Annotated in this window: 56 protein-coding genes and 1 other RNA gene (1 of these 57 running past the window's edge); 35 read left to right on the forward strand and 22 right to left on the reverse strand. The window is 65.5% G+C overall.

Annotation, left to right across the window (positions count from 1 at the left end; genetic code table 11):
• Window positions 1–134: 134 nt before the first annotated feature.
• The 4 genes from R6258_RS16955 to gatC are packed head-to-tail and all read right to left on the reverse strand — an operon-like array spanning window position 135 to window position 4,055.
• Window positions 135–686: a cupin domain-containing protein gene (locus tag R6258_RS16955; protein WP_318452887.1), complete on the reverse strand. Its 552-nt coding sequence runs from the start codon at window positions 684–686 to the stop codon at window positions 135–137.
• A gap of 56 nt (window positions 687–742) precedes the next feature.
• The gene (gatB, locus tag R6258_RS16960) at window positions 743–2,194 is read right to left on the reverse strand and encodes an Asp-tRNA(Asn)/Glu-tRNA(Gln) amidotransferase subunit GatB (RefSeq protein ID WP_318452949.1); all 1,452 of its coding nucleotides are present in this window, start codon (window positions 2,192–2,194) and stop codon (window positions 743–745) included.
• Window positions 2,194–3,714, reverse strand: coding sequence for an Asp-tRNA(Asn)/Glu-tRNA(Gln) amidotransferase subunit GatA (gene gatA / locus R6258_RS16965; RefSeq protein ID WP_318452888.1), 1,521 nt, complete (start codon window positions 3,712–3,714; stop codon window positions 2,194–2,196). The genes gatB and gatA overlap by 1 nt, the downstream gene beginning before the upstream one ends.
• 53 nt (window positions 3,715–3,767) lie before the next feature.
• Entirely contained in the window at window positions 3,768–4,055 is a 288-nt protein-coding gene (gatC, locus tag R6258_RS16970) for an Asp-tRNA(Asn)/Glu-tRNA(Gln) amidotransferase subunit GatC (protein WP_318452889.1), read from the reverse strand.
• Between the two features lie 195 nt (window positions 4,056–4,250).
• On the opposite strand from gatC, the gene R6258_RS16975 reads away from it, so the two are divergent.
• The 7 genes from R6258_RS16975 to tldD all read left to right on the forward strand — a co-directional run bounded on the left by R6258_RS16975 (window position 4,251) and on the right by tldD (window position 14,304).
• Complete coding sequence (locus tag R6258_RS16975; RefSeq protein WP_031383110.1) at window positions 4,251–5,288, forward strand: rod shape-determining protein; 1,038 nt, start codon at window positions 4,251–4,253, stop codon at window positions 5,286–5,288.
• Between the two features lie 138 nt (window positions 5,289–5,426).
• Window positions 5,427–6,302: a rod shape-determining protein MreC gene (mreC, locus tag R6258_RS16980; protein ID WP_412176391.1), complete on the forward strand. Its 876-nt coding sequence runs from the start codon at window positions 5,427–5,429 to the stop codon at window positions 6,300–6,302.
• The gene (mreD, locus tag R6258_RS16985) at window positions 6,299–6,784 is read left to right on the forward strand and encodes a rod shape-determining protein MreD (protein WP_318452890.1); all 486 of its coding nucleotides are present in this window, start codon (window positions 6,299–6,301) and stop codon (window positions 6,782–6,784) included. Before mreC ends, mreD begins: the two co-directional genes overlap by 4 nt.
• A 42-nt stretch (window positions 6,785–6,826) precedes the next feature.
• Window positions 6,827–7,429: a Maf family protein gene (locus R6258_RS16990; RefSeq protein ID WP_318452891.1), complete on the forward strand. Its 603-nt coding sequence runs from the start codon at window positions 6,827–6,829 to the stop codon at window positions 7,427–7,429.
• Window positions 7,430–7,461: 32 nt separating this feature from the next.
• Window positions 7,462–8,925 (forward strand): ribonuclease G, encoded by a 1,464-nt coding sequence (gene rng, locus R6258_RS16995; protein ID WP_318452892.1) that lies wholly within the window; start codon window positions 7,462–7,464, stop codon window positions 8,923–8,925.
• A gap of 4 nt (window positions 8,926–8,929) precedes the next feature.
• On the forward strand, window positions 8,930–12,853 hold the full coding sequence (locus R6258_RS17000) for a YhdP family protein (protein WP_318452893.1): 3,924 nt from the start codon (window positions 8,930–8,932) through the stop codon (window positions 12,851–12,853).
• Window positions 12,850–14,304, forward strand: coding sequence for a metalloprotease TldD (gene tldD / locus R6258_RS17005; RefSeq protein ID WP_318452894.1), 1,455 nt, complete (start codon window positions 12,850–12,852; stop codon window positions 14,302–14,304). Before R6258_RS17000 ends, tldD begins: the two co-directional genes overlap by 4 nt.
• 138 nt (window positions 14,305–14,442) lie before the next feature.
• Here tldD and yjgA read toward each other — a convergent pair whose 3' ends face one another.
• Window positions 14,443–14,949: a ribosome biogenesis factor YjgA gene (gene yjgA, locus R6258_RS17010; protein WP_318452895.1), complete on the reverse strand. Its 507-nt coding sequence runs from the start codon at window positions 14,947–14,949 to the stop codon at window positions 14,443–14,445.
• A gap of 67 nt (window positions 14,950–15,016) precedes the next feature.
• Here yjgA and pmbA point away from each other — a divergent pair, with 67 nt between their 5' ends.
• Window positions 15,017–16,357, forward strand: a complete 1,341-nt coding sequence (gene pmbA / locus R6258_RS17015; protein WP_318452896.1) for a metalloprotease PmbA — start codon at window positions 15,017–15,019, stop codon at window positions 16,355–16,357.
• 209 nt (window positions 16,358–16,566) lie between these two features.
• On the opposite strand, the gene mgtE is transcribed toward pmbA, so the two are convergent.
• The 11 genes from mgtE to R6258_RS17070 form a co-directional block, all read right to left on the reverse strand.
• Entirely contained in the window at window positions 16,567–17,922 is a 1,356-nt protein-coding gene (mgtE, locus tag R6258_RS17020) for a magnesium transporter (RefSeq protein WP_318452897.1), read from the reverse strand.
• Window positions 17,923–18,040: 118 nt separating this feature from the next.
• Window positions 18,041–18,310 carry an HPr family phosphocarrier protein gene (locus tag R6258_RS17025; RefSeq protein ID WP_318452898.1) on the reverse strand — a complete coding sequence of 90 codons (270 nt, stop codon included), beginning with the start codon at window positions 18,308–18,310 and terminating at the stop codon, window positions 18,041–18,043.
• Entirely contained in the window at window positions 18,297–19,187 is an 891-nt protein-coding gene (rapZ, locus tag R6258_RS17030) for an RNase adapter RapZ (protein ID WP_318452899.1), read from the reverse strand. Before rapZ ends, R6258_RS17025 begins: the two co-directional genes overlap by 14 nt.
• Before the next feature lie 86 nt (window positions 19,188–19,273).
• Window positions 19,274–19,771: a PTS IIA-like nitrogen regulatory protein PtsN gene (gene ptsN, locus R6258_RS17035; protein ID WP_318452900.1), complete on the reverse strand. Its 498-nt coding sequence runs from the start codon at window positions 19,769–19,771 to the stop codon at window positions 19,274–19,276.
• Window positions 19,772–19,780: 9 nt separating this feature from the next.
• The gene (gene hpf, locus R6258_RS17040) at window positions 19,781–20,089 is read right to left on the reverse strand and encodes a ribosome hibernation-promoting factor, HPF/YfiA family (RefSeq protein WP_136067013.1); all 309 of its coding nucleotides are present in this window, start codon (window positions 20,087–20,089) and stop codon (window positions 19,781–19,783) included.
• Between the two features lie 167 nt (window positions 20,090–20,256).
• Window positions 20,257–21,672, reverse strand: coding sequence for an RNA polymerase factor sigma-54 (locus tag R6258_RS17045; RefSeq protein ID WP_318452901.1), 1,416 nt, complete (start codon window positions 21,670–21,672; stop codon window positions 20,257–20,259).
• A gap of 170 nt (window positions 21,673–21,842) precedes the next feature.
• On the reverse strand, window positions 21,843–22,568 hold the full coding sequence (lptB, locus tag R6258_RS17050; RefSeq protein ID WP_318452902.1) for an LPS export ABC transporter ATP-binding protein: 726 nt from the start codon (window positions 22,566–22,568) through the stop codon (window positions 21,843–21,845).
• A gap of 40 nt (window positions 22,569–22,608) precedes the next feature.
• Complete coding sequence (gene lptA, locus R6258_RS17055) at window positions 22,609–23,130, reverse strand: lipopolysaccharide transport periplasmic protein LptA (protein ID WP_318452903.1); 522 nt, start codon at window positions 23,128–23,130, stop codon at window positions 22,609–22,611.
• Window positions 23,127–23,714, reverse strand: a complete 588-nt coding sequence (gene lptC / locus R6258_RS17060) for an LPS export ABC transporter periplasmic protein LptC (RefSeq protein ID WP_318452904.1) — start codon at window positions 23,712–23,714, stop codon at window positions 23,127–23,129. Before lptC ends, lptA begins: the two co-directional genes overlap by 4 nt.
• Before the next feature lie 3 nt (window positions 23,715–23,717).
• Complete coding sequence (locus R6258_RS17065) at window positions 23,718–24,260, reverse strand: KdsC family phosphatase (RefSeq protein WP_318452905.1); 543 nt, start codon at window positions 24,258–24,260, stop codon at window positions 23,718–23,720.
• Window positions 24,261–24,270: 10 nt separating this feature from the next.
• A complete protein-coding gene (locus R6258_RS17070; protein ID WP_318452906.1) occupies window positions 24,271–25,251 on the reverse strand; it encodes a KpsF/GutQ family sugar-phosphate isomerase in 981 nt (326 codons plus the stop codon).
• A gap of 195 nt (window positions 25,252–25,446) precedes the next feature.
• On the opposite strand from R6258_RS17070, the gene R6258_RS17075 reads away from it, so the two are divergent.
• The 9 genes from R6258_RS17075 to hisD all read left to right on the forward strand — a co-directional run bounded on the left by R6258_RS17075 (window position 25,447) and on the right by hisD (window position 32,378).
• Window positions 25,447–26,259, forward strand: coding sequence for an ATP-binding cassette domain-containing protein (locus tag R6258_RS17075; RefSeq protein ID WP_318452907.1), 813 nt, complete (start codon window positions 25,447–25,449; stop codon window positions 26,257–26,259).
• A gap of 68 nt (window positions 26,260–26,327) precedes the next feature.
• Window positions 26,328–27,098, forward strand: coding sequence for a lipid asymmetry maintenance ABC transporter permease subunit MlaE (mlaE, locus tag R6258_RS17080; protein WP_318452953.1), 771 nt, complete (start codon window positions 26,328–26,330; stop codon window positions 27,096–27,098).
• On the forward strand, window positions 27,095–27,559 hold the full coding sequence (mlaD, locus tag R6258_RS17085) for an outer membrane lipid asymmetry maintenance protein MlaD (RefSeq protein WP_318452908.1): 465 nt from the start codon (window positions 27,095–27,097) through the stop codon (window positions 27,557–27,559). Before mlaE ends, mlaD begins: the two co-directional genes overlap by 4 nt.
• Before the next feature lie 90 nt (window positions 27,560–27,649).
• On the forward strand, window positions 27,650–28,261 hold the full coding sequence (locus R6258_RS17090) for an ABC transporter substrate-binding protein (RefSeq protein WP_318452955.1): 612 nt from the start codon (window positions 27,650–27,652) through the stop codon (window positions 28,259–28,261).
• Complete coding sequence (locus R6258_RS17095; protein ID WP_318452909.1) at window positions 28,258–28,599, forward strand: lipid asymmetry maintenance protein MlaB; 342 nt, start codon at window positions 28,258–28,260, stop codon at window positions 28,597–28,599. The genes R6258_RS17090 and R6258_RS17095 overlap by 4 nt, the downstream gene beginning before the upstream one ends.
• Before the next feature lie 163 nt (window positions 28,600–28,762).
• Window positions 28,763–29,017 (forward strand): BolA family protein, encoded by a 255-nt coding sequence (locus R6258_RS17100; protein WP_318452910.1) that lies wholly within the window; start codon window positions 28,763–28,765, stop codon window positions 29,015–29,017.
• A gap of 13 nt (window positions 29,018–29,030) precedes the next feature.
• Window positions 29,031–30,296 (forward strand): UDP-N-acetylglucosamine 1-carboxyvinyltransferase, encoded by a 1,266-nt coding sequence (gene murA, locus R6258_RS17105; protein ID WP_318452911.1) that lies wholly within the window; start codon window positions 29,031–29,033, stop codon window positions 30,294–30,296.
• A 42-nt stretch (window positions 30,297–30,338) separates the two neighbouring features.
• The gene (gene hisG, locus R6258_RS17110) at window positions 30,339–30,995 is read left to right on the forward strand and encodes an ATP phosphoribosyltransferase (protein WP_318452912.1); all 657 of its coding nucleotides are present in this window, start codon (window positions 30,339–30,341) and stop codon (window positions 30,993–30,995) included.
• 45 nt (window positions 30,996–31,040) lie between these two features.
• On the forward strand, window positions 31,041–32,378 hold the full coding sequence (gene hisD, locus R6258_RS17115; protein WP_318452913.1) for a histidinol dehydrogenase: 1,338 nt from the start codon (window positions 31,041–31,043) through the stop codon (window positions 32,376–32,378).
• Between the two features lie 92 nt (window positions 32,379–32,470).
• Here the strand turns inward: hisD and R6258_RS17120 are convergent, their stop codons facing one another.
• A complete protein-coding gene (locus R6258_RS17120) occupies window positions 32,471–33,718 on the reverse strand; it encodes a Do family serine endopeptidase (RefSeq protein ID WP_318452914.1) in 1,248 nt (415 codons plus the stop codon).
• A 112-nt stretch (window positions 33,719–33,830) separates the two neighbouring features.
• Here R6258_RS17120 and R6258_RS17125 point away from each other — a divergent pair, with 112 nt between their 5' ends.
• The gene (locus tag R6258_RS17125) at window positions 33,831–34,589 is read left to right on the forward strand and encodes a Nif3-like dinuclear metal center hexameric protein (protein ID WP_318452915.1); all 759 of its coding nucleotides are present in this window, start codon (window positions 33,831–33,833) and stop codon (window positions 34,587–34,589) included.
• A gap of 34 nt (window positions 34,590–34,623) precedes the next feature.
• Here the strand turns inward: R6258_RS17125 and R6258_RS17130 are convergent, their stop codons facing one another.
• Complete coding sequence (locus R6258_RS17130; protein WP_318452916.1) at window positions 34,624–35,073, reverse strand: YhcB family protein; 450 nt, start codon at window positions 35,071–35,073, stop codon at window positions 34,624–34,626.
• Window positions 35,074–35,278: 205 nt separating this feature from the next.
• Here R6258_RS17130 and zapE point away from each other — a divergent pair, with 205 nt between their 5' ends.
• From zapE to R6258_RS17155, 5 genes are all read left to right on the forward strand, one after another.
• Window positions 35,279–36,466, forward strand: a complete 1,188-nt coding sequence (gene zapE / locus R6258_RS17135) for a cell division protein ZapE (RefSeq protein WP_318452917.1) — start codon at window positions 35,279–35,281, stop codon at window positions 36,464–36,466.
• 147 nt (window positions 36,467–36,613) lie between these two features.
• Window positions 36,614–37,042, forward strand: a complete 429-nt coding sequence (rplM, locus tag R6258_RS17140) for a 50S ribosomal protein L13 (protein WP_136066995.1) — start codon at window positions 36,614–36,616, stop codon at window positions 37,040–37,042.
• Window positions 37,043–37,055: 13 nt separating this feature from the next.
• A complete protein-coding gene (gene rpsI / locus R6258_RS17145; protein WP_031383144.1) occupies window positions 37,056–37,445 on the forward strand; it encodes a 30S ribosomal protein S9 in 390 nt (129 codons plus the stop codon).
• 204 nt (window positions 37,446–37,649) lie between these two features.
• The gene (sspA, locus tag R6258_RS17150) at window positions 37,650–38,276 is read left to right on the forward strand and encodes a stringent starvation protein SspA (protein WP_318452918.1); all 627 of its coding nucleotides are present in this window, start codon (window positions 37,650–37,652) and stop codon (window positions 38,274–38,276) included.
• A 60-nt stretch (window positions 38,277–38,336) separates the two neighbouring features.
• Window positions 38,337–38,837, forward strand: a complete 501-nt coding sequence (locus R6258_RS17155) for a ClpXP protease specificity-enhancing factor (protein ID WP_318452919.1) — start codon at window positions 38,337–38,339, stop codon at window positions 38,835–38,837.
• Window positions 38,838–38,927: 90 nt separating this feature from the next.
• Here R6258_RS17155 and R6258_RS17160 read toward each other — a convergent pair whose 3' ends face one another.
• Genes R6258_RS17160 through R6258_RS17175 form a run of 4 tightly spaced genes read right to left on the reverse strand, consistent with a single transcriptional unit; the run spans window position 38,928 to window position 42,294 of the window.
• Entirely contained in the window at window positions 38,928–39,503 is a 576-nt protein-coding gene (locus R6258_RS17160; RefSeq protein ID WP_318452920.1) for a BON domain-containing protein, read from the reverse strand.
• 5 nt (window positions 39,504–39,508) lie between these two features.
• Window positions 39,509–40,102 (reverse strand): phosphoheptose isomerase, encoded by a 594-nt coding sequence (locus R6258_RS17165; protein ID WP_318452921.1) that lies wholly within the window; start codon window positions 40,100–40,102, stop codon window positions 39,509–39,511.
• 22 nt (window positions 40,103–40,124) lie between these two features.
• The gene (locus R6258_RS17170) at window positions 40,125–40,499 is read right to left on the reverse strand and encodes a YraN family protein (RefSeq protein ID WP_318452922.1); all 375 of its coding nucleotides are present in this window, start codon (window positions 40,497–40,499) and stop codon (window positions 40,125–40,127) included.
• Window positions 40,480–42,294, reverse strand: coding sequence for a penicillin-binding protein activator (locus tag R6258_RS17175; RefSeq protein ID WP_318452923.1), 1,815 nt, complete (start codon window positions 42,292–42,294; stop codon window positions 40,480–40,482). The genes R6258_RS17170 and R6258_RS17175 overlap by 20 nt, the downstream gene beginning before the upstream one ends.
• A gap of 136 nt (window positions 42,295–42,430) precedes the next feature.
• Here R6258_RS17175 and rsmI point away from each other — a divergent pair, with 136 nt between their 5' ends.
• The 12 genes from rsmI to murC form a co-directional block, all read left to right on the forward strand.
• On the forward strand, window positions 42,431–43,285 hold the full coding sequence (gene rsmI, locus R6258_RS17180) for a 16S rRNA (cytidine(1402)-2'-O)-methyltransferase (RefSeq protein ID WP_318452924.1): 855 nt from the start codon (window positions 42,431–42,433) through the stop codon (window positions 43,283–43,285).
• Between the two features lie 35 nt (window positions 43,286–43,320).
• Window positions 43,321–43,678: RNase P RNA component class A (gene rnpB, locus R6258_RS17185), an RNA gene on the forward strand.
• A 32-nt stretch (window positions 43,679–43,710) separates the two neighbouring features.
• A complete protein-coding gene (gene rsmH / locus R6258_RS17190; RefSeq protein WP_318452925.1) occupies window positions 43,711–44,661 on the forward strand; it encodes a 16S rRNA (cytosine(1402)-N(4))-methyltransferase RsmH in 951 nt (316 codons plus the stop codon).
• Between the two features lie 8 nt (window positions 44,662–44,669).
• The gene (ftsL, locus tag R6258_RS17195; protein ID WP_318452926.1) at window positions 44,670–44,993 is read left to right on the forward strand and encodes a cell division protein FtsL; all 324 of its coding nucleotides are present in this window, start codon (window positions 44,670–44,672) and stop codon (window positions 44,991–44,993) included.
• On the forward strand, window positions 44,990–46,705 hold the full coding sequence (locus tag R6258_RS17200; RefSeq protein ID WP_318452927.1) for a peptidoglycan D,D-transpeptidase FtsI family protein: 1,716 nt from the start codon (window positions 44,990–44,992) through the stop codon (window positions 46,703–46,705). The genes ftsL and R6258_RS17200 overlap by 4 nt, the downstream gene beginning before the upstream one ends.
• Complete coding sequence (locus tag R6258_RS17205; RefSeq protein WP_318452957.1) at window positions 46,705–48,246, forward strand: UDP-N-acetylmuramoyl-L-alanyl-D-glutamate--2,6-diaminopimelate ligase; 1,542 nt, start codon at window positions 46,705–46,707, stop codon at window positions 48,244–48,246. Before R6258_RS17200 ends, R6258_RS17205 begins: the two co-directional genes overlap by 1 nt.
• Complete coding sequence (locus R6258_RS17210; RefSeq protein WP_318452928.1) at window positions 48,243–49,610, forward strand: UDP-N-acetylmuramoyl-tripeptide--D-alanyl-D-alanine ligase; 1,368 nt, start codon at window positions 48,243–48,245, stop codon at window positions 49,608–49,610. The genes R6258_RS17205 and R6258_RS17210 overlap by 4 nt, the downstream gene beginning before the upstream one ends.
• Window positions 49,611–49,619: 9 nt before the next feature.
• Window positions 49,620–50,702: a phospho-N-acetylmuramoyl-pentapeptide-transferase gene (mraY, locus tag R6258_RS17215; RefSeq protein ID WP_318452929.1), complete on the forward strand. Its 1,083-nt coding sequence runs from the start codon at window positions 49,620–49,622 to the stop codon at window positions 50,700–50,702.
• Between the two features lie 55 nt (window positions 50,703–50,757).
• The gene (murD, locus tag R6258_RS17220) at window positions 50,758–52,164 is read left to right on the forward strand and encodes a UDP-N-acetylmuramoyl-L-alanine--D-glutamate ligase (protein ID WP_318452930.1); all 1,407 of its coding nucleotides are present in this window, start codon (window positions 50,758–50,760) and stop codon (window positions 52,162–52,164) included.
• On the forward strand, window positions 52,161–53,324 hold the full coding sequence (ftsW, locus tag R6258_RS17225; protein WP_318452931.1) for a putative lipid II flippase FtsW: 1,164 nt from the start codon (window positions 52,161–52,163) through the stop codon (window positions 53,322–53,324). Before murD ends, ftsW begins: the two co-directional genes overlap by 4 nt.
• Before the next feature lie 74 nt (window positions 53,325–53,398).
• Complete coding sequence (murG, locus tag R6258_RS17230) at window positions 53,399–54,466, forward strand: undecaprenyldiphospho-muramoylpentapeptide beta-N-acetylglucosaminyltransferase (RefSeq protein WP_318452959.1); 1,068 nt, start codon at window positions 53,399–53,401, stop codon at window positions 54,464–54,466.
• 43 nt (window positions 54,467–54,509) lie between these two features.
• Window positions 54,510–55,865 carry the 5' portion of a UDP-N-acetylmuramate--L-alanine ligase gene (gene murC, locus R6258_RS17235; RefSeq protein ID WP_318452961.1) on the forward strand. 57 nt of this gene lie beyond the right edge of the window, so the window shows 1,356 of its 1,413 coding nt (coding positions 1–1,356); its start codon is at window positions 54,510–54,512; its stop codon lies off the right edge, out of view.

The raw sequence follows: 55,865 nt of genomic DNA on the forward strand, positions 1-55,865 counted from the left end.
AGCAGTCGGGCAACGGGCGCGACAAGTCGCACCACAGCCTGGCGGAGTATTCCGAGCTCAAGACGGTGTGGATGGCGTTGGCGACATGACGCCAGGCAATCGCCTAGGAATTGACAAATGCGAGATGCGAAGGCTTAGAACGTGCGCGCCGGCGTGCAGCAGCTGACCAGCCGGCAGGGCGTCTTGCCGGGGTTGCGAAAGCGGTGGGGCAACTGGGTGTTGAAGTAATAGGCCTCGCCGGGACCCAGGACACGGGAGTCGATGCCGATGGTGATCTCGATCTCGCCTTCGAGCACCACGCCGGCTTCCTCGCCGCGATGGGTGATCATCTCGCGGCCGGTGTCGGCGCCCGCCGGGTAGGTTTCGATCATGAACGACAGCGCGCGGGTCTGGTGGTTGGCGCCGACCAGCTTGTAGATCACCTCGCCGCTGCCGATGTCGGTGAGCTCGTCGGCCGAATAGAAGACCTGGTCGCGACTCTCTAGGTCGAGGGTGAAGAAATCGCCGACACTGATCGGGATGGCGTCGAGGATCTTCTTCAGCGAGCTGACCGAAGGGCTGACCTTGCCCTGTTCGATCAGCGACAGGCTCGAGTGGGTGACGCCGCAGCGCTTGGCCAGCTCACGCTGGGAAATGCCACGCAGGGTGCGCAGCGAGCGCAGGCGTGGGCCGACATCGTCTGACATCCCTTGGTTCCTTGTGTAACCGCGCCGGCAGGCTCGCCCGCCGGCGCGATGGTCGGTCATGCGTTGTCGAGTTTTTCCTTGAGCAGGGCGTTGACCTGCTGCGGATTGGCGGTGCCGCGCGACGCCTTCATCACCTGGCCGACGAAGTAGCCGATCATCTTGCCGCGCTTGTCGGGTTCGGCGTCGCGGTACTGGGCGACCTGCACCGGACTGTCGGCGACCACCTGGTCGATCATCGCCTCGATGGCGCCGCTGTCGGTGACTTGCTTGAGACCCTGGGCGTCGATGATCGCGTCGGCGCTTTCGCCTTCACCCTCCCACAGTGCGGCGAACACTTGCTTGGCCGCCTTGCCGTTGATGGTCTCGTCCTTGACGCGGGCCACCAGACCGCCGAGCTGGGAGGCCGAGACGGGACTGTCGGCGATCTCCAGGCTTTCCTTGTTGAGGCGCCCGGCGAGCTCCCCCTGGACCCAGTTGGCGGCCAGCTTGGCGTCCTCGCTGACATCCTTGACGACTTCGAAGTACTCGGCCATGGCGCGGCTCGACGAGAGCACGCTGGCGTCGTAGGCCGACAGGCCCAGTTCGTCCTGGAAACGGGCGCGCTTCTCGCTGGGCAGCTCCGGCAGGCTGGCGCGCAGGTGATCGACATAAGCCTGGTCGAGCATCACCGGCAGCAGGTCGGGGCAGGGGAAGTAGCGATAGTCGTTGGCCTGCTCCTTGGTGCGCATGCTGCGCGTCTCGTCGGCCTCGGGGTCGTACAGGCGAGTCTCCTGCACCACCGTGCCGCCGTCCTCGATCAGCTCGATCTGGCGCTCGATCTCGAAGGCGATCGCCTTCTCGACGAAGCGGAACGAGTTGACGTTCTTGATCTCGGCCCGGGTGCCCAGGGTCACCTCGCCCTTGGGGCGCACCGAGACGTTGACGTCGCAGCGCATCGAGCCCTCGGCCATGTTGCCGTCGGAGATCCCCAGATAGGTGACGATGGCGTGGATCGCCTTGAGGTAGGCCGCCGCTTCCTTGGCCGAGCGCATGTCGGGCTCGGAAACGATCTCGAGCAACGGTGTGCCGGCACGGTTCAAATCGATGCCGGTCATGCCCTGATAGTTTTCGTGCAACGACTTGCCGGCATCCTCCTCGAGGTGGGCATGATGCACGCGGATGCGCTTGGTGCTGCCGTCATCGAGGGTGATCTCGACCTCGCCCCGGCCGACGATCGGCTGATACATCTGGCTGGTCTGGTAGCCTTTGGGCAGGTCGGGGTAGAAGTAGTTCTTGCGATCGAAGATCGAGGTCTCGGGGATCTCGGCGTCGATGCCGAGCCCGAACTTGACCGCCATCGCCACGGCGCCTTCGTTGAGCACCGGCAATACCCCCGGCAGGCCCAGGTCGACGGCGCAGGCCTGGGTATTGGGCGCGGCGCCGAAGGCGGTCGAGGCGCCGGAGAAGATCTTCGACTGAGTGGCGAGCTGGACGTGGACTTCCAGGCCGATCACGGTTTCCCACTGCATCATGCGTTCTCCTGACCGAAAGCGGGCTGACGGCGGTGCCAATCGGTCGCCTGCTGGAAGCGATGAGCGACGTTGAGCAGGCGTTGCTCGGCGAAATGCGGACCGAGTATCTGTAGGCCGACGGGACGGCCTTCCGTGGGACGGCCTTCCGTGGGACGGCCTTCCGTGGGACGGCCTTCCGTGGGGCGCTGGCCGACGAAGCCGGCCGGCACGCTGATGCCCGGGATGCCGGCCAGGTTGACGGCGATCGTGTAAATGTCCTGCAGGTACATCGATACCGGGTCCTTCTTGGCGCCCAGGTCGAAGGCCGGCGTCGGCGAGGCCGGCCCCATCAGCACATCGACATCCTCGAAGGCGTCGAGAAAGTCCTGGCGAATCAGCCGGCGAACCTGCTGGGCCTTCTTGTAGTAGGCGTCGAAGAAGCCTTCCGAGAGGGTATGGGTGCCGATCAGGATGCGCCGCTTGACCTCGTCGCCGAAGCCTTCGGCCCGCGAGCGCTGGTAGAGATCGATCAGGTCGCTGGGGTTGTCGCAACGATGACCGAAGCGTACGCCGTCGTAGCGCGACAGGTTCGACGAAGCCTCGGCGGGGGCGATCACGTAGTAGGCGGGGATCGCCAGCGAGGTATGCGGCAGGCTGACCTCGCGCACCGTGGCGCCGAGCGATTCATAGACCCTGATCGCCTCGCGGATCGCCGTTTCGACCGCCGGGTCGAGGCCGTCGCCGAAGTACTCGCTGGGCAGGCCGATCTTGAGTCCCGACAGCGATTCGTCGAGTTCGGCGGTGTAGTCGGGCACGCCGCGCGCCACGCTGGTCGAATCGCGCAGGTCGTGACCGGCGATGGTGCCGAGCAACAGCGCGCAGTCCTCGGCGGTGCGGGCCAGCGGGCCGCCCTGGTCGAGACTCGAGGCGTAGGCGACCATGCCGTAGCGCGACACGCGGCCATAGGTGGGCTTCAGGCCGGTGATGCCGCAGAACGCCGCCGGCTGGCGGATAGAGCCGCCGGTATCGGTGCCCAGCGCGGCCGGAACCAGCCCGGCGGCGACCGCCGCGGCGCTGCCACCGGAGCTGCCGCCGGGCACCGCGGACAGGTCCCACGGGTTCTTGACCGGGCCGTAGTAGCTGTTTTCGTTGGACGAGCCCATCGCGAACTCGTCCATGTTGGTCTTGCCGAGGCTGACGCTGCCGGCGGCGGCGAGCTTCTCGACCACCGTGGCGTCATAGGGCGATTCGAAGTTGTCGAGCATCCGCGAGCCGCAACTGGTACGCACGCCGCGGGTGCAGAAGATGTCCTTCAAGGCCAGCGGCAGGCCGGTCAGCGGACCGGCCTCGCCACGTGCGCGAGCGGCGTCGGCAGCGTCCGCCGCCTGCAGCGCCTGTTCGCCGGTGACGGTAATGAAACTGTTGAGCTCGCCGTCGAGGCGCTCGATGCGCGCGAGCAGCGACTCGGTCAGCTCGCGGCTGGAGAACTCACCGGCGGCCAGCGCCGTGGCCAGCTCGGTCAAGGTCTTGTCATGCATGAGCAGAGGGGCTCCCTGAAAGGCTTTTTCTTTCTTGCGCAGTCGTCGTCGGCTTATTCGACGACCCTGGGGACCAGGTACAGGCCGTTTTCCACGGCCGGTGCACAGCGCTGGAAGCGCTCACGCTGGTCGCTCTCGGTCACTTCGTCGGCGCGCAGGCGCTGGGTGGCGTCGAGCGGGTGGGCCAGCGGTGCCACGCCGGTGGTGTCGACGGCCTGCAGGCGGTCGACCATTTCCAGGATCCGGCTCAGGTCGTCCACATAGCCCGCGGCTTCGTCGTCGTTCAGGCCTAGGCGAGCGAGAAAGGCGGCTCGCCGCACGTCTTGGGGTTCAAGCGCCATAACGTCTGCTGTCCTCAATCAGGCTTCGGGCAAGGCGGGTCGAGCGGTGCGATGCGCCGCAATCGACGGTTAGGAAAATAGCCTGATACGGTAGCATAACTCGGCTTGGCAGGCATCTCGCTTGCCGGCCTGCCCCCGCGATGATACCGTTTGCCTCCGCACAGGGTTCCGGTCTGGACTAGGTGAAAGACTTCCATGTTTAAACGTTTGAGGGGGCTGTTCTCCAGCGATCTATCGATCGATCTGGGTACCGCCAACACACTGATTTATGTACGCGGTCGCGGAATCGTCCTGGACGAGCCCTCGGTGGTCGCGATCCGCCAGTCGGGCAACATGCGCTCTGTTGCGGCCGTGGGGGTCGATGCCAAGCGCATGCTCGGCCGCACACCGGGCAACATCACCGCGATTCGTCCGATGAAGGACGGCGTGATCGCCGACTTCACCGTCACCGAGCAGATGCTCCAGCATTTCATCCGCAAGGTTCACCAGAGCACTTTCCTGACCCCGAGCCCGCGTGTGCTGGTCTGCGTACCGTGCATGTCGACCCAGGTCGAGCGGCGTGCCATCAAGGAGTCCGCCGAAGGGGCGGGTGCCCGCGAGGTGTTCCTGATCGAGGAGCCGATGGCGGCTGCCATCGGTGCCGGCCTGCCGGTCGAGGAAGCCCAGGGCTCGATGGTCGTCGACGTCGGTGGCGGCACCTCCGAAATCGCCATCATCTCGCTCAACGGCGTGGTCTACTCCGAGTCGATCCGCGTCGGCGGCGACCGTTTCGACGAGGCGATCACCGCCTACGTGCGTCGCCACTACGGCAGCCTGATCGGCGAGGCCACGGCGGAACGCATCAAGGAAGAGATCGGCTGCGCCTATCCGGGCGGCGAGCTGCGCGAGATCGACGTGCGCGGCCGCAACCTGGCCGAAGGCATTCCGCGCAGCTTCACGCTCAACTCCCACGAGATCCTCGATGCACTTCAGGATCCGCTGGCGTCGATCGTCGCCGCGGTCAAGAGCGCCCTGGAACAGTCGCCGCCCGAGCTGGCCTCCGACATCGCCGAGCGCGGCCTGGTGCTGACCGGCGGTGGCGCGCTGCTGCGCGATATGGACAAGTTGATCGCCGAGGAAACCGGACTGCCGGTGATCGTCGCCGAGGATCCGCTGACCTGTGTGGCGCGCGGCGGCGGCAAGGCCCTCGAGATGATCGACCAGCATACCTTCGAACTGCTTTCCAGCGATTGACGAATGGCGGCGCCTTGCGCCGCCGTTGATTGTTGCGGATGGGCCGCCTTTTCGAATGCGGCCCGCTTTCGTGGTCAGCTCGCAGGGAGTCGATCTATCAAACCGCTGTTTTCGCAGGGGCCCGCCCCCGGCTATCGCATGCTGCTGTGCGCCTTCATCGCCTTCGCGTTGATGTTTGCCGAGCACCGCCTGCCGCGATTCGCGGAACTGCGCGCGGAATTGTCGACTCTGGTCACCCCTGTACAGTGGCTGGTCAGCCTGCCCAGCGACGCGCTCTCCTGGGGGGCGCTGGTGATCACCGACCAGAGCGAGCTGATCGACGAGAACCGCCGCCTGCGCGAGCAGTTGCTGACGCTATCTCATCGCGTCCAGCGCATGGCCAGCCTGACCGCCGAGAACGTGCGCCTGCGGGAACTGCTGCATGCCGCGCAACGTCGCCAGGTGCCGTACCTCGGTGCCGAATTGCTGTCGCTGGATTCCGATCCCTTTACCCATCAGATGGTCATCGACCGTGGCCGCAGCAGCGGGGTGCGTGTCGGCTTGCCGGTGATGGACGCCTCGGGGCTGATCGGTCAGGTGATCTCGGTATCCGCCTACACCAGTCGGATCCTGATGGTCGCCGATGCCAGCCATGCGGTGCCGGTGCAGAGCAATCGCAACGGACTGCGTTTCATCGTCCAGGGAACCGGTAGTTACGACACCCTGGATGTGCTGCACGTGGCCGATACGGCCGATATCCGGGTCGGCGACCTGCTGGTGACTTCCGGCCTGGGCGGGCGCTTTCCCGAAGGCTTCCCGGTGGCCCGCGTCAGTGAGGTGATCCACGACCCGGGCGAGCCGTTCGCCCAGGTCAGTGCCGAACCGATCGCCCAGCCCGAACGCTCGCGGCACTTCCTGATTCTGTTTCCGCCGCCGCGGGCGACGCTGATCAGCGACGAAGCGGTCGATGCCGCCCTCGAGACCGCCAGCGGCCAGCCACAGCCCGGCGAAGACGCCGCGGAGCAGCAGCCATGATCGTTTCCCTGCGCGGCCTGGTCACTACCTGGATCAGCCTGCTGCTGGCCTTGTGCCTGCAGGTGATGCCGCTACCCGATGCCTGGCTGATCTGGCGCCCCGATTGGCTGGGCCTGATCCTGATCTATTGGTGCGTGGTCGCGCCGCAGCGGGTCGGCGTATTCCACGGCTTCATCCTCGGCCTGCTGCTCGATCTGATCGAAGGCGCGCCGCTCGGCCAGAATGCGCTGGTGATGGCGATGGTCGCCTTCCTGGCTCTGCTCGTTTATCAGCGCATGCGCGCCTACGCCCTGGTTCAGCAGGCGGTGCTGGTGTTCGTGCTGCTGGGCATCGCGCAGCTGCTCGAGCAGTGGCTGCGGACTATCTTCGGGCCCTTTGCGATCAACCTCGCCTTTCTGCTGCCGGCGTTGATCGGCGCGGTTCTGTGGCCCTGGTTCTATACCTTGCTGCAAGTGCTGCGGCGGCGCTTGGGTGTGAGCTAGTCCGTCCCGTGCGGCGATCGGCGACCCGTCAAGGAGACGACGATGACGCTTTCCCCCCCTGTGTTACGCCTGGCGTCGGCTTCGCCGCGTCGCCGTGAACTGCTGGCGAGTATCGGTATTGCGACCGAGGTGGCGCCGGTCGATATCGACGAGACGCCCCATGCCGGTGAAAGCGCGGACGGTTACGTGCTGCGGCTGGCCTGCGACAAGGCGCTGGCGGGGGCGGCCGGCAGTACCTTGCCGACGCTCGGCTCGGACACCGCGGTGGTACTGGACGGCGCCATCCTCGGTAAACCGCGCGATCGCGAGCATGCCTGCGAGATGCTCACCGCCCTGTCGGGGCGCTGGCATGAGGTGATGACCGCGGTGGCGGTGACCGGCCCCCAGGGTCTATTGCAAGCCTGCGTGACCACGCGGGTGGCGATGCGCCCGATCGCCGCGGCTGAGATCGCCGCCTACTGGGTAACCGGCGAGCCCGCCGACAAGGCCGGAGGCTATGCCATCCAGGGGCGTGCCGCGATATTAGTCGAGCGCATCGAGGGCAGTCACTCGGCGGTGGTCGGCCTGCCGTTGTACGAAACCGCGCAGTTGCTGCAGCGCCAGGGCCTCGCGCTGTGGCCTGACGGCGTCGGCGCTGTGTCATAATCGAGCCAAGACCTCAGCACAAGGATTCCCGCATGAGCGGTGAGGTACTCATCAACCTGACCCCGATGGAAACCCGCGTCGCCGTGGTCGAGAACGGCGTACTGCAGGAGGCCTTCATCGAGCGCAGCCGGCGTCGCGGTATCGTCGGCAACATCTACAAGGGCAAGGTCGTGCGCGTGCTGCCCGGAATGCAGGCGGCCTTCATCGACATCGGCCTCGAGCGCGCCGCCTTCATTCACGCCAACGAGGTACTGCCGCCCAACACCCCGAGCGACGAGCAGGTATCGATCAGCCAGTTGCTGCAGCAGGGACAGTCGTTGGTGGTGCAGGCGACCAAGGATCCGATCGGTTCCAAGGGTGCACGCCTGACCACACACCTGTCGGTACCCTCGCGCTATCTGGTCTACATGCCCGATTCGCCGCATACCGGCGTTTCCCAGCGCATCGAGGATGACGCGGAGCGCGAGCGGCTCAGGGCGCTGGTCGAAGCGTGCCTGGCCGATCATGACCGCGAAGTGCCCGGCGGGTTCATCATACGCACCGCGGCCGAGGGCGTGGGGGCGGAGGAACTGATCACCGACATGCAGTTCCTGCTGCGGCTATGGCGCAAGGTCGACGAGCGCAAGCTGACCGCGGCCACGCCGAGCCGCATCTACGACGACCTGCCGCTATTCATACGCACGCTGCGCGACGTGATGCGCGACGACATCGAGAAGGTGCGCATCGATTCGCGCGAGAACTACCAGCGACTGATCGAGTTCGCCGAGGAGTTCATGCCCAACGTGGTCGAGCGCGTCGAGTACTATCCGGGCGAGCGGCCGATCTTCGACCTGTTCAGCGTCGAGGACGAGATCCACAAGGCGCTGGGCAGAAAGGTTCAGCTCAAGTCGGGCGGTTACCTGGTGATCGATCCGACCGAGGCAATGACCACCATCGACGTCAATACCGGCGGCTATGTCGGGCACCGCAACCTCGAGGAGACGATCTTCAAGACCAACCTCGAGGCGGCGACCGCCATCGCCCGCCAACTGCGCCTGCGCAACCTCGGGGGAATCATCATCATCGACTTCATCGACATGGAGGACACCGAGCACCAGCGTCAGGTCCTGCGCGTGTTGGAGAAGTCGCTGGAGCGTGATCATGCCAAGAACAAGCTGACCGGCGTCACCGAACTGGGGCTGGTGCAACTGACCCGCAAGCGGACCCGCGAAAGCCTGGAGCAGACGTTGTGCGAGCCGTGTCCGACCTGCCAGGGGCGGGGCACGCTGAAGACGCCGGAAACGGTGTGTTACGAGATTTTCCGCGAGATCCTGCGCGAGGAGCGGGCCTACAGTCCCGACACCTATATGGTGCTCGCCTCCCAGGAAGTGGTCGATCGCCTGCTCGACGAAGAGTCGGCGGCGGTCGCCGACCTGGAGATATTCATCGGCAAGACGATCCGCTTCCAGGTCGAAAGCCACTATTCCCAGGAACAGTACGACATCGTGCTGATGTGAGCCCATGAGTCCGATCCGTCTAACCCTGCGATGGGCCCTGACGCTGGCGGCCCTGGCGCTGGTCCTGCTGGCGTTGCTGCTCGGCGGCCTGCGCCTGGCGGTCGAGCAGCTCGACGGCGTACGCGAGCGAATCGGCGCCGAGTTGTCGAGTCAGTTCAACGCGACCCTGGCGATGGACGCGTTCGAAGGACGCCTGCAATGGTTCGACCCCGCGCTGCGTATCGACGATCTGCGACTGATGTCGCAGGCGGGCAGCGATCCCTTTCCGCTGCTCGAGATCGAGCATGCCGACATGCGACTGGACACCAGCGCCTCGCTGCTCGCCTTGCAGCCGGTGCTCGGCGATGCGCGCATCAGCCAAGTCACGCTGCATCTCTACCAGGACAGCGAAGGCCGCTGGCAATGGCCGGGGCCGGCCGAGCTGCCATCCTACGTGATGCCCGAGGGCGGCATGGACTTGTCGCGACTCGATTACTGGGTGGAGCTGTTACTGCGCCAGCGGGTCTTGGTCAGCGACCTGCGGCTGGTGCTGCACGGCCTCGACGAGACCCTGACGCTAAGGGCGCCCCAGTTGCTGATCGCCGGTGGCTCGGGGCGTGCCCATCTCGAGGGCCAGCTGTTCGTCGCAGGCCAAGCACAGCAATCGCTTTCCGTCGTGCTCGAGGTCCTGCCCGGTACCCGGGGATTGAGCGATTTCAGCGCTGCGCTCCAGGCGCGCATGGACCTGGGCAGCCTGACGCGGCTGGGCCGGCTGCTCACTCACCGCCATTCCTTGAGGCTCGAACAATTGAGCGGCGAGGCAAAGCTATGGGCGCGGTGGCGCGGTGGGCGCATCGAGGACGCGCGACTGGCCCTGTCGGTACCCGAGCTGGCCGTCGCCGGCAGCGAGGAGGTCCTCGAACTGCGTGATATCCAGGCACGCGGGCAGTGGTTGCGTGGTGACGGCGATGCATGGAATGCCTGGGTCAATGCCTTGTCGGTGAATGACGTCCGGGGAGGCGCCTCGCCGCTGCCCGAGCATCTGCAACTGGCCGGCGAGGGCGATGAATGGTGGCTGCGCAGTTCGGCGTTTTCGGTGGACGAGCTGATGGCCTGGCGTCAGCGGCTGCCGCTACCCGAGCGCTGGCAGTCGATGCTCGATGCGCTTAAGCCCGGCGGTCGCGTCGAGGGCCTGCAGGTGGGCCAGAAGCAGGGCCAGTGGCAGGTGCGTGCCGCCTTGCAGGAGACGACCGCCCAGCCCTGGCAGGACGCGCCCGGCGGTGGCCCCTTCGATGCCTGGGTCGAGGCCGAGGGCCGTACCGGACACGTCGAGTTCGCCGGCCGTCAGGGTGTCGAGCTGCGCTTTCCCGAGCTGTTTCCCGAGCCATTGTCGCTCGACCGTGCCAGCGGCCGCGTCGACTGGTCGTTGGTCGGCGATCAACCGCGAGTCGAGGGCAAGGACTTGTCGGTCGGTTGGCGCGGCGCCTCGGTCGAGGGCGACTTTCAACTGACGGTGCCCGACGAGCAATCGCGGCAACGGCCCGGGCAGTTCGCGCTGAACCTCGATATGCGCGATGTCGATGCGACGCAAACGCCGCTGGGCGAGTGGTTGCCGCTCGAGGTATTCGATAGCGAACTGCGTGACTGGCTGACCTCGGGCATTACCGGCTATGTACCGCGCGGCTCGCTGCATTTCAGTCAGACCCTCGATGGCGAGGAGGCCGCTTCGACGGAGGATGACGTCGACGAACTCGGCAAGAGCGCCGAGCTGCGCCTGGCCCTCGACGTCGAGCGGGGGCATCTGCCCTACGACCCCGAGTGGCCGGCGCTCGACGCGCTCAGCGGCCATCTGTCGCTGCATAACCAAGCGCTCGAAGCGACGGTGACCCATGCCGAGACGCTGGGCCTGGTCAGTGAGGGCGCCAAGGTGGCACTGGCCGACGATCGCCTGACGGTCGAGGGGCCGGTCGGTGGCCCCGTCCAGGCGCTGTTCGATTTCCTGGCCGCCGCGCCGATCGATGGCATGGACGGTTTCGGCGACTGGCGGGGCGACGGACGGGTCGACGGCCAGTTGCGTCTCGGCGTCGCCATGGATACCCCCGACACGGTGGAAGAGGCGCCCGTCGATGTCGACCTGCAGGCCAGCGTCGATGCACCATCGGTACGACTACCCCAGGCCGATCTAGAATTGAGTAACGTCAATGGCGCGCTGCACTATCGACATCTCGCCGGGAAGCACCTCGGCGAGAGCGATACGGATACCCTGACCGGTCAGCTCGGTGCACGGGTCTTCGAAGGACCGCTGCTCGCCGACTTCGATGTCGGTGGGCGGGGCGTGACACTGGAGGGGCGTGCATTGGCCCGCGGGCTACTGGATTGGGGCGGCGTCAGCGGCCTCGATGGCCTGCTCAGCGGCTATTTCCCCTATACGGCGGAGCTCGACCTCGAGGCCGACAAGCCGAGCCTGACCCTCGATAGCGATCTCCAGGGGTTGGCCATCCACCTGCCGACGCCATTCGGCAAGACACTGGATGCGCGGGTTCCGTTGCACGTGACGGCCTCGATTCCCGATCGCGTGGTCCATCTCGACCTGGCCGACCGCTTGCGTCTGCGTTGGCGCTCGCTGGGTCCCGACAATGGCCAGGGGCAGGCCTGGCTGGAAAACTGGCCGGTCGACCCCGAGTGGCCGAGCGGCAGCGGTTGGGAGATCGCCTGGAACACGCCGCGGCTGTTGCTGGCACGCTGGCAGCAAGCGCTGGCCGAGGTATCGCTGCCCCCGGCGCCAGACGCGACTGCAGGCGCGACCGATGGCAGTTCGGCGCTGACTCGGCTGCGGCGTCTGAGCCTGCGAACGAACTGCCTGCATTATCAGCAGCGCTGTCTCGGCGATCTGCAGGCATCGGCCAGCCCGTTGGGCGGAGACGGCTGGTCGCTGGCCCTGGCGGGTTCACTGATGCAGGGGCGCGCCGAGTACCGGCCGTTGCAGGCCGTGCCGTTGGACATCACTTTGGCGCGCTTGAACCTCGACCCGCTGCTGGCCGGCGCCGGCGAGCAGGGCGAAGCATCGTCACCGAGTCTGCAAAGCGAAATCATCACCGCGCCGCCCGAGCCCGCGCCGCTGCCCGACTGGCTGACCCGAGTGCCGGCAGGCCGGCTGAGTATCGCCACGCTGGCGCGCAGCGGTCACCGGTTCGGCCCCTTCGAGGCGCACTGGCGCGAATCCCCCGATCGCCTGCGGCTCGATCCGGTCTCGCTGAAGTTGGGTGAAATAACCGCGCAGGGCGAACTGGTCTGGGAAGCATCGGGCGAGCAGGCGAGCCTGACCCGCTCACGGCTGTCGATCAGCGGTGGCGATCTGGGCACGGCATTGGCGGCGCTCGACCAGCCGGTGGCCATCAGCTCGACGCGCACCGATGTCCAGACGCAACTGGCCTGGCCGGGAGCGCCCTGGCAGTTCGCCCTGGCGCGTTCGCGGGGCAGTATCGAAGCGGACCTGAGCGATGGCCGCTTCCGCACCCTCGAATCACCCTCGGCGCGGCTGGTCGGGCTGCTCAACGTCGATAATCTGCTGCGTCGGCTGCGTCTGGATTTCTCCGACGTCACCGGCGAGGGCACCGCATTCGACAGTGTCAGCGGCGATGCCACACTGTATGGTGGACGTCTGGAAACCCGCGGGCCGGTTGAAATCGACGGGACTTCCACCCATTTCACCCTCAATGGCAGCGTGAATCTGCTAGCGCGGCAACTGGATCTGACACTCGGTGTCACCGTGCCGGTCAGCCAGAACTTGCCGCTGGCCGCCGTGATTGCCGGCGCGCCCTATGTGGGCGGCGCGCTGTTCCTGGCGGACAAGGTCTTCGGTGGCTGGCTCGACAAGGTCACGAGAATTTACTATCGCGTGCAGGGGCCCTGGACCTCACCGCGAATCACCGTGGAAGATGCCGAATGACGCAACTCTCCCATTCGCCTCTCGACGAGGCCATAACCACCTTACTCGCCCCCGGCGGCCTGGATGCCGCGGCGCTCGAACCGGGCCTGGAACACGCCCTGGGACCGGGCATCGATTATGCCGACCTGTACTTTCAACGCAGCTGGCAGGAGAACTGGGTCCTCGAGGACGGCGAGGTCAAGGACGCCAGCTTCAATATCGACGGTGGCGTCGGCGTACGCGCTCTGGCCGGGGAAAAGACCGGTTTCGCCTACTCCAATCAGATTACCGCCGATGCGCTGGCCGAGGCCGGGCGCACCGCTTCGGGAATCGCGCGTAGCGGCTCGCGGCTCGCGCGGGTACCTGTGCAGATCGCCTCGACGACCCAGCGCTATGCCGGCATCGATCCGCTATCGGGGCTTTCCGCGGAAGACAAGATCGCCATGCTCAAGCAGGCCGATCGCATCGCCCGCGCCGCCGACCCCAGCATCACCCAGGTCAGCGCCTCGTTGAGCGGCGTCCATGAAGTGGTGCTGGTGCGGGCCAGCGATGGCACGCTTGCTGCGGACATTCGCCCGCTGGTGCGTTTCAACGTCAGCGTCATCGCCATGCGCAACGGTCGCCGCGAGCGCGGCAGTGCCGGCGGTGGCGGACGCTACGCGATGTCGCGGCTGCGTGACGAGAACGTCGCCGAGCGCTATGCCAAGGAAGCCGTGCGCCAGGCGCTGGTCAACCTCGAGGCGGTCGATGCGCCGGCCGGGCAGTTGCCGGTGGTGCTGGGCGCCGGCTGGCCGGGTATCCTGCTCCACGAGGCGGTGGGCCATGGCCTGGAGGGTGATTTCAATCGCAAGGGCAGCTCGGCGTTCGCCGGACGTATCGGCCAGCAGGTCGCCGCGAAGGGAGTGACCGTGGTCGACGACGCCACGCTCGCCGATCGTCGCGGTTCGATGTCGATCGACGACGAGGGTACGCCAGGCGCCTATACGCCACTGATCGAGGACGGCATCCTCACCGGCTACATGCAGGACAAGCTCAATGCGCGGCTCATGGGCATGAGTCCGACCGGCAACGCGCGTCGCGAATCCTACGCGCACATGCCGATGCCGCGGATGTCCAATACCTACATGCTGGCCGGCCAGGACGATCCCGACGACATCGTCAAGAGCGTCAAGCGCGGCATCTACGCGGTCAGCTTCAGCGGTGGGCAGGTCGACATCACTTCCGGGAAATTCGTGTTCGCGGCCAGCGAGGCCTACCTGATCGAGGATGGTCGCATCACCGCGCCGGTCAAGGGCGCGACGCTGATCGGCAATGGCCCCGAGGCGATGGGTCGTGTGTCAATGATCGGCAACGACATGCAGTTGGACAGCGGTATCGGCGTCTGCGGCAAGGAGGGCCAGGGCGTGCCGGTGGGCGTCGGCCAGCCGACGCTGAAACTAGACGAGCTGACCGTCGGCGGCACGCAATCGTGAATGAACGTGCCTGCGCTCGCTCATGCGGTGTTGAACATCGGCTCGGCATGCTCATTTACAAACTTGTAAACTCCGCTGCCTCGCCGCCGTTCGCCTTGCCTGAGCATCGCTCGGCTACGTCCCGCGGGCATAGCACTATTAAATGCTAGCGGTATCGCGGATCAGTTGAAACAGCTTGCGGGCGTTGGTCGGCGGTTTGCCACGCTGGCGTTCGCTCTGTGCATTGCGAATCAACTGGCGAAGCGCCTGACGGTCGACGTGGGGGTATTCGGCGATGAAGGCCTCGAGCGTCTCGGCTTCGCCTTCGACCAGCCGATCGCGCCACTGCTCGAGACGGTGAAAGGCATGATCGCGGCGCAGTTTTTCCTGCTCGAATTCGGCGAAGACGGCCTGGATGGCGTCGATGTCCTCGCGGCGCATGACCTTGCCGACATATTGCATGTGCCGGCGTCGCCCCTCGTGGGAACGGATACGTGAGGTTTCCTCGACCGCCGCGAGCATGTCCTCGGACAGCGGTAGTCGGGCACGTTGCGGGGCGGGCAGTGCGATGATCTTTTCGCCCAGCGCCTGCAGCGCCAGCATTTCGCGTTTGAGTTGGGACTTGCTCGGCCGTTCGGGAAGATCGGCGGGGGACTCGAATGACATGCCATTTCCATAAGCATTTGGGAGGTTGGCGCAGTATACCAGCCAGCCTTCGGACAAGGAGACCAACATGACACAGGCTTTCGATGCGACCGCACAGCAAGCGCTGCTGGAATCGCGTGCGGCCGCCGCGCTCGAGCAGGCCCGCGAGGCGGGCGCCGACGCCTGCGAGGTGGGCGCCAGCGTCGACCAGGGGATCAATGTCAGCGTGCGCCTGGGCGAGGTCGAGACGGTGGAACTGGCGCGTGACCAGGGCATCGCGCTCACCGTCTACGTGGGTAGCCGCAAGGGCAGCGCCTCGTCGTCGGACGCCAGCGAGGCGTCTATCCGCGCGCTGGTCGAAAAGGCCCTGACGATCGCCCGGCAGACCGGCGAGGACCCGGCGTCCGGCCTGGCCGACAAGGCGCTGATGGCCACCGACCTGCCGGATCTGAAGGTGCACCATCCGTGGCGCTTGACGACCGATCAGGCGATCGAGATGGCGCTGGCCTGCGAACAGGCCGGGCGCGGCGTGTCGGGTATCAGCAATTCCGAAGGCGCCGAGCTGTCGAGCGGCGAAGGCGTGCGGGTCTACGCCAACAGTCACGGCTTCATGGGCAGCCAGCGTGGCAGTCGGCATTCGCTGTCATGCATGCTGATCGCCCAGGATGAGCAGGGCATGCAGCGCGACTACGATTATTCCAGCGAGCGCGATCCGGCCAAGTTGGCGTCGCCCGAAGCGATTGGCCGGCGTGCCGCCGAGCGCACGCTGCGGCGCCTCGGCGCCAAGCGTCCCGCGACCGGGCGCATGCCGGTGATGTTCGCCCCGGAACTGGCCGGCGGACTGATCGGGCACTTCTTGAGTGCCATCGCCGGTGGCGCGCTCTACCGTGACGCATCGTTTCTCTGCGACAGCCTCGGCGAGTCGCTGTTTCCCGAGTGGCTGTCACTTCAGGAGAAGCCGCGCGAGATCGGTGCAATGGCGAGTTCACCCTTCGACAACGATGGGGTCTATACCCGCGACAACGTCTATGTCGAGCAGGGGCGGATCTCCAGCTATATGCTCTCCGCCTACAGTGCGCGGCGACTCGGCATGACGACGACCGGCAATGCCGGCGGCGCGCGTAACGTTCGGCTGGATGCCCCGCTGAACACACCCGAAGCGCTGCTGGCGCGGATGGGTAACGGGGTGGTGGTGACCGAGTTGATGGGCCAGGGGGTCAACAGCGTGACCGGTGACTATTCGCGCGGGGCGGCCGGCTTCTGGGTCGAGAACGGCCAGCTGCAGTATCCGGTCGAGGAGTTCACCATCGCCGGCAACCTGCGCAGCATGTTCGGTAACCTGCTTGGGGTGGGCGACGACATCGATACCCGCGGCAGCGTGCATACTGGCAGTTGGCTGATCGACGACATGATGGTGGCTGGCGGCTAGGCATTGTCTGAAAACTGTCTGCGCTCGGCCATACTGCGTTAAAAATCAGCTTAAAATGCTCATTTACACCCCGTAAACTCCGCTTTTTCGCTGATTTTTGCCTTGTCTGACCTTCGCTCGTCGACTTTTCAGACAGTGCCTAGGTGAGTGAGCGACGAACAGCGATGCTGACGCTCGTAGCTCGTAGCTCGTAGCTCGTAGCTCGTAGCTCAAAGATAAAACACCGTCGCCAGGCCGAGGAAGGCCATGAAGCCGATCACGTCGGTGACGGTGGTCAGGATCACGTTGCCGGACAGCGCCGGGTCGATGTTGAGCTTCTTGAGCGCGACGGGCAGCAGGGTGCCGCAGAGCGCGGCGACCAGCAGGTTGATGACGATCGCCGCCGCGATGATGGCGCCCAGCGTCAGGTCGTCGAACCAGACCACGGCGATGGCTGCGATCACCAATGCCCAGAGCAGGCCGTTGAGCACACTGACGATCAGCTCGCGGCTGAGCAGCCAGCGCACGTTGCTGCCCGAGACATGGCCGAGGGCGATGCCGCGGATCAGTACCGTCAGCGTCTGTGAGCCGGCGATGCCGCCCATGCTGGCGACGATCGGCATCAATACCGCGAGGGCGGTGACGCGTTGAATGGTGCCCTCGAACAGCCCGATCACCGCAGCCGCCATGAACGCGGTAATCAGGTTGACGCCCAGCCAGACCGCCCGCCGCCGACTGGTCCGCCAGGCCGGGGCGAAGGTGTCCTCCTCGTCGTCGAGACCCGCCATGCTCATCACCTGGTGCTCGGCGTTCTCGCGAATCACGTCGACCACATCGTCGATGGTGATCCGCCCCAGCAGGTGGCCATCGGTCCCCACCACCGGCGCCGAAACCAGGTCGAACTTCTCGAACAGCTTGGCGACGTCGCTCTCGCCGGTCATCGCCGCAATGCTGACCATGTCGGTATCCATCACTTCGCGGACCAGCATCGACGGGTCGGAAACCAGCAGGCGGTTGATCGGCAGGCTGCCGATCAGCTTGTCGCCGCGGGTGACCACCAGCAGCGTGTCGGTGGTGTCCGGCAAGCGCTCGTGGCGGCGCAGGTAGCGCAGTACTACATCCAGCGTGATGTCCGGGCGGATCGTCACCGCGTCGGTGTTCATCAGACCACCGGCGGTATCCTCGGGGTAGGCGAGGACGGTCTCCAGACGCTGGCGCTCCTGAGCCTCCATCGAGGCCAGCACTTCCAGGGTGACGGTATTGGGCAGGCGCTGCAGCAGGTCGGCCAGGTCGTCGACGTCGAGTCTCTCGGTCGCCGAGACCAGCTGCTGGGTATCCATGCGGTTGAGGAAGACCGTCTGGATATCGTCGTTGAGATACTGCAGGACGTCGCCCTGCAGCTCGGAATCGACCAGTTCCCAGAGGACCTCGCGTTCGCGCGGCGGGGTCGATTCGAGCAGATGAGCGACGTCGACCGGCGCCAGGCCGCGGTTGAGCATGCGCCGAACCTGGTCCAGGGCGCCATTTTCCAAGGCTTCGTTGAGCCGATCGAGGCGGGGCTGCAGTCGCTGTGGGTTCTGGCTCATGGCTGTCGGCGTCCTTGATCGCCCCGCATCGCGGTGGGCGTCATTCTATCATCGTGGCCGGACCCGAAGGGCAGCGATCCGTTGCGCGGCATGAGGGGAGGCGCCCGCCGACGGACGCCTAGGCATCCTCTTCGAAGCGTGCCGCGAACAACGCCTCGAGCGCATCGAGTGCTTGTATGGCCTGGGGGCCCTCGGCTTCGACGGTCAGCCGGCTGCCGCAGGGCGCGGCGAGCATCAGCAGTGACATGATGTTGGCGGCATCGCCGCTGCGGTCCAGGTGATGGACGGTGACCCTGGCCTCGTAACCCTGGCAGCACTGAACCAGCTTGGTCGCGGCGCGGGCATGCAGGCCGCGCTTGTTGATCAGCGTCAGCTCACGCTGTGGCATCGGCGGCCCCCACGGCGGCGTGGATACCCAGTTCCCGATGGCGAATTCGCACGCGGTAACGGCCGGTGAAATGCCGCGCCAAGCGTTCGGTCAGATAGACCGAGCGATGCTGGCCGCCGGTACAGCCGATCGCCACCGTCAGATAGCTGCGATTGCTGGCGCGGTAGGCGGGCAACCAGCGCTCGAGCCAGTCGCGGATGTCGTCGGCCATGGCGCCGACATCCGGATAATCCTCGAGGAAAGTCACGATCTCGGCATCCCGGCCGTTGAACGGACGCAGCCGCGGGTCCCAGTAGGGATTGGGCAGGCAGCGGGCGTCGAAGACGGTATCGGCGTCGAGCGGCACCCCGCGCTTGAAGCCGAATGACTCGAAGGTCAGCGTGAGCTGTTCGCTGGTATGGTGGGCGACCTGCTCGGCGATGCGCCCGCGCAGGTCGTGGACCGAGAGCTGCGAGGTGTCCATGACCAGGTCGGCCAGATCTCGGATGCCCGACAGCGCGTTCTCCTCGGACTCGATCGCCTCGGCCAGGGTCATCTGGCTATTGCGGGTCAGCGGATGGCGGCGGCGGGTTGCCGAGTAGCGCTCGAGCAGGATCTTGTCCTCGGCTGTCAGGTAGACCACCTGACAATCGATGCCACGCTTGCGAACGGCCTCGAGCTGCGTGGGGAAACGTTCGAGGGCCATGGGCAGGTTGCGTGCATCGATGCTGACCGCGACGCTGGCGCGCTTGCTGTCGGCCTGCTGGAGTTCATCGATCAGCGCATCGAGGAGCATCGCCGGCAGGTTGTCGATGGCGTAGAAGCCCAAGTCCTCGAGCGCCTGCAGGGCGATCGACTTGCCGGATCCGGAGCGGCCACTGATGATCACGAGTTGCATGGGGCGGCTCCCTTTTCACGGTGAGTCACGAGTCGGTCATGTGACGTGGCATAAGCCAGGCCCGCGATGCATCGAGGCCTATGAAGCTACTTGGCTTGCCGGGGCGAGGCGCCGGTGCCGTCATCGAGGGCGTGGATGGCCTGGATGAGTGCGTCGTAGAGTTCGCGCTGGCTGGCACTGTGGCGCAGCCGACTGCGGGTCTCGGCGTCGTTCATGATGCCTGCGACCTGGGCGAGCAGTGCCAGGTGGGTGTCGTCGGCCTCTTCGGGCACCAGCAACACGAACACCAGATCCACCGGTTCGCCATCGACCGCATCGAAATCGATCGGTTCCTGAAGCTTGAGGAAGCCTGCTACCGGTGCCTTGCAATGGGGGTTGCGGGCATGGGGGATGGCCACGCCATTGCCGATGCCGGTACTTCCCAGGCGTTCGCGTCCGATCAGCCGGCTGAACACCTCCTGGCTGTCTAGGCTAGGGGTGTTCTGGGCGATGAAGGTGCTGAAGAACTCAAGCACGCGCTTCTTGCTCCCCCCGGGCACGGCAAACAGGGTGCGTTCGGGGGGCAGTATGGCTTCCAATGTCATGATAGGGAGTTAGCGGGCACCGGCGCCTTGCGCGCGAGCCTGAGCCTTTTCCTTGTGTTTGACGAGTTGGCGGTCGAGCTTGTCGGCCAGGGCATCAATGGCGGCATACATGTCGCCGTTTTCGGCTTCGGCATGCAAGTCAGCACCCGCTGCGTGAAGCGTGCAGGCCGCCTGCTGGCGTTCCTTCTCGACCGAGAGCGTTACCTGCACGGTGGTGATGTTGTCGTAGTGGCGTTCCAGCCGCATCAACTTCTCGTTGACATAGTCACGCAATGCATCCGTCAGTTCGACGTGATGGCCGGTGATGTTGGCTTGCATGGCACGTTCCTTTTCGACGAGTGGTGGCTCGATTGTAACCCTTTTTGCAGCTTAGCAAACCCCTTGTGGGATGGCGGCCACACGCGTCGCTTTTCGCGAGCTGAGGGCGTAAAAATCGACGTTCCGAGGTGGCGGGGCGTGGCACGTTCCGTGTGCCGGAAGAGACTTCAGGCGAGGCGCTTGCGTTCGCTGGAGGAGGGAATACCCAGCGCTTCGCGGTACTTGGCGACGGTGCGTCGCGCCACCGCGATGCCGTCGGCGGCGAGCAGATCGACCAGTTTGCTGTCGGAGAGCGGCTTGCGCGGCGGCTCGTCGCCGATCAGCTTCTTCAGGCGCGCGCGTATCGCGGTACTGGAATGCGCATCGCCTTCGCCGCCGCCGACATGGCTCGAAAAGAAGTACTTGAGCTCGAAGACGCCACGCGGCGTATGGATGAACTTCTGCGTGGTGACTCGCGAGATGGTCGACTCGTGCATCTCCACGGTCTGGGCGATATCGGCGAGTACCAGCGGTTTCATGGCTTCTTCGCCACGTTCGAGGAAGTCGAGCTGGCGGACCATGATCTCGCGACCGACCTTGAGCAGGGTGTCGTTGCGACTCGACAGGCTCTTGATCAGCCAGCGCGCTTCCTGAAGATGCTGCTTCATGAAGGTATTGTCGTCGCTCTTGTCGGCCCGCTTTATCAAGGCGGCATAGTCGGGTTGGATGCGCAGCCGCGGTAGCGCCTCGGGGTTGAGCTCGATACGCCAGCCCTCGCGAGTGTGGCGGGCAACCAGGTCGGGGATCACGTAATCGTTGCCGCTGGCGTCGAAGACCTGGCCGGGACGCGGGTCGAGGGCGCGGATCAGCGCGATCACCGCATCGAGCTGAGCGTCGTCGAGGCGCAGCCGGCGCTTGAGCAGCTTGCGATCGTCGCCGGCCAGCGCTTCGAGAAACTGACGCACCAGGCGCTTTGCCTGAGGCAGCAGCGGCGTATCGTCGGCCAGCGTAGCCAACTGTAGCAGCAGGCACTCGCGTAGGTCGCGGGCGAATACGCCGGTGGGGTCGAACTGCTGGAGGCGATACAGGACCTGCTCGACATCGGCGACCTTGAGTCCGGCGAGCCCTTGATTGTGCAGGCCTTCCGTCAGCTCGTCGAGCTGACCTTCGAGGTAGCCGTCGATGGTGATCGAATCGATGAGGCATTCGGCGATCGCATGGTCGCGGCTATCGAGCCCGGCCATTTCGAGCTGCCACTGGAGATGATCCTGCAGGCTCTGATCGGCGCTATTGCGCTCGAAGTCGGGGCCGTCTTCACTGCGCCCGGCGCTGGGGGCCAGGTCCTGGTAGGTATCCGACCATTCGCTGTCCAGCGTGAGTTCCTCGGGGATGTCGCTGGCCCAGTCGTCTTCTACCGTCTCGCCGACGGCAGTTTCCCCATAGTCGTCTTCCATCTCCAGCATGGGGTTGGATTCCAGCGCCTGCTGGATCTCCTGGCGTAGGTCCAGCGTCGACAGCTGCAGCAACTGGATGGCCTGCTGCAACTGGGGCGTCATGGTCAGTTGGGTGCCGACCCGAAGCTGCAACGTGGGTTTCATAGCCATGACAACGTGACTTCACTGACAGGGTTTGATCACACGTTATCCTGCCCGGTATGGCCTTGCAAGTATAAAAGCAATAACCATGCCACGATTAAGGCTAATCCCGCTTGGCGATATCTTGCGTGGAATTTCAGGGCTTGACAGCCGACTCTCGGTGAGGCGGCAGCGAGCGCTCAGAGGCGGAACTCGTTACCTAGGTAGACCTCGCGGACCTTCTTGCTGGCGAGTATCGCTTCCGCGCTACCCTCGGCGATGATCTGGCCGTCGCCGACGATGTAGGCGTTGTCGCAGATGTCCAGCGTCTCGCGCACGTTATGGTCGGTGATCAGCACGCCGATGCCCCGGTCGCGCAGTTGGCGAATGATCGACTTGATTTCGCCGACCGAGATCGGATCGACCCCCGCGAAGGGCTCGTCGAGCAGGATGAACGCCGGCTCGGTGGCCAGCGAGCGGGCGATCTCCACCCGTCGGCGCTCGCCGCCGGACAGGCTCATGCCCATGTTGTCGCGAATGTGGGTGATATGGAATTCCTCGAGCAGCTGTTCGAGCTGGCGCTTGCGCCCCGGCTTGTCCAGGTCGCGCCGCGTCTCGAGGATCGCCATGATGTTGTCGGCGACCGATAGCTTGCGAAAGATCGAGGCTTCCTGAGGCAGGTAGCCGATGCCCGCGCGGGCGCGATGGTGCATCGCCGCGCGGCTGAGATCCTGGTCGTCGATACTCACCTCGCCGGCGTCGGCGCGTACCAGACCGACGATCATGTAGAACGAGGTCGTCTTGCCTGCCCCGTTGGGGCCGAGCAGGCCGACGATGCTGCCCTGGCCGATCGACAGGCTGATGTCCTGGACCACGCGGCGATTCTTGTAACTCTTGGCCAGATGTCTGGCGAACAGCGTCTTCATCGCGCGGGACTCTCCTCTAGACTGGCCTCGGCTGTCGGGGTCATTGTTCGGCCGACTTCGGCGTCAGGCTCATGCGCACGCGCTGGTTCTCGGTGCCCTGAACTTGGGAGCGCGCCTGGACCTGACGATTGTCGAGGAAATACTCGACATAGGCGCCGTTGAAGGTATCGCTGGCCTGGTGCAACTCGGCCTGTCCGATCAGCTCGACGCGTCGCTCGCCGGCGTGGTAGATGATCGTATCGCCCCAGCCCTTGACCAGCGGATCGTCGGGCGCCGGGCGCTGTTCGAGATAGGCACGCTCGGCGCCGCCGGTGGCGGTCACCAGGGTCACTTCGCCCTGGTCGTTGCGCTCGATCTCGACACGCTGAGCGGTCAATTTCATGCTGCCCTGCTGCATGTCGACGTCACCGGTGTAGACGGCGGTGCCGGCTCGGTCGTCGAGATCCAGTCGGTCGGCGGCAATGTTGATCGGCTGATTGGCATCGCTGTCCAGCGCCAGGGCCGGCGTGGCGAGCAGTGCCGCACCGGACAGCCCTAGTGCGGCGATAAGGGTGCGCATCATGATCCTGAATCCTCGTCGATCGGCGGGTGATGGCCGCGTACGTTGCCGTTGAGCCGCATGCGTCCGCTATCCAGCCAGGCATCGAAGCGATCGCCGCGCACGCGTTGTTGGAATTTGCGCAGAACGGCCTCGCTTTCACTCCAGGCATGGCCGGTGTCGGCATCGTAAACCAGCACCTCGCTATTGATTTGCCATCCCTGTTCGGGCGCCTCGAGCTGGGCGTCGCCGCTTAGCTTGAGCGGATTGGCGTTGGCCCCCAGCCTACCCGTGTCGGCGCTGGCGAACCAGACCCGGCCGCGGTCGTCGACGAGTCGGGCGTCGGGCGTTTCGAGGTGCGTCACGTCATCGTCGGGGGTATGCGTCAGGCGCGGTGTCTCGAGCCGCTGATGGGCGGTGCCGGCCGCATCGAAGCGGGTCAGCGTGGCGTCTTCCAGATAGTAATCGGGTTCGCCGCTTGCGGCCGTGGAAGGCGGGGCGGGTAGCGAGATATTGCGCTGCTCGATCAGCGCCAGCAGCCCACCCAGCGCGATCAGGATGAGTGCCAGCCACCATTTGTATGAGAGCCGCGAGAGACGCTGGAGCATCGTTCAGTTCCGGCCGTGAAGGTAAGTATCGAGTAGCGCTGCCCAGTGACCCTGCATCTGCAGCAGGCCATCGCAGATGTCGCGTACGGCGCCGTGACCACCGGGGCGTTGGGTGACCCAGTCGGCCTGTTCGCGGATATAGTCTGGCGCATTGGGCACGCTGATGCCGAGCCCCGCGCAGCGAATGGGGGCGAGGTCGGGCAGGTCGTCGCCGCAGTAGGCGATCTGCTCGAACCCGAGGTCCAACGTGTCGAGCAACTCGCGCAGCACAGCCAGCTTGTCGTCGCGGCCCTGGAAGACATGCTCGATACCCAGGGCCGCGGCGCGGCGCGCCACCATCGGCGACTCGCGGCCGGTGATGATCGCTACCTCGACCCCGGCCCGGCGCAGCAGCTTGATGCCCTGACCGTCCTGGGTACTGAAGGCCTTGATCTCCTGACCATCGGCCTGAAAGTACAGCTGGCCATCGGTCATGACCCCGTCGATGTCGAGAACCAGCAGCCGTATATGGCGGGCGCGCTCGGTCAGCTCGGGATGGTCGGTCATCGCTGTCTCCTCAGATCACGCCACTGACGAGCAGGTCGTGCATGTGGATGGCGCCGATCGGGCGATCGTCGGCATCGACCACGGCCAGCGCAGTGATACGGTTGTCTTCCATGAGCCTGACGGCCTCGGCCGCCAGAATGTCGGCACGAATCCGCTTGCCGCCACGGGTCATCACATCGTCGACTCGCAGCGCGCGTAGATCGCCATGCTGATCGAGCGTGCGACGCAGGTCGCCATCGGTGTAGACGCCGGCCAATCGGCCTTGCTCGTCGACCACGCAGGTGAAGCCCAACCCCTTGTGGGTGATTTCGAGCAGCGCTTCGCGCAGCGGGCTGCCGATGACGACGCTGGGCAGCCGCTCGCCGCTGTGCATCAGGTCCTCGACCTTGAGCAGCAAGCGCCGGCCCAGCGTACCGCCGGGGTGCGACAGAGCGAAGTCCTCGGCGGTGAAGCCGCGCGCTTCGAGCAGGGCTACCGCCAGCGCGTCGCCCAGCGCCAGCGCGGCGGTGGTCGAGGCGGTCGGCGCCAGATCGAGCGGGCAGGCCTCGCGTTCGACGCCGGCGTCGAGGTGGGCCTCGGCATGGCAGGCCATGGCCGAGGCGGGGCGCCCGGTCATGCTGATCAGCGGCGTGCCCATGCGTTTGAGCAGCGGCAGCAGCGCGGTTATCTCCTGGGTCTCGCCGGAGTTGGAGAGGGCCAGTACCACATCGCGCGCGGTGATCATGCCCAGGTCGCCGTGGCTGGCCTCGCCGGGGTGGACGAAAAAGGCCGGCGTTCCGGTGCTCGCCAGCGTGGCGGCGATCTTGCGTGCAATATGCCCGGATTTGCCCATGCCGGTGACCACCACGCGTCCCTGGCAGGCGAGTATCAGCCGGCAGGCGCGGTCGAAGTCGTCGGACAGCTTGCCGCTCAATGCGGCGATGGCCTGCTGTTCCAGCTCCAGGGTGCGTCGGGCGCTGGCACGAAAGGCGAAGTCGGTATCGATGGTCATGACGATGATTGTTGCCCCGGGGGCGATTGGACTCAAGAGGCGACGCTGCCGGATGACCGGTCCGTCGCGGCTGTGCCGGGCGCTCATTAGACGCATAGAGGCGGTGGCTTGCAAGGGCCAAAGCGGGTCGGGCTGGTCGTGGTACGATGGGTTAGGATACGATGTTCGATAATTTTTCACCACTGAGTCGCCTGAATGAACGAATCGCTGCTCGTCGAGGTGGAAGGGTTGCGCTTTTCCCGAGGCGAGAAGGAAATCTTTCGCGGTATCGATCTGCAGATTCCACGCGGCAAGATCACTGCGATCATGGGGCCCAGCGGCACCGGCAAGACGACGCTGCTCAAATTGATCGGCGGCCAGTTGCGCCCGGATGCGGGGCGGGTCAGGATCGCCGGCCAGGACGTGCATCGCCTGCCGCGCCGCGCGCTGTTCCGCCTGCGCCGACGCATGGGCATGCTGTTCCAGAGCGGGGCGCTGTTCTCCGATCTGTCCGTGTTCGAGAACGTGGCCTTTCCACTGCGCGTGCATACCGACCTGCCCGAGGCGATGGTTCGCGACATCGTCCTGATGAAGCTCGAGGCGGTGGGGTTGCGTGGCGCCCGAGAACTGATGCCCTCGGAGCTGTCGGGCGGCATGTTGCGACGGGTGGCGCTGGCCCGGGCAATCGCCCTGGATCCCGACTTGATCCTCTATGACGAGCCGTTCGTGGGGCAGGACCCGATTTCGATGGGCGTGCTGGTGCAGCTGGTCAAGAAGGTCAATCAGGCGCTGGGACTGACCGCCGTGGTGGTCTCCCACGACGTCAAGGAAACCCTGACGATCGCCGATTACGTCTACGTGATATCCGATGGCCAGGTGATGGCGCACGGTACGCCGGCATCGCTGGATGACACCGGCGACGCCCGGGTGCGTCAGTTCATTCATGGCGAGCCCGACGGGCCGGTGCCGTTTCATTACCCGGCGCCGGATTACGTCACCGACATCATGACCGGGAGGGTGCGACGGTGAGCGATCGTCACGAGGGGCGTCGCCACGCCTTGCCTGGCGCAGCCTTCAGCCGGGCAGTCTCCCGCCGGATAGTGACGCTGGGCCGGGCGACGCTGGATGTCGTCGATGCGCTGGGCCGGGCCGGGATGATCCTGGCGCTGTCGAGCATGACCGTGCCTTCACGGGAAGGTTGGCGGCTGTGGCTGCGTCAGATGCATTTCGTCGGCGTGATGTCGCTGGCCATCGTGCTGGTGTCCGGCGTGTTCATCGGCATGGTGCTGGGGTTGCAGGGCTACACCATCCTGGTCGATTTCGGCGCCGAGGATGCGCTCGGGCAGATGGTTGCGTTGTCGTTGTTGCGGGAGCTGGCGCCGGTGGTCACGGCGCTGCTGTTCGCCGGGCGCGCCGGTTCGGCGCTGACCGCGGAGATCGGCTTGATGAAGGCCACCGAGCAGCTCTCGAGCATGGAGATGATCGGTGTCGACCCGCTGCGCCGCATCATCGCGCCACGCCTGTGGGCGGGTTTCGTCTCGCTGCCGCTGCTGACCGTCGGCTTCAGCGTGGTGGGCATCTGGGGCGGCTATCTGATCGGCGTGCAGTGGCTGGGAGTCTTCGAAGGTTCCTACTGGAGCAACATGCAGGACAGTGTCAGCTTCTTCGCCGATATCGGCAACGGCATGGTCAAGAGCGTGGTGTTCGCGCTGGTGGTGACCTGGATCGCGGTTTTCCAAGGTTATGACCTGGTGCCGACCTCGGAAGGCATTTCGCGCGCCACCACGCGAACGGTGGTTTATTCTTCGCTGGCGGTGCTGGGGCTGGACTTCGTGCTCACCGCGACGATGTTTGGAGAACTCGGATGAGACGCAGCAAGGTGATGGAGTTCGGGGTCGGCCTGTTCATGTTGGCCGGGGTGATTGGCGTGATCTTCCTGGGGTTGCGGGTCAGCGGTCTGGGCACCGGCGTATCGGGCGACACCATGACGCTGCATGCCAATTTCGCCAATATCGGCGGCCTGAAGGTACGCTCCAAGGTGACTTTGGCCGGTGTCGAGGTGGGGCAGGTCTCGGCGATAGAACTCGACCCCGAATGGTACGACGCCCATGTCACTTTCGAGGTCGACGACAAGCTCGAAGGCGTTTTGCCGCGCGATTCCACGGCGGCGATACTCACCGCGGGGCTATTGGGCGAGCAGTACATCGGCCTGTCGATGGGCGGCGACCCGCAAACCCTCGAGGATGGCGATACGATCCGCGATACACAGCAGGCACTGGTACTGGAAGAACTGATTCAGCAGTTCGTATCGAACATGGTGAAGGAATAACCGGAGGTGGCTATGACTGTTGGCATGACGACGATGCGCGTAAGGTTTTCCGTTTACCGCTGGCTGGCCGTTGTGTGCGCCACGCTGTTGATGGCTTCGATGGCCCAGGCTCAGCAGAAGCCCGAACAGCTGATCCGCGACAGTATCGATCAGTTGATGGGGCAGATCGAAGGGCGTAAGGACTATTTCGCCGAACACCCCGACGAGCTGGAGGCGCTGGTCGACAAGAATCTCGAGCAGATCGCCGACTTTCGCTACATCGGCGCCAGCGTCATGGGTCGCTACTTCCGCAATGCCACGCCGGAGCAGCGCTCGCGCTTCGTCGACACTTTCCGTCAGACGTTGATCGATACCTACGCTCGGGGGCTGGTGACGTTCGATTATCGCGAACTGCGCGTACTGGAAGGCACCGGCGGTCGTTACGAGGACCAGGCCAGTGTCGACATGGAAGTGGTGGCTGACGACGGCCAGGTCTATCCGGTGAGCTACACCCTGCGCCAGGACGATGGCCAGTGGAAGGTCGTCAACGTCATCGTCAATGGCATCAATCTCGGGCTGACGTTCCGCAACCAGTTCGACCAGGCGATGCGCAACAACAACCGCGACTATGACAAGGTCATCAGTGAGTGGGCACCCGAAGTCGCTACCGAGGAGCTGGAGAAAGGAGCCGCTGATTCCTCCGGACAAGGAACGGCGCAGTGAGCGTATTGCTCGACCATGACGGCGCGCGGCTGGTCGTCCAGGACCAGGCACTGATCGCCAGTGGCGAGGCCGATTTCGACGTCGCCGCCAGTCTGGCCGAGAGTGGCTGCGAATGGCTGGACACCCAGCCCTCCGGCAGCGTGGTGCACTTTGACCTGAGCGGCGTCGATCGAGCCAGCAGCGCGGCGATCAGCGTGATGCTCGAATGGCTGCGCTGTGCCCGTAAGCGCGGCCTCGAGGTCGAGTCGGTCAAGCTCTCCGAGCCGCTGGTTAGGGTGACCTCGTTGGCGGGTATCGATCTGCTGCTGCCCTCCCACCTGGAAGCGGCCGAGGCCTGATCGCCTCCCGGCGATCGCTGTCCGCCATCGCCGCGCGTCTCGCGATTCGGTAACGCGGCTGGGCATCGCCATCGCCGATGCTTTTCATTACCATGGACGCCTTCACGATCCCGCCGGCGGCGCAGCGCGTCGCCGGTCCACCTTCGACAGGAGTCATACGTCCATGCAACCCAGTGATGTCAAGGCGCGACTGGAGTCGCGGATCGACGACTGCGAATTCCACATCCAGGGCGAAGGCTGCAACTTCCAGGTCGTCGCCGTGGGCGAAGCGTTCGAAGGGCTGAGCCCCGTCAAGCGTCAGCAACTGATCTACGGCGCGCTGTCCGAGGAGATCGCCAGCGGCGCGCTTCACGCCGTGAGCATCAAGACCTATACCCCGGCGCAGTGGCAGGACGCTCCCGAGAACGCCCAGAGCTGAGTACTCGACCATCATGGACAAGCTGATCATCACCGGTAACGGCCCGCTCAACGGCGAGGTCTGGGCGAGCGGGGCGAAGAATTCCGCGCTGCCGATCCTGGCCGCCACGCTGCTCGCCGACGAGCCCGTTACCATCGGCAACCTGCCGCACCTTCAGGACATCACCACCACGCTGGAACTGCTCGCGCACATGGGCGTCGAGCCGGTGATGGGCGAGAAAATGAGCATCCAGCTCGATGGTTCACAGGTTCGCGAATGCCATGCGCCCTATGAGCTGGTCAAGAAGATGCGCGCCTCGATCCTGGTGCTGGGGCCGTTGTTGGCGCATTTCGGTCGGGCCGATGTCTCGTTGCCCGGCGGTTGTGCGATCGGCACCCGGCCGGTCGATCTGCATATCCGCGGCCTGGAGGCTATGGGCGCCGACATCACGGTCGAGGGCGGCTACATCCGGGCCCGGGTCGATGGCCGCCTCAAGGGCGCGACGATCATCTTCGATACCGTCACCGTCACCGGGACCGAGAACCTATTGATGGCGGCGGCGCTCGCCCAAGGCACCACCGTGCTGGAGAATGCCGCCCGCGAACCGGAAGTGGTCGATCTGGCCGAGTGCCTGATCGCGATGGGGGCGAAGATCCGCGGTCACGGTAGCGATACCATCATCGTCGAAGGGGTCGAACGCCTGCACGGCTGCCATTACGACGTGATGCCCGATCGCATCGAGACCGGCACCTTCCTGGTAGCCGCGGCGGCCTCGGGCGGCTGCGTGCGGGTGCGCAATACCCGCGCCGACATCCTCGACGCGGTACTCGCCAAGCTGGAAGAGGCGGGGGCAATGGTCCGCCACGCCGAGGACTGGATCGAACTCGACATGCAGGGGCGTCGCCCGCGCGCGGTCAATGTCAGAACGGCGCCTTACCCGGCGTTTCCCACCGACATGCAGGCCCAGTTCATGGCCTTGAACTGCATCGCCGACGGTACCGGTCGGGTCGTCGAGACGATCTTCGAGAACCGCTTCATGCACGTGCAGGAGCTCAAGCGCATGGGCGCCGAGATCGCCATCGAGGGCAACACCGCGATCGTGACCGGGGTCCGGCGGCTTTCCGGCGCGCCGGTGATGGCCACCGACCTGCGCGCTTCGGCCAGCCTGGTCGTGGCCGCCATGGTCGCCGAGGGCGAGACGCTGGTCGATCGTATCTACCATATCGATCGCGGTTACGAGTGCATCGAGGAGAAGCTGCAGTCGCTCGGCGCCAAGATCCGTCGCGTACCCGGTCACTGAGCCTTTCCGAGTCGTCTCGAAATACCTGGAACCGAAGTCGCCATGTCAAAGCAACTGATACTCGCCCTGTCGAAGGGGCGCATCCTCGACGAGACACTGCCCCTGCTGGCCGATGCCGGGGTGGAGCCGAGCGAGGATCTCGGCAAGAGCCGCAAGCTCTTGTTCGATACCAATCTGGAAGGCGTCAAGCTGGTGGTGATCCGCGCCACCGATGTCCCCACCTATGTGCAGATGGGTGCCGCCGACCTGGGAATCGCCGGCAAGGACGTGCTGCTCGAGCACGGCGCCGAAGGGCTCTATGAACCGCTTGACCTGGAGATCGCCCGCTGCCGGCTGATGACCGCCGGCGTCACCGGTATGCAGGCTCGCCATGCACGGCGTCGGGTGGCGACCAAGTTCGTCAATATCGCGCGGCGCTACTATGCCGAGCAGGGCATTCAGGCCGAGGTCATCAAGCTGTATGGGGCGATGGAGCTGGCGCCGTTGATGAATCTCGCCGACGAGATCGTCGACATCGTCGATACCGGTAATACGCTGCGCGCCAACGGCATGGAGCCGCGTGAGCTGATCGCCGACATCAGCACGCGGCTGGTGGTCAACAAGGCCGCCATGACCATGAAGCACGAGCGTCTCAAGCCGCTGATCGGACGCCTGCGCCAGGCCGTCGAGGCACGCCAAGCCAACGCGCCGGTTTCCTGATTCCTGGCGCTCGCGAGTCGAGCGCCGACAGACGAGGTTCGCACCATGGCCGACACCGTTACCGATAGCGCCACAGAGACCTTCAAGATGCCCCGGCTAGATACCCGGGATGACGACTTCGGCCCGTTGCTCGAGGCCCTGCTCGATTGGGAGGGCGTTTCCGACGCCGAGGTGCAACAGCGCGTCAGCCAGATCATCGAGGACGTGCGCACGCGCGGCGACGCCGCGCTGGTCGAGTTGACCCGGCGCTTCGATCGCGTCGAGGCGGACAGCGTCGAGGCGCTGACGCTCAGTCCCGAGCGCCTCGAGCAGGCCTTCGACAGCCTTCCCGACGCACAGCGCGAGGCGTTGTCGCACGCCGCGGAACGCATCCGCGCCTATCATCGCCATCAGAAGCCCGAATCCTGGCAATACCGCGAAGCCGACGGCACGGTGCTGGGTCAGCAGATCACCGCGCTCGATCGGGCCGGCATCTATGTGCCCGGCGGCAAGGCGGCCTATCCCTCGTCGGTGCTGATGAACGCGATTCCGGCGCACGTCGCCGGCGTGCGCGAGATCGTTATGGTGGTGCCTACTCCGGATGGCGTGCTCAACGACCTGGTGCTGGCCGCCGCGCACCTGGCGGGAGTCGATCACGTATTCACCGTCGGTGGTGCGCAGGCGATCGCCGCCCTGGCCTACGGCACCGAAAGCGTGCCGCGGGTCGACAAGATCGTCGGGCCCGGCAACATCTACGTGGCGACCGCCAAGCGGGCGGTATTCGGTCAGGTCGGCATCGACATGATCGCCGGCCCCTCGGAGATCCTGGTGGTCAGCGACGGCGGCACCGATCCCGAGTGGCTGGCCATGGACCTGTTCTCCCAGGCCGAGCACGACGAGGATGCCCAGGCGATTCTGGTGGGCTGGGACGAGGCGCATCTCGACGCCGTCGAAGCGGCGATCGAACGCTTGCTGCCGACGCTGGAGCGCGCAGCGATCGTGCGCGCCTCGCTGCGCTCGCGCGGCGCGCTGATTCGCTGTCGGGATCGCGACGAGGCGCTGGCGCTGGTCAACCGCATCGCTCCCGAGCATCTGGAGCTGTCGGTGGCCGACCCCGAGGCCCTGCTGCCCGAGGTGCGTCATGCCGGGGCGATCTTCATGGGCCGCTACACGGCCGAGGCGCTGGGCGATTACTGCGCCGGGCCCAACCATGTATTGCCGACGTCGGGTACGGCGCGCTTCTCATCGCCGTTGGGGGTCTACGACTTTCAGAAGCGCTCTTCGATCATCCATTGTTCCGCCGCAGGTGCGGCGACACTCGGGCGCACCGCCTCGGTGCTGGCGCGTGGCGAGGCACTGACCGCCCATGCGCGCTCGGCGGAGAACCGGATCGGCGACGAATAATGACGCGTGCGTTGATTCGTGTCGTTCAACGATCATGCCCCGCCTAGGCGGGGCATGATCGTTTATGGACGACAGCTTGCGTAAAGAAGTATTCAGGCTTCCTGTGGCCGCGGTCGTTCGCCGACTTTGACCTCCACGGTATGGCGCTCGCCACCGCGAATGTAGGTGACCGGCAGCCGCGTGCCGGGAGCGATCTCGGCGATATCGGCCATCGCCACGCGTGGGTCGATGATCGGCTTGCCGTCGATGGCGGTCATCACGTCGCCGGGTTGCAGGCCTGCCTCGGCGCCGGGCCCGCCGGGCACCACATTGGCGACGACGACCCCCTGGATTGCGTTGAGACCGAACGACGCGGCCAGGTTGGCGGTGACCTCCTGGACCTCGATGCCCAGCCAGCCGCGGATCACGCGGCCGTGGGTAATAATCTGGCTGAGGATATCGCGCGCCAGGTTGGTGGGGATGGCGAAGCCGATCCCCTGCGAGCCACCGGAGCGCGAGAAGATCGCGGTATTGATGCCCACCAGCGCGCCCTGCGCGTTGACCAGCGCGCCCCCCGAATTGCCGGGATTGATCGCGGCGTCGGTCTGGATGAAATCCTCGTAGGCGGACAGCCCCAGGTGGTTGCGACCGGTGGCGCTGATGATACCCATGGTCACGGTCTGACCGACCCCGAAGGGATTGCCGATCGCCAGGCTGACATCGCCCACGGCGATCTTCTCCGAGTCGGCAAGCTGGATCACCGGCAGCCCGTCGAGATCGATCTTGAGCACGGCGAGGTCGCTCTCGGGATCGGTGCCGACCAGTTGGGCGAGCGTCTCGCGGCCGTCACGCAGGGCGACCTGAATCTGGTCTGCGCCGCGGATGACATGCTGATTGGTGAGGATGTAGCCCTCGGCGCTGACGATCACCCCCGAGCCCAGGCTCGACAGCAGACGTTGCCGGCGCGGCATGTCGTCGCCGAAGAATTGGCGGAAGAAGGGATCGGACATCAGCGGATGCTGTTCGCGCTCGACGACCCGCGAGGAGTAGACGTTGACCACCGCCGGTGCCGCCTTGTCGACCGCGTCGGCATAGCTGACCGTGCCGCTGTCGCGGGATAACGGCTGGGCCTCCTGCAGTTTCGGCGCCGGGCGTGAGACGGCCGTGGCGTTGCTTGCCTGGGATGTCGCGGCGCCCGGGGCTTCGCTGGCTGCCGGCTCGCTCGAGGGGGCGGTAGTCTGGGATGGCTGCGGGCGGCTCGGCTCGGTACCCAGCAGGTGGGGGAACTGGTAAAGCAGGACGACGGCCAGCAGGATACCACTGATGACGGGCCAGATAAGGGGCATCACGAAGCGACGCATGTACGATCCTTGAACGAGGGCCGCCAGCGCCACGCTTCTCGAAGCCGATGGGTGCAGCCATTACAATGGCGGCAGTGTATCACCGCCTTTTTATGAATGCCCGGGAGGAGCCATGCTGGCACGCCACCAACTGATAGACGCCTGCGACGCCGAACTGCGCGCGGCGCAGTTCAAGGACTATACCCTCAATGGGTTGCAGGTGGCCGGCCGCGAGCGGGTCGCCAGGGTGATGAGCGGCGTGACCGCTTGCCAGGCGCTGGTCGACGAGGCGGTTGCCTGGGAGGCCGACCTGCTGCTGGTGCATCATGGCTATTTCTGGAAGAACGAGCCGGTGGCGATCACCGGCATGAAGCGGCGACGCCTCGCGACGCTGCTGGCCAACGATATCAACCTGCTCGCCTACCATTTGCCGCTGGACGCTCACGCCAGCCTGGGCAACAACGCCTGCCTGGCGCAGCGGTTGGATTTCCGAGTCAGCGGCTGCGCCGACGGCGAACTGGGCGACGGTTTGATATGGCTGGGCGAGCCGTCGAGCGCCATGGACACGACGGCCATGGGACAGCATCTAGCGACGGTATTGAATCGCGAGCCGACGGTGATCAGCGGCCATGACCGCGAGATCCGTCGCATCGCCTGGTGTACCGGTGGCGCCCAGGACATGATCGCCCAGGCCGCCGATGCGGGAGCGGACGCGTTCATTTCCGGCGAGATTTCCGAGCGCACGACGCACCTGGCCCGCGAGATGGGAATCAGCTATTTCGCGGCCGGCCACCACGCCACCGAGCGTTACGGCGTTCAGGCGCTCGGCGAGTGGCTGGCTAAGGAGCAGGGCGTCGAGCACCGGTTCGTGGATATCGACAACCCTGCCTGACGAGTTGCGCGGTAATTCGCGCAAGCCGCTACGCTCAGTAGCGTACCGGCGATGTCGTGGAGTCGGCCGTCTGATCGCGCTGACGCAGGCCGAAATCCTCGGCCAGCGTGCCACGGCCGTCGTCGGCGTAATCGCGCGGCGCAGGAGTGTCGCTATCGTTGGGGGGCTCCTCCTCGCCCTGACCGTTCAGGCGACGCTTGATCTGCAGGTCGTCGCACAATTGGTCGGCGCCCTGGGCGAGCTGTTGTTCGAGTTCGTGACTCTGGCGCTGAATACTGGTTACCAGTTCCGCAGCGCGGGCGAAGTGGTCGTTGAGCACTCCCTTCATCTGGCTCAGTTCGAGCTCGGTCTCGGCCAGGCGCTGGCGGGTCTTCTGATTGCGAGCGACATTGGCGTTGAGCAGGTGATAGCCCAGGGCGCCGATGCCGATGCCCGCCAACAGGCTGGCGATCGCCAGGATCCAATCGATATTGCCTTGATACACGTCGTTCCCCTTGATCTCTAACCACGGCCACGAGGGCCCGCCGGGGCGTGGCCTCATGGTGACACGGCCCATTATACGGGGCAGGGCGCGCTGCGGGTCAACGAGACGCGTCATGCGATGGACGGCACGCAGGGCCATGCGCCGCGGGTGCTCGGTGCGTATAATGAACGATTTATCGATTGCAGCCGGGAGAACCCTGACGCTCATGTGCGCGACAACCCCTACCTCTACGAGCGCCAGCACCGGCGCCGCGCTTGCGCCGATGGCCCGTTATCGGACCGATCTGGAGCGTGCGGGCTTCGAGTACGACACCGCCCAGGAGCGTGCGGTCGAGCATCTTCAGCGCCTCTACGACGAGTTGATCAATACCCCGCGCCGTTCGCTGGCGCCGATCGGCGCCGACAGTGGACTCAAGTCGCGGATGGCCAAGCTGTTCGGCAGGCGCGATGACACGCCCGAGGTGGCGCCGATACCCGATGTCACCGGGCTGTATTTCTGGGGGGGCGTCGGTCGTGGCAAGACCTATCTGGTGGATACCTTCTACGAGTCGCTGCCGTTTCCGGACAAGATGCGCACGCATTTCCATCGCTTCATGCAGCGGGTGCACAACGAACTCGAGCACTACAAGGGCGAGAAGAACCCGCTGACGCTAATCGCCGGCAAGTTCGCCAGCGAGGCCCGGGTGATCTGCTTCGACGAGTTCTTCGTCAAGGACATCACCGACGCAATGATGCTGGCCAACCTGCTCGAGGCGCTGTTCGCCAAAGGAGTGGTACTGGTGGCGACATCCAACATCGTCCCCGACGAGCTCTACAAGGATGGTCTGCAGCGGGCGCGCTTCATCCCGGCGATCGAACTGATCAAGCGGCATTGCGAAATCGTCAATGTCGATTCGGGGGTCGATTACCGCCTGCGTGCCCTCGAGCACGTCGATCTCTTTCATACGCCGCTCGACAGTGAAGCCGACGAACGGCTCCAACGCAGCTTTCGTGAGCTCGCCGGAGGCGAGGGCGAGCGCGAGGTGCCGGTCGAGATCAACCGTCGCGTGCTGACGGCGCGCCGCCTGCACGAAGAGGTGGTGTGGTTCGATTTCGCGATGCTCTGCGATGGGCCGCGCAGTCAGAACGACTACATCGAGCTGGCCCGCGAGTTCCATAGCGTGCTGGTCACCAACGTTCCCCAATTGGGGCGGGCCAGCGACGACCAGGCGCGGCGCTTCATCAACATGGTCGACGAGTTCTACGACCGGGGCGTCAAGCTGCTGATGTCGGCGGCGGTACCGATCGAGTCGCTGTATCCCGAAGGATCGCTGACCTTCGAATTCGAGCGCACGCTCTCGCGGCTGCAGGAGATGCAGTCCCGTGAGTACCTGGCATTGCCGCACAAACCGTGATAATGCCCTTAACCTGAGCGATCGGCTCATGTACAATGCGCGCTCGCTCAACCGTTGTCAGCGGCCTGGCCGGCTGACAACCAAGAAAAATAGGGATGGTCGAACGCTACGGCGCGAGACCCAATACATCAATTGGTGATTCAATCCATGAAGACGTTCAGTGCTAAGCCGCAGTCCGTCACGCGCGACTGGTATGTCGTCGATGCCGCGGACAAGACGCTCGGCCGCCTGGCCACCGAGATCGCTCGTCGCTTGCGTGGCAAGCACAAGCCCGAATACACGCCGCACGTCGACACCGGCGATTACATCGTCGTCGTCAACGCGGAGAAGGTTCGCGTGACCGGCAACAAGGCTCAAGCGAAAAACTACTACCGTCACACTGGTTATCCGGGTGGCCTGCGCTCGCTGTCCTTCGAGCAGATGATCGACCACGCTCCCGAGCGGGTCATCGAAGCGGCCGTCAAGGGCATGCTGCCCAAGGGCCCGCTGGGTCGTGCCATGTACACCAAGCTCAAGGTCTACGCCGGCACCCAGCATCCGCATGCCGCGCAGCAGCCGCAAGAACTGAACATCTAAGGGACCATTCGCCATGTCACAGCAGTACTATGGTACCGGGCGCCGCAAGACTTCCACGGCCCGCGTATTCCTCAAGCCGGGCACCGGCAAGATCACCGTCAACAATCGCGAACTCGGCGAATACTTCGGCCGCGTCACCGCGCAGATGGTGGTTCGTCAGCCGTTCGAGCTGACCCAGACCGGCGAGCAGTTCGACGCCTACATCACCGTTGCCGGTGGTGGCGGCTCAGCCCAAGCGGGCGCCATTCGTCACGGCATCACCCGGGCATTGCTCTCGTACAACGAAGAGTTCCGCAAGCCGCTGCGCGAAGCAGGCTACGTGACTCGCGATGCACGTGAAGTCGAGCGTAAGAAAGTGGGTCTGCGCAAGGCGCGTCGTCGCCCGCAGTTCTCCAAGCGCTGATTCCTCACGCGTTGCCAAGAAGCGCCCAGGCCGTTCGGCCTGGGCGTTTTTGTTTATCAGGATAGGAACGAGCTCCGGTAGGATGACGCCGCCGGGGTGCATGGCCTGGGCAAATGGGAAAAGGCTGGGCTTGTCGATGGCGGGCTCTCGCTACCGGCATGTCGTGTTATCATTCGGGTTCGAACTGATGCGAGGAAGTGTTACATGGGTGTAGTGGCCAAGCGGTCGTCGATGACCTTCTATTCCGGCAGCGATGATCATTACAGCCATCGCGTACGTATCGTGCTGGCGGAGAAAGGGGTCGCCGTGGACGTTATCGAAGTCGGCGACGAAAACCGCCCCGATGAACTGGCGGACCTCAACCCTTACAACAGCGTGCCGACGCTCCTGGATCGCGACTTGGTACTCTATGAATCCAAGGTGATGATGGAGTATCTCGACGAGCGGTTTCCGCATCCGCCGCTCCTGCCGGTGTATCCGGTGGCGCGCGCCCAGAGCCGCCTGTGGATGCATCGCATCGAGCGGGAGTGGTGCCCGTTGGTCGAGGAGATCCTCTCGGGCAGCAAGAAGGACGCGGAGCGCGCCCGCAAGGAGTTGCGCGAGAGCCTGGTGGGCATTTCGCCGATCTTCGAGGACATGACCTTCTTCATGAGCGAGGAGTTCTCGTTGGTCGATTGCTGCCTCGCGCCGCTGTTGTGGCGGCTGCCCGCACTCAACATCGAGTTGCCGGAAAGGCAGGTCAAGCCACTGATCGGTTACATGGAACGCCTGTTTGCACGTGACGCGTTCAAGGCCTCGCTGACGGAAACCGAGCGCGAGATGCGCACCTGAATTCACCCGGTGTGGTCGCCTGTCTGGCGGCCACATCCCTTTTCATCGAGGGGTATGCGCATGTTGTCCAGCCGTCCCTATCTAGCCCGGGCGCTCTACGAATGGTTGTTGGATAACGACCACACGCCCTACATCGTCGTCGACGCCGAAGGCGCCGGCGTCCAGGTTCCCGAGCAATTCGTCCAGAACGGGCAGATCGTCCTCAACATCGCGCCCGGCGCGGTCCGCGAATTGCACATGGCCAACGACGCGGTCACTTTCAACGCGCGTTTTGGCGGCCATCCGATGCAAGTGATCGTGCCCAGCGAGTCGCTGATCGCCATCTATGCCCGCGAGAACGGCGTCGGTATGGTGTTCGGCCATGAGCCGGTGATGCCGGGGCATGACGCGCAGGCGGCGGGAAGCGCTGCGCAGGACGATGAGCAACGCCCGAATCTCGAAAGCGTCGACGGCAAGTCCGATGCGGCCGAAGGCGAACAATCGCCGGAGGATGGCGAGAGTCAGGTGCAGAACAAGGCACAGAAGAAAAAGGGTCGGCCGTCGTTGCGCGTCATTAAGTAACGGCTCGGGCGTGACGAGACATGAAAAAGGGGTGGCCAATGGCCACCCCTTTTTCGTCGACAGGGTCGATCGCCCGCTGCTTCGAGCGTGTCAGTCGACGTACTCGAAGATCTTGACGATGCGCTGGACGCCATCGATACCCGAAACCACGTTGATTACACGCTGGGCCTCGTCGCGCGTCACCATCCCCATCAGATACAGGGTGGCATTCTCGGCGATCACCTCGAGGTGGCGGGTGTCGATATCCTCGTTGGCTGCCAACTGGGTCTGGGCGCTGGTTTCAAGCCAGTTATCCTTCATGCGCTGACCCAGTGGCAAGTTGGCCGCCACCGTCAGTTCGTTATGCACCTGGCGAACCTGGCGGGTGTCATGAGCGATCTGGCCTGCCAGCTCCTTGAGTTCCTGGCTGGGCACCTGACCGAACAGCAGGACGACACCGTTGTAACTGTTGATGCCGACCCGAGCATCTTCGAGGCGTGCATCGGTGTTCGCCATGGTGTCCTGGATCTTCGACTCGATGGTCTCGTCCTCGACCTTCATGCCCGCCGTGCGGGTACTGTAATCCTCTCCCTGAGGGGGCGGCGTCGCCACGCTATTGATGGCCGAGCAGCCGCCGAGGGCAACGAACATGGCCAGCAGGGCCGGGGTAAGTATGCGTCTTTTCATTTTGGTCACTCGCTACTGCCGAAAAGTTGTTCATCGATCAGATCGCACAGACAGTGGATGGCCAGCAGGTGGACCTCCTGTATCCGTGCGGTTGAGGTGGCGGGCACGCGGATCTCGCAATCGTCCTGGCCAAGCAGTGACGCCATGTCGCCACCGTCACGGCCGGTCAGCGCGACGACCGCCATATCACGATCGTGGGCGGCCTGGATCGCCTGCACCACATTGGCCGAATTGCCGCTGGTCGAGATCGCCAGGAGGATATCGCCGGGCTGCCCCAGGGCGCGAATCTGCTTCGAGAAGACCTCGTTATAGCTGTAATCGTTGGCGATCGAGGTCAGCGTCGACGTGTCGGTGGTCAACGCGACCGCGGGGAGACTGGGGCGCTCGCGCTCGAATCGATTGAGCAGTTCCGAGGAAAAATGCTGGCTATCCCCGGCGCTACCCCCGTTGCCGCAGGCGAGAATCTTGCCTTCGTTGACCAGGCACTGAACCATCATCTGACTGGCGACCTCGATGAACGGAGGCAGTACCTCGCTGGCATAGGTCTTGGTGTCGATGCTGGCGTTGAAGTGGTCGAGAATGCGTGCTTGGAAGTCCATGTTATCCAACGTTCGGTAGCGGTCAAAACGCGTCGAAGGCGGCGCGCACCCAGGTGTACTCCAGTTGCGGCGGAGTGCCGGTGACACCGACCACATCGAAGCGGCAGGGACATGATAGCCCGTTGCGCTGGAGATAAAAACGCGCAGCCATGATCACCCGGCGCTGCTTGCTGGCGGTCACCGTTTCCAGCGGGTGGCCATGGCGGGCATCGGCGCGATGACGCACCTCGACGAATACCAGCGTATCGCCCTCCTGCATGACCAGGTCGAGTTCGCCGCCTTTGGCGTGCTGGTTGCGATGGCGTGGCTGCAGGCCGCGTTCCTGCAACCACGCCTCAGCGGCGAGTTCGATGCGCGCGCCGCGGGCGCGGGCGTCGTTAGGGCGCGGGCTGGGCATCGCCGCCTGCTGTCTCGCTGACCCCGCCCGCCGGTTCGGTGGGTTCGAGCACGGCCCGCTGAGTGCCGCGCAACGGCGGTTGCGGAACGCCGGCCTTGAACTGCGCCCAGGGCAGCACGCGCTCGAGCCGGCGGTCTGCGCCGGCATGCAGCGCGCCGGTGGCCCCGAAGTACTCGGTATTGGGGGCGACCCTGAGCAATGGCAGGCGACGCGCCAGCTCAAAGGCATCGACACCCATCGCCTGGAGCTTGAGCAGCGCCGGGTCGGTGGTGTCATGCAGGGCCTGATAACTGTCGTAGTAGGGCAGCGCCTCGACCCCGCCGACAGCCGCCTCGGGGATCAGCCAGGGTATCTCGACGAACTGAACGCCGTTCAGGTCATGGTCGAGACGCGGCTGGGGCTCGCCCTCGTAAAGATGCGACGTGGCGTAGATCGGCAGGTCGCCGGCATTGAAATAATCGAGTGTCGGCGGTACCTGGCGAGCGAAGGGCGGCAGCGCGAGCAGGAACAGCATGTCCAATTGGCGGTTGGCCAGCGGACGCACCGCCTTGGAGGCCGAGCCCTCCGGGTCGTAATCGATCTGTGCCGCGAGCGTGCCGCCCTGGGACTGCCAGGCCTGGCGAAAGCTCTCGGCGACGCGTTGGCCCCAGGCATTGTCCGGTACCAGCATGCCGGCCCGCTGGTGGCCGTCGAGTGCCGCGCGATGGGCCGCTTGGCGGGCCTCGTCTTCGGCGGAAAGGCCGTATTGGAAAAGGTCATCGGCGCGGTTGCTGGGCGAGGTGCCGTAATTGAGGGCCAGGGTCGGCAATGGCACGCTGGGGCGTTGCTCGAGCTCCGTCACCGTATCCTTGCTCAGCGGGCCGAGTACCACCTGAGCACCGGCCAGGGTCGCCTGCGCATAAAGAGTCTCGATACTGGCACCGCTGGTGTCGTAGAAGGTCAGTTGCGGGGTCTGCTCGCCCTGGTCGAGCGCATTCATGTGGCGCGTCTCGATCCCCTTGCGTAGCGCCGCAGCGACATTCTCCAACGGACCGCTTTCGGGCAGAAAGACGGCGATTCGGCGCACATCCTGGCCACGCAGCTCGCGCAGGGCTTGCAGGTCGGCAGGTAGCCGGCGGGCGGCGGGATGATTGGGGTTCTGAGCGCGCCAGTCGTCGAGCATGGCGAACAGCCGGGCGATATCGCTGCCGTAACGACGCTGCAATCGGAGCAGATCGACCCAGCCGCGGGCGAGCTGGCTCTGCTGAGCGACTGCCTGGAGACTCGGGCCGCGTAGCCGTGTCAGCTGTCGCCAGATGTCGTCGTTGAGATCGAAGGGCGCCTGCGCTGCCTGAAGTGCGATCAAGGTGCTCGCCGCGGCCTGGGGGTCGCCCACCATGCCCTGGGCCAGGCCACGACGGTGGCGCAGCGTGAATTCGGCGTCGCGCGACAGGGGAACATTGCCGTTGAGCAACTCGGTAGCCTTCATGACGCTGCGGCCATCCTGCTGCTCGAGACCCAATTGCGAAAGCAACAAGGCCCACTGCACGCGGGCTTCGCTGGGCAGGGCGGCGGCATCGATGCCGACAGCCACCTGCAGTGCCTGCGCGGTGTCGCCGCGGCGTGCTAGGATATCGGCGGCCTGCAGGCGAGTCTGGGCGGCCTGTGCGCCGCTCTGCTGCTCGGCCTGGCTCAGCAGCTCACCGGGTGCCTGTTGTCCGCGGATGCCTTCCATCGGCGAACGTTGGCTGGCGCAACCGGACATCACCAGGGCAACGAGACCGACACCGCACAGGCGTCGCAGCGATTTGTCCATACGTTTCCATTCCTTGTTTCTGGCGGAGTCCGGCCATGGTCGGTTGAGCACCGGCGCCGCTTGTCTCAAGTCGCTTGCTTGTAGGACGCCATCCAGGCTGGCGGCCGTTTTGATCTTGACGTCCGGGTAACGATACATGACCGAGTCTAACAGTGGCACATTGTACGTGGTGGCCACGCCGATTGGTAATCTCGATGACCTTGGCCTGCGGGCGCAGCGCACCCTGGCGGATGTGGCGCTGATCGCCGCCGAGGATACGCGGCATACGGCGCGGCTGCTCAACCATCTGGGCATCGAGCGGCCCATGGTGTCGCTGCACGAGCACAACGAGGCGCAGCGCGTCGACCAGCTCGTCGCCCGGCTGGAGGCCGGCGAGGACGTGGCGCTGGTCAGCGATGCCGGCACCCCGTTGATCGCCGATCCCGGCTTCGTGCTGGTGCGCGCCTTGCGCGAGCGCGGCCACCGGGTGGTGCCGATTCCCGGGCCTTGTGCGCTGATCGCGGCGCTGTCGGCGGCGGGCCTGCCCACCGATCGTTTCCTGTTCGCCGGCTTCCTGCCGGCCAAGGGCGGGCCGCGCCGGGCACGCATCGGCGAACTCGCCGAACGTGCTGAAACCTGGCTGTTCTATGAATCGCCGCATCGTATCCATGCCACCTTGACGGACATGCGGGCGCTGCTCGGTGAGCGGCGCATCGTGATCGCGCGTGAGCTGACCAAGACCTTCGAGACCTATCTGGACGGGAGCGCGGCGACGCTGCTCGAACGGCTCGACAGCGATCCCAACCAGGCGCGCGGCGAGTTCGTGGTGATGGTCGCCGGGGCGCCGCCGGCGGAGACCGAGGGCGCCTGGGTCGAGGGGGAGGCATTGCTGCGTACGCTGCTGGCCGAGGGGGTCGGCGTCAAGCAGGCCGCGGCGGTGGCGGCCGGGTTGCTGGGAGGTCGCAAGAAGGCCTGGTATGCCCAAGCGATGTCGCTGCAGGCCGACGGTTGAGGGGGTGGCGCCGCGCTGCTATTCTTGCGCGCTTGGGAGTGGGCCAGACAGTCGCCGCCGGGGCTCATCGAGCCTCGGGGGAGGAAAGTCCGGGCTCCATAGGGCAGGGTGCCAGGTAACCCCTGGGCGGCGTGAGCCGACGGAAAGTGCAGCAGAGAGTAGACCGCCTAAGCAGCGCAAGCTGCCGGCAAGGGTGAAAGGGTGCGGTAAGAGCGCACCGCGCGCCTGGCAACAGTGCGTGGCATGGTAAACCCCACCCGGAGCAAGACCGAATAGGCCCCCGACGCTGTGGCCCGCAGTGGGGGCGGGTAGGTTGCTTGAGCTCAGTGGTGACGCTGAGCCTAGATGAATGGCTGTCCTCGACAGAACCCGGCTTACCGGCCGACTCCCAATCCTAATTTCCCGTCACCGTCGTCGAGTCCTGCATGTCGCAACGCGCCACGTCTTCGCCCGCCTATCAGCATGCCAGCGTTCTACTCGATGGCGCGGTCGATCTGCTGATCAACGATCCCCATGCGTGCTATCTCGACGGTACCTTCGGCCGCGGCGGCCATTCGCGGGCGATTCTCGAGCGGCTGTCCGCCGATGGCCGGCTGCTGGCGATCGACCGCGATCCCGACGCCCTGGCGGCGGCGCGTGAAATCGACGACCCGCGGTTCTCGATCCATGCCGACACCTTCAGTCGACTGGCGGAAGTGGCCCGCGCCCAGGGCGTTCACGGGCAACTGGCCGGCATCCTGCTGGATGTCGGAGTGTCTTCACCGCAGCTCGACGATCCCGAGCGGGGCTTCAGCTTCCTGCGCGATGGGCCGCTGGACATGCGTATGGACCCGACCCGTGGCGAAAGCGCCGCCAGCTGGCTTGCACGCAGCAGCGAGAGCGAGATCGCCCGGGTCTTCAAGGTCTACGGCGAGGAGCGTTTTGCCAAGCGCCTGGCACGGGCGGTGATCGAGCGGCGCCGCGAAACGCCGATCACGCGCACCGTGGAGCTGGCCGAGCTGCTCAAGGCCGCGCATCCCGCCTGGGAGAAGGGCAAGCATCCGGCGACCCGGGCCTTCCAGGCGCTGCGCATCCACCTCAATGCCGAACTCGATGAACTCGATGCCGCACTCGAGGCTGCACTCGATGCGCTCGCACCCGGTGGCCACCTGGTGGTGATCAGCTTCCACTCACTGGAGGATCGGCGGGTCAAACGCTTCATTCGCGATCAGGCGCGCGGCGATACGCACTTGCCGCGCGGCATGCCGATTCGTGATGATCAACTGCAACGCCGGCTCGAACCATTGGGCAAGGCCCGCCGGCCCGGCAGCCTTGAAGTCGAGGGAAATCCCCGTGCGCGCAGCGCGGTGATGCGGGCCGCGCGGAAAATCGCCTGAGGAGACGCATGGCACAGGGTCGCTCGAATACCTCGCCTTCCGTATGGGCACGGCTTGTTAAGCCCAGTTGGCGCTATTTCTTGATCGCCGGGTTGGTGGGCCTGGTCCTGGCCAGTGCGCTGGCGGTGATCGCCAGCGCGCACCTGACGCGCGTGCAGTACGCCCGGTTGCAGCATCTGGAAGCCGAGCAGAGTGAGATGCAGACCATCTGGGGACGGCTGTTGCTCGAGGAGAGCACCTGGTCGGCGCCATCGCGTATCGAACGCCTGGCGGCCGAGCGGCTGGAGATGCGTGTGCCGACCCTCGAGCAGATCGAGATCATTCAGCCATGAGTCAGCGCTCCGGTAACCCCAACAACCCGACCCGGGCCGAGGTCGCCCCGCTGGGTAGCGGTCGTTTCCGCTTCATGCTGGTGGTGCTGGTAGTCGCCATGCTGGTGCTGATCGGGCGGATCGTCGACCTGCATGTGCTCGATCGGATGTTTCTACAGGGCCAGGGCGATGCCCGCACCCTTCGGGTCGAGACCATCGACGCCCACCGCGGCATGATCAGCGATCGCCACGGCGATCCACTGGCGATATCGACGCCGGTGGTGACGCTGTGGGCCAACCCCCAGGAGCTGCCGAGCGACGATATCCAGCGCATGATGCTGGCGCGTGCCCTGGGCATCGAGCTCGACGACCTCAACGCGCGCATCGAGCGCTATGCCGATCATGAATTCATGTATCTGCGCCGTCGCATGACCCCGACCGAGGCGCAGAAGATCACCGACCTGCACGTGCCCGGCGTCTACGTTCAGCATGAATACAAGCGCTACTACCCATCCGGCGAGGTCACCGCACAGCTGGTCGGCGTGACCAATGTCGACGATCGCGGCCAGGAGGGGCTCGAACTGGCCTATAACGGCTACCTGACCGGCACGCCCGGCAAGCGTCGCGTGCTCAAGGACCGCAAGGGGCGTCTGGTTCGTGACCTGCACCTGATCAAGGAGGCCAAGCCGGGCGGCGAGCTGACCCTGGCGATCGATCTGCGCCTGCAGTACATGGCCTATCGCGAGCTCAAGGCCGCCGTCGACGAACACAACGCCGACGGCGGCACCGTGGTGATGATGGATGCACGGACCGGTGAGATCCTGGCGATGGTCAACGCACCGTCCTACAACCCCAACAACCGGGCTGACCTCGATATCGAGGGACTGCGTAACCAGGCGGTCACCGATGCCTTCGAACCGGGTTCGGTGATGAAGCCGCTGGCGATGTCGGCGGCCCTGGAAAGCGATCAGTTCTCGCCGGACACGGTCATCGATACCTCGCCGGGTTATATGCGCGTCGACGAATACACGATCAACGACTTTCGCAACTACGGCAAGCTGGACATGGGCGGCATCCTGCTGCACTCATCGAACGTCGGCATGTCGCGGGTCGCGCTGCGGTTGCCCGAGGACGCTATCTGGCAGCGTTATCACGAACTGGGGCTGGGACAGGCGCCGGAGACCGGCTTCCCGGGCGAGGCCACCGGCAGCCTGCCGACGCCCTACAACTGGTCCGACAGCAAGCGCGCGACGATGGCCTATGGCTACGGGGTGGCGGTTTCCGCGTTGCAACTGGCCAGCGCCTACACGGCGATCGCCAATCAGGGGCGGCAACTATCTCCATCGCTGCTCAAGCTCAATGGTCAGGAGCCGAAGGGCAAGCCGGTGATCGAGCCGCAGGTCGCTAGCAACCTGCTGGGCATGATGGAAAAAATCGTCCAGCCCGGGGCCGGCGGCGCGCGAGGCATGGTTCCCGGCTATCGTGTCGCCGGCAAGACCGGCACCGTACGCAAGGTCGGCAGCACCGGCTACCAGACGACTGCCTATCGTTCCCTGTTCGCGGGCATCGCCCCGGTCTCCGACCCGCGTATCGTCACGGTGGTGATGATCGATAACGCCAAGGGTCAGGAGTATTACGGCGGCCTGGTCGCGGCGCCGGTGTTCAGCCGGGTGGTGGGCAAGGCGCTGCGCCTGCTCGACGTTTTGCCCGACAAGAAGGAGGCCCTCGAGTGATCATCACCACGCAGACACGGCTCGCCCGGGCGTTGAGTGCGCTATGGCCCGACATCGAGGCATTGCCCGGACTGACCTACGCCGATGCGCCGCTGGCGCTGTGCCTCGATAGCCGGGCCATCGCCGACTGCCCGCATGCGGCCGTTTTTATCGCTGTGCCCGGCGTGAACGCCGACGGTCGCCGGTTCATCGGCCAGGCCCAGAGGGCGGGCGCCGTCTGGACGCTGGCCGATGCCGACCAGGCCGAGAAGGGCGGCGAGGCCGAGCGCGTCTTCTGGCTGCCGGCGTTGGCCGAGCGGCTCGGCGAACTCGGCCGGCTGCTGTTCGCCGTGCCCGCATCGCTGACGCTGATCGGGGTGACCGGCACCAATGGCAAGAGTTCGGTGACGCATTATATCGCCGCCCTGTCCGAGGCGCTGGGCCGCCCCGCCGGGGTCGTCGGCACGTTGGGCTGGGGACGCCCCGGTGAGCTCGCCGACAGCGGCCAGACGACCCCCGGCGCGCTGGAGTTGCAGGCCGCGCTCGGGCAGATGGCCGAGCGCGGCGTCGAGCGTGTCGCGATCGAGGCCTCGTCGCATGCCCTGACGCAGCAGCGCCTCAACGGCTGTCGTCTCGCCGCTGCCGTGTACACCAACCTGAGCCGCGATCATCTCGATTATCACGGCAGCATGGCGGCCTATGCCGCCGCCAAGGCGCGCCTCTTTCAACGCCCGGAGCTGCAGCTGGCGGTGGTCAACGGCGACGACCCGTTGACCCGGCTGATGCTGGCGGGGCTTTCGCCCGAGGTCCGGGTGCTGGCGAGCGGCACGCAGGAAGCCACCACCTTGCGGGTGCTCGACTGGCTGCCCCACGCGACCGGCCAACGTGCACTGATCGCCACGCCGGACGGCGAACGTGCGCTCGAGCTCGGCCTGATGGGGCGCTTCAATCTCGACAACGTGCTGCTGGCAATGGCCACGCTGATGGGGCTGGGCGAGGATCTCGATGCGCTGTGCGCGGCGGCCGAGCGTCTCGCGCCGGTACCCGGTCGCATGCAGTGCCTGAGCCGCCCCGGCGCGCCGAGCGTGATCGTCGATTATGCGCATACCCCGGATGCGCTGCGTCACGCGCTCGAAGCGCTGCGCGCGCATCTGCCCGGGCGCGACGGCGGCGACAGCGATCATGCCGGTCGGCTGTGGTGCGTGTTCGGTTGCGGCGGCGATCGCGACAGCGGCAAGCGCGCGCTGATGGGTGCGGCCGTCGAGGCCAACGCCGATCGCTGGGTAATCACCGATGACAACCCGCGCAGCGAGGACCCAGGACGCATCCGTGAGCAGGTCCTTGCCGGGCTGAGCGAGCCTGCCCGCGAGTCGGCCTGGTGTATCGCCGGGCGCGAGCGGGCGATCGCGCGGGCCATCGAGGCCGCGGGCCCCGACGACGTGATCCTGATCGCCGGTAAGGGCCACGAAACGTATCAGGAGATCCAGGGTCAGCGGCTGGCGTTTTCCGACTGCGCCTGCGCCGAGTCGGCCCTGGCCCGCTGGCGGGAGGATGCGTCATGAGCGGATGCGGCCTACAGACGCTCGCCGCCGTCGCCACAGCGCTGGGCTGCGAGGCACCCGAGACGCCTGCACGGGTGGCGTCGATCACCACCGATACCCGGCAATTGCAGCCTGGCGATCTGTTCGTTGCGCTGTGCGGCGAACGCTTCGATGGCCACGCCTATCTGGCCCGGGCGCGCGAGGCGGGGGCAGTCGCCGCGGTGGTTTCACGGCCCGTCGATGACCCGTTGGCGCAGCTGGTCGTCGCCGATACGCGGCTGGCGCTGGGCGTGCTGGGACAGGCGCGCCGCCAGGCCTGGGGCGGGCCGCTGGCGGCGATCACCGGCAATAGCGGCAAGACCACCGTCAAGGCGCTGCTCGCAGCGATTCTCGAGCGACGCGGCAGCACGCTGGCGACGCGCGGCAACCTGAACAACGATATCGGAGCGCCGCTGACGCTGTTGCGACTCGAGCCCGGCCACCGTCAGGCGGTGGTCGAGCTGGGCGCCAATCATCTGGGGGAAATCGCCTGGACCTCGATGCTCGCGCGCCCCCAGGTGGCGGTGATCACCAACGTCACCGGGGCGCATGTCGGTGAATTCGGCGGCATGGGACGCATCGCCCAGGCCAAGGCCGAGATTCTCGCCGGGCTGAGTGGCGATGGCACGGCGGTGCTCAACCGCGACGACAAGTTCTTTTCCTTCTGGCGCGCGCTGGTCGCCGAGGCGCGGATCATCGATTTCGGGCTCACGGAAAGCGCGCTTGTCAACGCTCGCGACCTAGTCTGCGATCGCTGGGGACGCTATGCTTTCACGCTCGTTTTCGAGGGCCGGGCGCTGGGGAGCGTGCAGCTCCAACTGATGGGCTTGCACAACGTGCGCAACGCGCTGGCTGCCAGTGCCGCTGCGCTGGCGCTTGGCGCCGCCGAAGCCGATGTTCTGGCGGGTTTGCAGACCGTCGCGGCGACCCCCGGCAGGCTGATGATGAGCGAAGGCATCCGCGATTGCCGCCTGCTCGACGATACCTATAACGCCAACCCCGGCGCCGTGAAGGCGGCTCTCGATACGCTGGCGACCTTGCCAGCGCCGCGCTGGTGTTTCCTGGGGGCGATCGGCGAACTCGGCGCAGATTCGGCGGCGTGGCATGCCGAAGTCGGCCATTACGCACGGGCCCAGGGGATCGACTTTCTCGGCACGCTGGGCGCCGAAGCCGAGCCGGCGGCTCGGGCCTTCGGTGCCGAAGGCTGCCATTTCGCGAACTGGGAGGCGCTGATGCGCTATGCCCATGAGCATCTGCCGGTCGGCGCCAGTGTGCTGATCAAGGGCTCGCGCAGTGCCGGCATGGAACGACTCGTCGCCGAACTGCGCGCCGACACATCAAGGTGATCACGATACATGCTGCTTTTGCTTGCCAATTTTCTGGCTCAATTCCAGAGCGCCTTCACGGTCTTTGACTACCTCACGCTGAGGGCCGTCCTGGGTACGTTGACCGCGCTGCTGCTATGCCTGTGGCTGGGCCCGATGATGATTCGCCGTCTGGTCGAGCGCCAGATCGGTCAGGCGGTGCGCGACGACGGTCCGCAATCGCACCTGTCCAAGGCTGGCACGCCGACCATGGGCGGGGCGATGATTCTGGTGGCGATGGCCATCAGCACGCTGCTGTGGGGCGATCTTAGCAATCACTACGTATGGCTGGTGCTGATCGTCACGCTCGGCTTCGGCGCCATCGGCTGGGTCGACGACTACCGCAAGGTGGTCGAGAAGAATCCGCGCGGGCTACCGGCGCGCTGGAAGTATTTCTGGCAGTCGGTACTGGGTATCGGCGCCGCGCTGTTTCTCTATTACACCGCCGCCAGCCCGGTCGAGACGAGCCTGATCGTGCCGCTTTTCAAGGAAGTCGTCGTCCAACTGGGCTTTTTCTATATCGTGCTGAGCTATCTGGTCATCGTGGGTAGCTCCAACGCGGTCAATCTGACCGACGGCCTCGACGGCCTGGCGATCATGCCCACCGTGATGGTCGCCATGGGGCTGGCGGTATTCGCCTACGCCAGCGGCAACGTCGTTTTCGCCGAGTACCTGCACATCCCGCAGGTCCCGGGGGCGGGCGAGCTGGCGGTCTTCTGCGGCAGCATCGCCGGCGCGGGGCTGGGCTTCCTGTGGTTCAACACCTACCCCGCGCAGGTCTTCATGGGCGATGTCGGTGCGCTGGCGCTGGGCGCCGCGTTGGGTGTCGTGGCGGTCATCGTGCGCCAGGAGATCGTACTGTTCGTGATGGGCGGTGTGTTCGTCATGGAGACCGTGTCGGTGATCCTCCAGGTGGGTTCCTACAAGCTGACCGGGCGACGCATCTTCCGCATGGCGCCACTGCATCATCACTTCGAGCTCAAGGGCTGGCCGGAACCGCGGGTCATCGTGCGTTTCTGGATCATCACCGTCGTGCTGGTGCTGCTCGGCCTGGCCACCCTGAAGATTCGCTGAATGCTCGCTCACCGGTCTCCGGCGGGGCGCACTAGTTAAAGGAGGGCGAGCATCGATGCACGCGGTACCGCAGGGCTATACGCTGGTGGTTGGCCTGGGCGTGTCGGGATGGGCGATCGCCCGCCATCTGACGCGCCAGGCGCTGCCATTCATGATCGCCGATACGCGTGAATCGCCGTCCGGGCTCGAAGCTTTCCAGGCGGCGTTCCCTGACGTCGAGATTCATTGCGGCTCGCTGGACGGCCTCGACCCGAGCCAGGCCGAGGAAATCGTCGTCAGCCCCGGGGTCGACCCCAGGTCTCCCGGGCTGGCCCGTTACTGGCAGGCCACGCTTGCCGGTAAGCCCGGTAAGCCGCGAGTGATCGGCGAGATTGCGCTGTTCGCCCGCGCCTGCCGGGCACCGGTCGCGGCGATCACCGGCGCCAATGCCAAGTCGACGGTGACCACGCTGCTCGGCGAGATGGCCCGCGAATCCGGCAAGCGCGTCGCGGTCGGTGGAAACCTGGGCACCGCCGCGCTGGATCTGCTCGCCGACTGCCCCGACGCCGAACTTTACGTGCTCGAGCTTTCGAGCTTTCAGCTCGAGACGACGCCGCGGCTGGGTGCGGCGGCGGCGGCTTTTCTCAACCTTTCCGAGGATCACCTCGACCGACACGGCGACATGGCCGGCTATCGTGCCGCCAAGCTGGCGATTTTCCGGGGCGCCGGCCATGCGGTTGTCAACGCCGAGGATCACTTGACCTGGCCCGACGATGCCGGCCTGCCGGTGTCGCGTTTCACCACCCAGCCGCCGGGGCCTGGCGAGTGGGGAATCGCCGAGCGTGGCGCCGGGGCCGCGCGCGAGCTTTGGTTGATGCACGGTGAGGTACCGCTCATGGCGGTGCGCGAGATGCGCCTGGCCGGGCGCCACAATCAGGCCAATGCCCTGGCGGCGATGGCGATGGGCGAACGCCTGGGGCTCGCGCGCGAGGCGATGGTTCGCGTACTGAGGCGCTTCACGGGGTTGCCGCACCGCGGCGAACTGGTCGGTGAGGCGCAGGGCATCCGTTGGATCAACGACTCCAAGGGGACCAACGTCGGTGCCACGCTGGCGGCGGTCGCCGGGCTGGGGCCGACGCTCAGTGGGCGCCTCATCTGGCTGGGAGGCGGCGTCGGCAAGGGTGCCGATTTCACTCCCCTGGCCGAACCGCTGGGGCGTTATGCCCGGGAGGCGGTGGTGTTCGGCGCCGACGGCGCGCGTCTGGCACAAGCGCTGGCGGGCCACGTGACGGTAACGCGCTGCGACGACCTGAAGGCGGCCATGGCGCGCGCCAGCGATATCGTCGAACCCGGGGATTGCGTGCTGCTCTCGCCGGCCTGCGCGAGTCTCGATCAGTTCAGCAATTATCAGGCACGTGGCGAGGCTTTCCGCGAAGGCGTCGCGGCCTGGTTGCAAGCATTCGATCAACAGGAGAGGCCATGACCGCCCTGGCTAAGCGCTTGTCGACAACCGGCAAGTCCTTTGACGGCTGGTTGCTGTTCGCCGCTCTCGCCCTGTTGCTGATGGGCTGGGTAATGGTGACCTCGGCTTCTACCGAGATCGCCACCAGCCTGACCGGCAACGCCTACTATTTCAGCCTGCGTCACGGCGTCTTCGATGTGCTGGCGCTGGGGGTCGCTGTGGTCACCCTGCGGGTTCCCCTGGCCTGGTGGCGGCGCAACGGCCCCCGGTTGTTGATGCTTGGGTTTGTGCTTTTGATTGCGGTGCTGGTGGTCGGCCCCGAAATCAACGGTAGTCGCCGCTGGATTCCGCTTGGCGTGGTCAACGTGCAGGCCTCCGAGCTGGCCAAGCTGTTCCTGATCGTCTATCTGGCCGGTTATCTGGAGCGCTTCCTGCCCGGGGTGCGCCGGCACTGGTGGGAGTTCCTCAAGCCGCTGGTAATCATGATGCCACTGGGCGGGCTGCTGATCCTCGAGCCGGATTACGGCGCACTGGTGGTCATGACTGGTTGCTTGATGGGCATGCTGCTGTTGGCCGGGGCGCCGCTGATACGTTTCATGCTGCTGATGATCGCGGTGATCCTGCTCGGCGGCTATGTGGCGGTGGCCGAGCCCTACCGACTGGAGCGGATCACCAGCTTCGCCAACCCCTGGGCCGACATGTATGATTCCGGCTACCAGTTGACCCAGGCGCTGATCGCCTTCGGGCGTGGCCACTGGCTGGGCCTCGGGCTGGGCAACAGCATCCAGAAACTGTTCTACCTGCCCGAAGCGCATACCGACTTCGTGTTTGCGGTGATCGCCGAAGAACTGGGGCTGGTCGGTGCGGTAGCGGTGATCGCGCTATTTGCGATTCTCGTCTATCGCGCTTTGCTGATCGGCCGGCGGGCCGAACTGGCCCGATTGCCGTTTGCGGCCTACCTCAGCTACGGTATTGCCCTGGTTTTCGGCGCCCAGGCATTCATCAATATTGCCGTGAGCACCGGCATGCTGCCGACCAAGGGCTTGACGCTGCCGCTGCTGAGCTACGGCGGGTCGAGCCTGGTCATCAGCGCCGCGATGGTGGCCCTGCTGATGCGCGTCGATATCGATACGCGTCAGCGCGGCCGCAGTTCACCGCCCCGCGGCAAGCCAGCGACCTAAACAAGGAGTACTCGGCGGTGTCAGAGCAAGCAGTGGCCCAGGCGGCCGAGGATAGTCAGCTCCGCGTGCTGATCATGGCCGGCGGTACCGGCGGGCATGTAATCCCCGCGCTGTCGCTGGCCAAGGCGCTGGCGGCTAAAGGTGCCCGGATCGAGTGGCTGGGTAGCCCGAGAGGAATCGAGAACCGCCTGGTCCCGGCGGCCGGCCTGGTTCTGCATCGAATCGACGTGGCGGGCCTGCGCGGCAATGGCCTGATCGGTTGGCTGGCGATACCGGTACGCCTGACCCGGGCGATTTGGCAGGCGCGCCGGGTGATCGCCGCTTTCGATCCTCAATTGGTGGTCGGGCTGGGCGGTTTCGCCAGCGGTCCCGGCGGCCTGGCAGCCTGGTTGTCGCGCCGCCCGTTGCTCGTGCATGAGCAGAATGCCGTCGCCGGGTTGACCAACCAGGTGCTGGCGCGCCTGGCGACGCGCGCCTACGCGGCCTTTCCCGGGGCTTTCCGCAAGTTCGGCGGACGCGAGGCGATCGTCATCGGCAATCCGGTGCGCGAGGAGATCGCGCTACTCGGCGACTCGCCGCGAGAGGCGGCGGAGATGCAGGGGCGAGGGCTTAGATTGCTAGTGGTGGGGGGCTCGCTGGGTGCGGTGGCGCTCAATGAACTGTTGCCCGAGGCCCTCGCCCTGTTGCCCGAAACGCAGCGTCCGGCCGTACGTCATCAGGCCGGGCGCGAACGAGCGGACGCCACCCGTGGCAACTATCGTGCAACGGGCGTAGAGGCCGATATCAGTGAATTCATCGATGACATGGCCGAAGCCTACGACTGGGCCGACCTGGTGGTCTGCCGATCCGGTGCATTGACCGTCGCCGAACTGGCGGCGGCGGCCAAGCCCTCCTTGCTGGTGCCGTTCCCGCACGCCGTCGACGATCATCAGACCGTCAACGCACGGTATCTGGTCGAGGCCGGTGCGGCACGATTATTGCCCCAGAAAACCTTGAGTGCCGCATCGCTTGCCGAAGCGCTGAGCGAGGCACTCGACCCCCAACGACTCGCCGGCATGGCGACAGCGGCACGCGGTCGCGCGCATCTCGACGCTGTCGAGCGGCTGGTAGCTGGCTGTATGGAGACACGTTTTGAGCGATAACAGGCGCGATCCCACACCCGCCCGGACCCGCCGTGGATTGGGTATGCGGCGGACCCGCAACATCCATTTCGTAGGTGTCGGCGGGGCCGGTATGTGCGGCATCGCCGAGGTGCTGGCCAACGAGGGATACCGGGTCAGCGGTAGCGACATCAAGGAATCGCCGATCGTCGCGCACATGCGCCAGTGCGGAATTCACGTGGCGATCGGCCATGCCGCGGATAACGCCCATGGCGCGGATGTCGTCGTGGTTTCCACGGCGGTCGACACGAGCAACCCGGAAATTGCCTGGGCACGCGAGCATCGCGTGCCGGTGGTGCGGCGTGCCGAGATGCTGGCCGAACTGATGCGCTTTCGTCACGGCATCGCCATCGCCGGTGCCCACGGCAAGACCACCACCACCAGCCTTACCGCAACGCTGCTGGGTGAGGGCGGGCTCGATCCCACCTTCGTGATCGGCGGCAAGCTGACCAGCGCGGGGACCAATGCCCGGCTCGGCGCGGGGGATTATCTGGTCGCCGAGGCCGACGAATCGGATGCCTCTTTCCTGCATCTGCAGCCGATGGTCGCGGTGGTGACCAATATCGATGCCGATCACATGGAGACCTATGCGGGCGATTTCGCGCGACTCAAGGATACCTTCGTCGAGTTCCTGCACAACCTGCCGTTCTACGGTCTGGCCGTGGTATGTCTCGACGATGCCAACGTGCGGGAAGTGTTGCCGCGCGTGCAGCGCCAATTCGTCAGCTACGGCTTTCACGAACAGGCCGACTACCGCATCAGCGACTTCGTCCAGCAGGCCGGGGAGATTCGCTTTACCGCCTGGCGTCCCGAAGGCTACGCGCCGCTGAAGGTCCGCCTGGCCATGCCCGGTGAACACAATGCACTCAACGCGTTGGCGGCAATTGCGGTGGCGACCGACGCGGGCGTCGATGACGCGGCGATCCAGCGCGGTCTGGCAAGCTTCGCCGGCGTCGGCCGACGCTTCCAGGTATACGGCGAGTATGCGCTGGCTCATGACCGGGGCGAAGTCATGCTGGTCGACGATTATGGCCATCACCCGCGCGAAGTGGAGATGATCATCCGGGCGGTACGTGCCGGCTGGTCGCAGCGCCGGCTGGTGATGGTCTATCAACCGCATCGCTATTCGCGCACCCACGACCTTTATGAAGATTTCGTGCGCGTGCTCTCCGGTGTCGACGTGCTATTGCTGCTCGATGTATATAGCGCCGGGGAAACGACGATCGCCGGGGCCGACGGGCGCAGCTTGGCCGGCTCGATCCGTCAGCGTGGCGAGGTCGACCCGCTGTTCGTCGAAAGCAAGCACGAGCTCCCCAAGTTGCTGGGCAACGTGCTGCACGACGGAGATATCCTGATTACCCAGGGGGCCGGCGACATCGGC

Source organism: Halomonas sp. HP20-15 (assembly GCF_033446685.1).
GTDB lineage: Bacteria > Pseudomonadota > Gammaproteobacteria > Pseudomonadales > Halomonadaceae > Modicisalibacter.

Bases quoted from the DNA above. Each gene is read 5' to 3' on its own strand.
- R6258_RS16955 (WP_318452887.1), bottom strand. From the start codon at position 686: ATGTCAGACGATGTCGGCCCACGCCTGCGCTCGCTGCGCACCCTGCGT.
- gatB (WP_318452949.1), bottom strand. From the start codon at position 2,194: ATGCAGTGGGAAACCGTGATCGGCCTGGAAGTCCACGTCCAGCTCGCC.
- gatA (WP_318452888.1), bottom strand. From the start codon at position 3,714: ATGCATGACAAGACCTTGACCGAGCTGGCCACGGCGCTGGCCGCCGGT.
- gatC (WP_318452889.1), bottom strand. From the start codon at position 4,055: ATGGCGCTTGAACCCCAAGACGTGCGGCGAGCCGCCTTTCTCGCTCGC.
- R6258_RS16975 (WP_031383110.1), top strand. From the start codon at position 4,251: ATGTTTAAACGTTTGAGGGGGCTGTTCTCCAGCGATCTATCGATCGAT.
- mreC (WP_412176391.1), top strand. From the start codon at position 5,427: ATGCTGCTGTGCGCCTTCATCGCCTTCGCGTTGATGTTTGCCGAGCAC.
- mreD (WP_318452890.1), top strand. From the start codon at position 6,299: ATGATCGTTTCCCTGCGCGGCCTGGTCACTACCTGGATCAGCCTGCTG.
- R6258_RS16990 (WP_318452891.1), top strand. From the start codon at position 6,827: ATGACGCTTTCCCCCCCTGTGTTACGCCTGGCGTCGGCTTCGCCGCGT.
- rng (WP_318452892.1), top strand. From the start codon at position 7,462: ATGAGCGGTGAGGTACTCATCAACCTGACCCCGATGGAAACCCGCGTC.
- R6258_RS17000 (WP_318452893.1), top strand. From the start codon at position 8,930: ATGAGTCCGATCCGTCTAACCCTGCGATGGGCCCTGACGCTGGCGGCC.
- tldD (WP_318452894.1), top strand. From the start codon at position 12,850: ATGACGCAACTCTCCCATTCGCCTCTCGACGAGGCCATAACCACCTTA.
- yjgA (WP_318452895.1), bottom strand. From the start codon at position 14,949: ATGTCATTCGAGTCCCCCGCCGATCTTCCCGAACGGCCGAGCAAGTCC.
- pmbA (WP_318452896.1), top strand. From the start codon at position 15,017: ATGACACAGGCTTTCGATGCGACCGCACAGCAAGCGCTGCTGGAATCG.
- mgtE (WP_318452897.1), bottom strand. From the start codon at position 17,922: ATGAGCCAGAACCCACAGCGACTGCAGCCCCGCCTCGATCGGCTCAAC.
- R6258_RS17025 (WP_318452898.1), bottom strand. From the start codon at position 18,310: ATGCCACAGCGTGAGCTGACGCTGATCAACAAGCGCGGCCTGCATGCC.
- rapZ (WP_318452899.1), bottom strand. From the start codon at position 19,187: ATGCAACTCGTGATCATCAGTGGCCGCTCCGGATCCGGCAAGTCGATC.
- ptsN (WP_318452900.1), bottom strand. From the start codon at position 19,771: ATGACATTGGAAGCCATACTGCCCCCCGAACGCACCCTGTTTGCCGTG.
- hpf (WP_136067013.1), bottom strand. From the start codon at position 20,089: ATGCAAGCCAACATCACCGGCCATCACGTCGAACTGACGGATGCATTG.
- R6258_RS17045 (WP_318452901.1), bottom strand. From the start codon at position 21,672: ATGGCTATGAAACCCACGTTGCAGCTTCGGGTCGGCACCCAACTGACC.
- lptB (WP_318452902.1), bottom strand. From the start codon at position 22,568: ATGAAGACGCTGTTCGCCAGACATCTGGCCAAGAGTTACAAGAATCGC.
- lptA (WP_318452903.1), bottom strand. From the start codon at position 23,130: ATGATGCGCACCCTTATCGCCGCACTAGGGCTGTCCGGTGCGGCACTG.
- lptC (WP_318452904.1), bottom strand. From the start codon at position 23,714: ATGCTCCAGCGTCTCTCGCGGCTCTCATACAAATGGTGGCTGGCACTC.
- R6258_RS17065 (WP_318452905.1), bottom strand. From the start codon at position 24,260: ATGACCGACCATCCCGAGCTGACCGAGCGCGCCCGCCATATACGGCTG.
- R6258_RS17070 (WP_318452906.1), bottom strand. From the start codon at position 25,251: ATGACCATCGATACCGACTTCGCCTTTCGTGCCAGCGCCCGACGCACC.
- R6258_RS17075 (WP_318452907.1), top strand. From the start codon at position 25,447: ATGAACGAATCGCTGCTCGTCGAGGTGGAAGGGTTGCGCTTTTCCCGA.
- mlaD (WP_318452908.1), top strand. From the start codon at position 27,095: ATGAGACGCAGCAAGGTGATGGAGTTCGGGGTCGGCCTGTTCATGTTG.
- R6258_RS17090 (WP_318452955.1), top strand. From the start codon at position 27,650: ATGGCTTCGATGGCCCAGGCTCAGCAGAAGCCCGAACAGCTGATCCGC.
- R6258_RS17100 (WP_318452910.1), top strand. From the start codon at position 28,763: ATGCAACCCAGTGATGTCAAGGCGCGACTGGAGTCGCGGATCGACGAC.
- murA (WP_318452911.1), top strand. From the start codon at position 29,031: ATGGACAAGCTGATCATCACCGGTAACGGCCCGCTCAACGGCGAGGTC.
- hisG (WP_318452912.1), top strand. From the start codon at position 30,339: ATGTCAAAGCAACTGATACTCGCCCTGTCGAAGGGGCGCATCCTCGAC.
- hisD (WP_318452913.1), top strand. From the start codon at position 31,041: ATGGCCGACACCGTTACCGATAGCGCCACAGAGACCTTCAAGATGCCC.
- R6258_RS17120 (WP_318452914.1), bottom strand. From the start codon at position 33,718: ATGCGTCGCTTCGTGATGCCCCTTATCTGGCCCGTCATCAGTGGTATC.
- R6258_RS17125 (WP_318452915.1), top strand. From the start codon at position 33,831: ATGCTGGCACGCCACCAACTGATAGACGCCTGCGACGCCGAACTGCGC.
- zapE (WP_318452917.1), top strand. From the start codon at position 35,279: ATGTGCGCGACAACCCCTACCTCTACGAGCGCCAGCACCGGCGCCGCG.
- rplM (WP_136066995.1), top strand. From the start codon at position 36,614: ATGAAGACGTTCAGTGCTAAGCCGCAGTCCGTCACGCGCGACTGGTAT.
- rpsI (WP_031383144.1), top strand. From the start codon at position 37,056: ATGTCACAGCAGTACTATGGTACCGGGCGCCGCAAGACTTCCACGGCC.
- sspA (WP_318452918.1), top strand. From the start codon at position 37,650: ATGGGTGTAGTGGCCAAGCGGTCGTCGATGACCTTCTATTCCGGCAGC.
- R6258_RS17155 (WP_318452919.1), top strand. From the start codon at position 38,337: ATGTTGTCCAGCCGTCCCTATCTAGCCCGGGCGCTCTACGAATGGTTG.
- R6258_RS17160 (WP_318452920.1), bottom strand. From the start codon at position 39,503: ATGAAAAGACGCATACTTACCCCGGCCCTGCTGGCCATGTTCGTTGCC.
- R6258_RS17165 (WP_318452921.1), bottom strand. From the start codon at position 40,102: ATGGACTTCCAAGCACGCATTCTCGACCACTTCAACGCCAGCATCGAC.
- R6258_RS17170 (WP_318452922.1), bottom strand. From the start codon at position 40,499: ATGCCCAGCCCGCGCCCTAACGACGCCCGCGCCCGCGGCGCGCGCATC.
- R6258_RS17175 (WP_318452923.1), bottom strand. From the start codon at position 42,294: ATGGACAAATCGCTGCGACGCCTGTGCGGTGTCGGTCTCGTTGCCCTG.
- rsmI (WP_318452924.1), top strand. From the start codon at position 42,431: ATGACCGAGTCTAACAGTGGCACATTGTACGTGGTGGCCACGCCGATT.
- rsmH (WP_318452925.1), top strand. From the start codon at position 43,711: ATGTCGCAACGCGCCACGTCTTCGCCCGCCTATCAGCATGCCAGCGTT.
- ftsL (WP_318452926.1), top strand. From the start codon at position 44,670: ATGGCACAGGGTCGCTCGAATACCTCGCCTTCCGTATGGGCACGGCTT.
- R6258_RS17200 (WP_318452927.1), top strand. From the start codon at position 44,990: ATGAGTCAGCGCTCCGGTAACCCCAACAACCCGACCCGGGCCGAGGTC.
- R6258_RS17210 (WP_318452928.1), top strand. From the start codon at position 48,243: ATGAGCGGATGCGGCCTACAGACGCTCGCCGCCGTCGCCACAGCGCTG.
- mraY (WP_318452929.1), top strand. From the start codon at position 49,620: ATGCTGCTTTTGCTTGCCAATTTTCTGGCTCAATTCCAGAGCGCCTTC.
- murD (WP_318452930.1), top strand. From the start codon at position 50,758: ATGCACGCGGTACCGCAGGGCTATACGCTGGTGGTTGGCCTGGGCGTG.
- ftsW (WP_318452931.1), top strand. From the start codon at position 52,161: ATGACCGCCCTGGCTAAGCGCTTGTCGACAACCGGCAAGTCCTTTGAC.
- murG (WP_318452959.1), top strand. From the start codon at position 53,399: ATGGCCGGCGGTACCGGCGGGCATGTAATCCCCGCGCTGTCGCTGGCC.